Source organism: Inquilinus limosus (assembly GCF_051487185.1).
GTDB lineage: Bacteria > Pseudomonadota > Alphaproteobacteria > DSM-16000 > Inquilinaceae > Inquilinus > Inquilinus limosus_F.
Map to the genome: position 1 here is coordinate 220,501 of NZ_JAHVDK010000004.1, position 55,198 is coordinate 275,698.

At 69.6% G+C, this 55,198-nt stretch carries 54 protein-coding genes and 2 pseudogenes (2 of these 56 running past the window's edge); 26 read left to right on the forward strand and 30 right to left on the reverse strand.

Annotated elements, in window-relative coordinates:
* Positions 1–1,050: the 3' portion of an FAD/NAD(P)-binding protein gene (locus KXR53_RS06410; protein ID WP_437374269.1), read on the forward strand. The gene continues 330 nt to the left of window position 1, outside the view; the window shows 1,050 of its 1,380 coding nt (coding positions 331–1,380); the start codon falls outside the window, past its left edge; it ends in the stop codon at positions 1,048–1,050.
* 166 nt (positions 1,051–1,216) lie between these two features.
* On the opposite strand, the gene KXR53_RS06415 is transcribed toward KXR53_RS06410, so the two are convergent.
* The 7 genes from KXR53_RS06415 to glpD all read right to left on the reverse strand — a co-directional run bounded on the left by KXR53_RS06415 (position 1,217) and on the right by glpD (position 8,725).
* Complete coding sequence (locus tag KXR53_RS06415; protein WP_437374377.1) at positions 1,217–2,995, reverse strand: extracellular solute-binding protein; 1,779 nt, start codon at positions 2,993–2,995, stop codon at positions 1,217–1,219.
* A gap of 83 nt (positions 2,996–3,078) precedes the next feature.
* On the reverse strand, positions 3,079–3,357 hold the full coding sequence (locus tag KXR53_RS06420; protein WP_437374270.1) for a DUF2160 domain-containing protein: 279 nt from the start codon (positions 3,355–3,357) through the stop codon (positions 3,079–3,081).
* 12 nt (positions 3,358–3,369) lie between these two features.
* Positions 3,370–4,173 carry a carbohydrate ABC transporter permease gene (locus tag KXR53_RS06425; protein WP_437374271.1) on the reverse strand — a complete coding sequence of 268 codons (804 nt, stop codon included), beginning with the start codon at positions 4,171–4,173 and terminating at the stop codon, positions 3,370–3,372.
* Positions 4,170–5,042, reverse strand: coding sequence for a carbohydrate ABC transporter permease (locus tag KXR53_RS06430; protein ID WP_437374272.1), 873 nt, complete (start codon positions 5,040–5,042; stop codon positions 4,170–4,172). The genes KXR53_RS06425 and KXR53_RS06430 overlap by 4 nt, the downstream gene beginning before the upstream one ends.
* Before the next feature lie 2 nt (positions 5,043–5,044).
* A complete protein-coding gene (locus tag KXR53_RS06435; protein WP_437374273.1) occupies positions 5,045–6,118 on the reverse strand; it encodes an ABC transporter ATP-binding protein in 1,074 nt (357 codons plus the stop codon).
* Between the two features lie 4 nt (positions 6,119–6,122).
* Entirely contained in the window at positions 6,123–7,205 is a 1,083-nt protein-coding gene (locus tag KXR53_RS06440; protein WP_437374274.1) for an ABC transporter ATP-binding protein, read from the reverse strand.
* Complete coding sequence (gene glpD, locus KXR53_RS06445) at positions 7,202–8,725, reverse strand: glycerol-3-phosphate dehydrogenase (protein WP_437374275.1); 1,524 nt, start codon at positions 8,723–8,725, stop codon at positions 7,202–7,204. Before glpD ends, KXR53_RS06440 begins: the two co-directional genes overlap by 4 nt.
* Positions 8,726–9,022: 297 nt before the next feature.
* Here glpD and KXR53_RS06450 point away from each other — a divergent pair, with 297 nt between their 5' ends.
* From KXR53_RS06450 to KXR53_RS06465, 4 genes are read left to right on the forward strand one after another with little or no spacing between them, the layout of a single operon-like run.
* The gene (locus KXR53_RS06450) at positions 9,023–10,027 is read left to right on the forward strand and encodes a sulfate ABC transporter substrate-binding protein (protein WP_437374276.1); all 1,005 of its coding nucleotides are present in this window, start codon (positions 9,023–9,025) and stop codon (positions 10,025–10,027) included.
* A complete protein-coding gene (gene cysT / locus KXR53_RS06455; RefSeq protein WP_437374277.1) occupies positions 9,990–10,877 on the forward strand; it encodes a sulfate ABC transporter permease subunit CysT in 888 nt (295 codons plus the stop codon). The genes KXR53_RS06450 and cysT overlap by 38 nt, the downstream gene beginning before the upstream one ends.
* Positions 10,865–11,755 (forward strand): sulfate ABC transporter permease subunit CysW, encoded by an 891-nt coding sequence (cysW, locus tag KXR53_RS06460; protein ID WP_034853514.1) that lies wholly within the window; start codon positions 10,865–10,867, stop codon positions 11,753–11,755. Before cysT ends, cysW begins: the two co-directional genes overlap by 13 nt.
* The gene (locus tag KXR53_RS06465; RefSeq protein ID WP_437374278.1) at positions 11,755–12,825 is read left to right on the forward strand and encodes a sulfate/molybdate ABC transporter ATP-binding protein; all 1,071 of its coding nucleotides are present in this window, start codon (positions 11,755–11,757) and stop codon (positions 12,823–12,825) included. The genes cysW and KXR53_RS06465 overlap by 1 nt, the downstream gene beginning before the upstream one ends.
* A 17-nt stretch (positions 12,826–12,842) precedes the next feature.
* Here KXR53_RS06465 and KXR53_RS06470 read toward each other — a convergent pair whose 3' ends face one another.
* From KXR53_RS06470 to KXR53_RS06505, 8 genes are all read right to left on the reverse strand, one after another.
* Entirely contained in the window at positions 12,843–13,811 is a 969-nt protein-coding gene (locus KXR53_RS06470; protein ID WP_437374279.1) for an MBL fold metallo-hydrolase, read from the reverse strand.
* Positions 13,812–13,902: 91 nt separating this feature from the next.
* On the reverse strand, positions 13,903–14,214 hold the full coding sequence (locus KXR53_RS06475) for a hypothetical protein (protein ID WP_437374280.1): 312 nt from the start codon (positions 14,212–14,214) through the stop codon (positions 13,903–13,905).
* Positions 14,215–14,305: 91 nt separating this feature from the next.
* A complete protein-coding gene (gene lepA, locus KXR53_RS06480; RefSeq protein ID WP_437374281.1) occupies positions 14,306–16,114 on the reverse strand; it encodes a translation elongation factor 4 in 1,809 nt (602 codons plus the stop codon).
* Positions 16,115–16,518: 404 nt separating this feature from the next.
* Entirely contained in the window at positions 16,519–17,118 is a 600-nt protein-coding gene (locus KXR53_RS06485; RefSeq protein WP_437374282.1) for a F0F1 ATP synthase subunit B family protein, read from the reverse strand.
* Entirely contained in the window at positions 17,115–17,606 is a 492-nt protein-coding gene (locus tag KXR53_RS06490; protein ID WP_437374283.1) for a F0F1 ATP synthase subunit B family protein, read from the reverse strand. The genes KXR53_RS06485 and KXR53_RS06490 overlap by 4 nt, the downstream gene beginning before the upstream one ends.
* Before the next feature lie 74 nt (positions 17,607–17,680).
* The gene (locus KXR53_RS06495; protein WP_437374284.1) at positions 17,681–17,905 is read right to left on the reverse strand and encodes a F0F1 ATP synthase subunit C; all 225 of its coding nucleotides are present in this window, start codon (positions 17,903–17,905) and stop codon (positions 17,681–17,683) included.
* Positions 17,906–17,965: 60 nt separating this feature from the next.
* Positions 17,966–18,685 carry a F0F1 ATP synthase subunit A gene (locus KXR53_RS06500; protein WP_437374285.1) on the reverse strand — a complete coding sequence of 240 codons (720 nt, stop codon included), beginning with the start codon at positions 18,683–18,685 and terminating at the stop codon, positions 17,966–17,968.
* Between the two features lie 3 nt (positions 18,686–18,688).
* On the reverse strand, positions 18,689–19,060 hold the full coding sequence (locus tag KXR53_RS06505; RefSeq protein WP_437374286.1) for an AtpZ/AtpI family protein: 372 nt from the start codon (positions 19,058–19,060) through the stop codon (positions 18,689–18,691).
* A gap of 155 nt (positions 19,061–19,215) precedes the next feature.
* Here KXR53_RS06505 and KXR53_RS06510 point away from each other — a divergent pair, with 155 nt between their 5' ends.
* Together KXR53_RS06510 and xth are read left to right on the forward strand one after the other, a co-directional pair.
* Positions 19,216–20,505, forward strand: a complete 1,290-nt coding sequence (locus KXR53_RS06510) for an MFS transporter (protein WP_437374287.1) — start codon at positions 19,216–19,218, stop codon at positions 20,503–20,505.
* A 63-nt stretch (positions 20,506–20,568) separates the two neighbouring features.
* The gene (gene xth, locus KXR53_RS06515; RefSeq protein ID WP_437374288.1) at positions 20,569–21,363 is read left to right on the forward strand and encodes an exodeoxyribonuclease III; all 795 of its coding nucleotides are present in this window, start codon (positions 20,569–20,571) and stop codon (positions 21,361–21,363) included.
* A 75-nt stretch (positions 21,364–21,438) separates the two neighbouring features.
* Here the strand turns inward: xth and KXR53_RS06520 are convergent, their stop codons facing one another.
* The 5 genes from KXR53_RS06520 to KXR53_RS06540 all read right to left on the reverse strand — a co-directional run bounded on the left by KXR53_RS06520 (position 21,439) and on the right by KXR53_RS06540 (position 25,951).
* A complete protein-coding gene (locus KXR53_RS06520; RefSeq protein WP_437374289.1) occupies positions 21,439–21,903 on the reverse strand; it encodes an SRPBCC family protein in 465 nt (154 codons plus the stop codon).
* Positions 21,900–22,223 (reverse strand): ArsR/SmtB family transcription factor, encoded by a 324-nt coding sequence (locus KXR53_RS06525; protein WP_437374290.1) that lies wholly within the window; start codon positions 22,221–22,223, stop codon positions 21,900–21,902. The genes KXR53_RS06520 and KXR53_RS06525 overlap by 4 nt, the downstream gene beginning before the upstream one ends.
* Positions 22,224–22,310: 87 nt before the next feature.
* Complete coding sequence (locus KXR53_RS06530) at positions 22,311–22,808, reverse strand: class I SAM-dependent methyltransferase (protein ID WP_437374291.1); 498 nt, start codon at positions 22,806–22,808, stop codon at positions 22,311–22,313.
* A gap of 8 nt (positions 22,809–22,816) precedes the next feature.
* Complete coding sequence (locus tag KXR53_RS06535; protein ID WP_026873225.1) at positions 22,817–23,266, reverse strand: cyclic nucleotide-binding domain-containing protein; 450 nt, start codon at positions 23,264–23,266, stop codon at positions 22,817–22,819.
* Positions 23,267–23,296: 30 nt separating this feature from the next.
* On the reverse strand, positions 23,297–25,951 hold the full coding sequence (locus tag KXR53_RS06540; RefSeq protein WP_437374292.1) for an ABC transporter transmembrane domain-containing protein: 2,655 nt from the start codon (positions 25,949–25,951) through the stop codon (positions 23,297–23,299).
* A 197-nt stretch (positions 25,952–26,148) separates the two neighbouring features.
* Between KXR53_RS06540 and KXR53_RS06545 the strand changes: the two genes are divergently transcribed.
* From KXR53_RS06545 to KXR53_RS06605, 13 genes are all read left to right on the forward strand, one after another.
* Entirely contained in the window at positions 26,149–27,351 is a 1,203-nt protein-coding gene (locus KXR53_RS06545; protein ID WP_437374293.1) for a glycosyltransferase family protein, read from the forward strand.
* 7 nt (positions 27,352–27,358) lie between these two features.
* A complete protein-coding gene (locus tag KXR53_RS06550; RefSeq protein ID WP_437374294.1) occupies positions 27,359–28,618 on the forward strand; it encodes a glycosyltransferase family 4 protein in 1,260 nt (419 codons plus the stop codon).
* A complete protein-coding gene (locus KXR53_RS06555) occupies positions 28,615–29,706 on the forward strand; it encodes a glycosyltransferase family 4 protein (RefSeq protein WP_437374295.1) in 1,092 nt (363 codons plus the stop codon). Before KXR53_RS06550 ends, KXR53_RS06555 begins: the two co-directional genes overlap by 4 nt.
* Before the next feature lie 90 nt (positions 29,707–29,796).
* Entirely contained in the window at positions 29,797–30,072 is a 276-nt protein-coding gene (locus KXR53_RS06560; RefSeq protein WP_437374296.1) for an AbrB/MazE/SpoVT family DNA-binding domain-containing protein, read from the forward strand.
* A complete protein-coding gene (locus tag KXR53_RS06565) occupies positions 30,059–30,445 on the forward strand; it encodes a type II toxin-antitoxin system VapC family toxin (RefSeq protein ID WP_437374297.1) in 387 nt (128 codons plus the stop codon). Before KXR53_RS06560 ends, KXR53_RS06565 begins: the two co-directional genes overlap by 14 nt.
* 4 nt (positions 30,446–30,449) lie before the next feature.
* Entirely contained in the window at positions 30,450–31,034 is a 585-nt protein-coding gene (locus KXR53_RS06570) for a histidine phosphatase family protein (protein WP_437374298.1), read from the forward strand.
* Positions 31,031–32,182, forward strand: coding sequence for a glycosyltransferase family protein (locus KXR53_RS06575; RefSeq protein ID WP_437374299.1), 1,152 nt, complete (start codon positions 31,031–31,033; stop codon positions 32,180–32,182). Before KXR53_RS06570 ends, KXR53_RS06575 begins: the two co-directional genes overlap by 4 nt.
* A 95-nt stretch (positions 32,183–32,277) precedes the next feature.
* The gene (locus tag KXR53_RS06580) at positions 32,278–33,072 is read left to right on the forward strand and encodes a polysaccharide deacetylase family protein (RefSeq protein WP_437374300.1); all 795 of its coding nucleotides are present in this window, start codon (positions 32,278–32,280) and stop codon (positions 33,070–33,072) included.
* Positions 33,069–33,605, forward strand: coding sequence for a hypothetical protein (locus KXR53_RS06585; RefSeq protein WP_437374301.1), 537 nt, complete (start codon positions 33,069–33,071; stop codon positions 33,603–33,605). The genes KXR53_RS06580 and KXR53_RS06585 overlap by 4 nt, the downstream gene beginning before the upstream one ends.
* A 49-nt stretch (positions 33,606–33,654) precedes the next feature.
* Positions 33,655–35,541, forward strand: coding sequence for an ABC transporter ATP-binding protein (locus KXR53_RS06590; RefSeq protein ID WP_437374302.1), 1,887 nt, complete (start codon positions 33,655–33,657; stop codon positions 35,539–35,541).
* Entirely contained in the window at positions 35,538–37,433 is a 1,896-nt protein-coding gene (locus KXR53_RS06595) for an ABC transporter substrate-binding protein (protein WP_437374303.1), read from the forward strand. The genes KXR53_RS06590 and KXR53_RS06595 overlap by 4 nt, the downstream gene beginning before the upstream one ends.
* Before the next feature lie 37 nt (positions 37,434–37,470).
* A complete protein-coding gene (locus KXR53_RS06600) occupies positions 37,471–38,469 on the forward strand; it encodes an ABC transporter permease (RefSeq protein ID WP_437374304.1) in 999 nt (332 codons plus the stop codon).
* The gene (locus tag KXR53_RS06605; RefSeq protein ID WP_437374305.1) at positions 38,466–39,629 is read left to right on the forward strand and encodes an ABC transporter permease; all 1,164 of its coding nucleotides are present in this window, start codon (positions 38,466–38,468) and stop codon (positions 39,627–39,629) included. Before KXR53_RS06600 ends, KXR53_RS06605 begins: the two co-directional genes overlap by 4 nt.
* 112 nt (positions 39,630–39,741) lie before the next feature.
* On the opposite strand, the gene KXR53_RS06610 is transcribed toward KXR53_RS06605, so the two are convergent.
* The 3 genes from KXR53_RS06610 to KXR53_RS06620 all read right to left on the reverse strand — a co-directional run bounded on the left by KXR53_RS06610 (position 39,742) and on the right by KXR53_RS06620 (position 42,401).
* On the reverse strand, positions 39,742–40,638 hold the full coding sequence (locus KXR53_RS06610; RefSeq protein WP_437374306.1) for a class I SAM-dependent methyltransferase: 897 nt from the start codon (positions 40,636–40,638) through the stop codon (positions 39,742–39,744).
* Positions 40,635–41,468 (reverse strand): MBL fold metallo-hydrolase, encoded by an 834-nt coding sequence (locus KXR53_RS06615; protein WP_437374307.1) that lies wholly within the window; start codon positions 41,466–41,468, stop codon positions 40,635–40,637. Before KXR53_RS06615 ends, KXR53_RS06610 begins: the two co-directional genes overlap by 4 nt.
* A gap of 183 nt (positions 41,469–41,651) precedes the next feature.
* On the reverse strand, positions 41,652–42,401 hold the full coding sequence (locus tag KXR53_RS06620; RefSeq protein ID WP_437374308.1) for a winged helix-turn-helix domain-containing protein: 750 nt from the start codon (positions 42,399–42,401) through the stop codon (positions 41,652–41,654).
* A gap of 54 nt (positions 42,402–42,455) precedes the next feature.
* Between KXR53_RS06620 and KXR53_RS06625 the strand changes: the two genes are divergently transcribed.
* Positions 42,456–42,956 (forward strand): L,D-transpeptidase family protein, encoded by a 501-nt coding sequence (locus KXR53_RS06625; protein ID WP_437374309.1) that lies wholly within the window; start codon positions 42,456–42,458, stop codon positions 42,954–42,956.
* A 4-nt stretch (positions 42,957–42,960) separates the two neighbouring features.
* On the opposite strand, the gene KXR53_RS06630 is transcribed toward KXR53_RS06625, so the two are convergent.
* Positions 42,961–43,653: a YggS family pyridoxal phosphate-dependent enzyme gene (locus KXR53_RS06630; protein WP_437374310.1), complete on the reverse strand. Its 693-nt coding sequence runs from the start codon at positions 43,651–43,653 to the stop codon at positions 42,961–42,963.
* Between the two features lie 364 nt (positions 43,654–44,017).
* Here KXR53_RS06630 and KXR53_RS06635 point away from each other — a divergent pair, with 364 nt between their 5' ends.
* The 5 genes from KXR53_RS06635 (at position 44,018) to holA (ending at position 50,033) form a co-directional block, all read left to right on the forward strand.
* Positions 44,018–45,193 (forward strand): porin, encoded by a 1,176-nt coding sequence (locus tag KXR53_RS06635; RefSeq protein WP_437374311.1) that lies wholly within the window; start codon positions 44,018–44,020, stop codon positions 45,191–45,193.
* A 76-nt stretch (positions 45,194–45,269) separates the two neighbouring features.
* Positions 45,270–45,809: a DUF3576 domain-containing protein gene (locus KXR53_RS06640; RefSeq protein ID WP_437374312.1), complete on the forward strand. Its 540-nt coding sequence runs from the start codon at positions 45,270–45,272 to the stop codon at positions 45,807–45,809.
* Positions 45,810–45,887: 78 nt separating this feature from the next.
* On the forward strand, positions 45,888–48,521 hold the full coding sequence (gene leuS / locus KXR53_RS06645; protein WP_437374313.1) for a leucine--tRNA ligase: 2,634 nt from the start codon (positions 45,888–45,890) through the stop codon (positions 48,519–48,521).
* Entirely contained in the window at positions 48,508–49,011 is a 504-nt protein-coding gene (lptE, locus tag KXR53_RS06650; protein ID WP_437374314.1) for an LPS assembly lipoprotein LptE, read from the forward strand. The genes leuS and lptE overlap by 14 nt, the downstream gene beginning before the upstream one ends.
* Positions 49,008–50,033: a DNA polymerase III subunit delta gene (holA, locus tag KXR53_RS06655; protein ID WP_437374315.1), complete on the forward strand. Its 1,026-nt coding sequence runs from the start codon at positions 49,008–49,010 to the stop codon at positions 50,031–50,033. Before lptE ends, holA begins: the two co-directional genes overlap by 4 nt.
* A 49-nt stretch (positions 50,034–50,082) precedes the next feature.
* Here holA and rhuM read toward each other — a convergent pair.
* The 6 genes and pseudogenes from rhuM to mnmG form a co-directional block, all read right to left on the reverse strand.
* Positions 50,083–50,663 (reverse strand): annotated as a pseudogene (gene rhuM / locus KXR53_RS06660) (RhuM family protein).
* A gap of 41 nt (positions 50,664–50,704) precedes the next feature.
* A pseudogene (locus tag KXR53_RS06665) lies at positions 50,705–51,133 on the reverse strand (virulence RhuM family protein); the annotation flags it as partial.
* Between the two features lie 103 nt (positions 51,134–51,236).
* Positions 51,237–52,148: a ParB/RepB/Spo0J family partition protein gene (locus KXR53_RS06670; RefSeq protein ID WP_437374316.1), complete on the reverse strand. Its 912-nt coding sequence runs from the start codon at positions 52,146–52,148 to the stop codon at positions 51,237–51,239.
* A complete protein-coding gene (locus KXR53_RS06675; protein WP_437374317.1) occupies positions 52,145–52,960 on the reverse strand; it encodes a ParA family protein in 816 nt (271 codons plus the stop codon). Before KXR53_RS06675 ends, KXR53_RS06670 begins: the two co-directional genes overlap by 4 nt.
* Before the next feature lie 10 nt (positions 52,961–52,970).
* Entirely contained in the window at positions 52,971–53,570 is a 600-nt protein-coding gene (rsmG, locus tag KXR53_RS06680; RefSeq protein WP_437374318.1) for a 16S rRNA (guanine(527)-N(7))-methyltransferase RsmG, read from the reverse strand.
* A 150-nt stretch (positions 53,571–53,720) separates the two neighbouring features.
* Positions 53,721–55,198: the 3' portion of a tRNA uridine-5-carboxymethylaminomethyl(34) synthesis enzyme MnmG gene (gene mnmG, locus KXR53_RS06685; RefSeq protein WP_437374319.1), read on the reverse strand. The gene runs 394 nt beyond the window's last position; 1,478 of the gene's 1,872 nt are visible here — the last part of the coding sequence; its start codon lies off the right edge, out of view; its stop codon occupies positions 53,721–53,723.

A 55,198-nucleotide genomic window follows, 5' to 3' on the forward strand; every position in this document is an offset into this window, starting at 1 on the left:
GTGCTGGCGGACGGCGCGGTGGGGCTGGACCGCGATTCGGCCGGGGTGACGGTGCGCCTCGCCTCCGGCCGGACCGAGCCAGCGGACATCGCGGCGCTGTGCATCGGCAACGCCCCGCCGACGGCCCCGATCCCGCTGCCGGCGGCGCCGGGGCGCGTCCTGGTCGGGCCGGAGGATGCCGGCCTGGGCTCGATCCCGCCGGACGAGACCGTGCTGATCATCGGCACCGGGCTGACCATGATCGACATCGCCGCCGGGCTCGCGGCGCAGGATCATCGCGGCCGTGTCCTGGCGCTGTCGCGGCGCGGCCTGCTGCCCCGGCCGCATCGCGATGTCGCCAGCAAGCCGGCGACGCTGGACGCGGCGGAGTTCGTCGGCCGGCCGGCGCTGGCCGTGCTGCGCCGGCTTCGCGCCCTGTGCCGCGAGGCCGAGGCCGCGGGGGGCGACTGGCGCGCCGTGATCGACGGGCTGCGGCCCTTCACCCAGGCGCTGTGGCGGGGCTGGGACGAGAGGCAGGCGGGACGCTTCCTGCGCCATCTGCGGCCCTGGTGGGACGTGCACCGGCACCGCGTGGCGCCGGCCATTGCCGACCGGGTCGGGGCGATGATCGCCTCGGGCCAGCTTCAGGTCGTGGCGGGGCGGATGCGCTCGGTGACGGCGGCGGAGGACGGGCTGACGGTGACGCTGCGCCGCCGCGGCGCCGCGGCGGAGGAGAGCCGGACGGTCGGCCGCCTGGTCCTGGCCAGCGGACCGGAGACCGACCCGGCGCGCACCGACGACCCGCTGCTGCGGTCGCTTCTGGCGGGCGGCGCAGTGCGGCCGGACCGGCTGCGCCTCGGCCTCGACATCGACGCCCAGGGGCGGCTGATCGGGCATGATGGCCAGCCCTCGCCCCGGCTCTACGCGCTCGGCCCGCCGACCCGCGGCGCCTTCTGGGAGATCACGGCGGTGCCCGACATCCGCAAGCAATGCGCCGAGGCGGCGGCGGCGATGCTGAACGGCGACGCCGTCCCGCCGCCGCCCAGGCGCGGCTTCGACCCGGGGATCTGAGAACCAGGCAGGTTACGAATGGATCGTCATTGCGAGCGCAGCGAAGCAATCCAGGGCGGTTTGGCGTGGCCCCTGGATTGCTTCGTCGGCTTCGCCTCCTCGCAATGACGGCTTTTTGAGAATGTTGGGTTCGCCTTGTGGCGAACCCAGCCTACGCCTCGGAGCCTTACCGCACCTTCCCTTCCTTCCAGGCCTGCAGCAGGCTGTCATAGGCCACGGTCTGGCCCTTCTCCTTCTCGTTCTCCAGCTTCGGCTTCGGCGCGCCGGGCTGGTCGAACCAGTACTGGGCGTCCTTCTCCTCGTTCAGCTTCGGCCCGCAATCGCCAAGATTGCCGGCCCGCTCCAGCCGCGTCAGCACCTGGTCCTGCTGCTTGGCCAGGTTGTCCATCGCCTGCTGCGGCGTGACCTCGCCGGTCACCGCCTCGGCCACGTTCTGCCACCACAGCTGCGCCAGCCGCGGATAGTCGGGAACGTTGGTGCCGGTCGGGGTCCAGGCCACGCGCGCCGGGCTGCGGTAGAACTCGACCAGCCCGCCCAGCTTCGGCGCCATGTCGTCCATCCATTTGGAGCGGATGTCGCTGTCGCGGATCGGGGTCAGGCCGACCTGCAGCTTCTTCAGCGAGGTGGTCTTGCAGATGCAGAACTGGGCATAGAGCCAGGCCGCCTGCTGCCGCTCCTTCGGCGTGCTCTTCAACAAGGTCCAGGAGCCGCAATCCTGGTAACCCAGCTTCATCCCCTCCTCCCAGTACGGGCCGTGCGGCGAGGGCGCCATGCGCCATTTCGGCGTGCCGTCCTCGTTCACCACCGGCAGGCCGGGCTCGGTCAAGTTGGCGGTGAAGGCGGTGTACCAGAAGATCTGCTGGGCGATGTTGCCCTGCCCCGGCACCGGCCCGGCCTCGGAGAAGGTCATGCCGGCGGCCTCGGGCGGGGCATACTTCTTCAGCCAGTCGATGTACTTGGTCAGCGCGTACACCGCGGCCGGGCCGTTGACGTCGCCGCCGCGGGTGACGCTGGAGCCGGCCGGGCGGCAGCCCTCGACCCGGATGCCCCATTCATCGACCGGCAGGCCGTTCGGGATGCTCTTATCGCCGGCGCCGGCCATGGAGAGCCAGGCGTCGGTGAAGCGCCAGCCGAGCGACGGGTCCTTCTTGCCGTAATCCATATGGCCCCAGACGCGGACGCCGTTGATCTCCTTCACCTTGTTGGTGAAGAAGTCGGCGATGTCCTCATAGGCCGACCAGTTCAGCGGCACGCCCAGGTCGTAGCCATAGGCCGCCTTGAACTGCTCCTGCAGCTTCGGGTCGGTGAACCAGTCGTAGCGGAACCAATACAGGTTGGCGAATTGCTGGTCCGGGACCTGATAGAGCTTGCCGTCCGGGCCGGTGGTGAAGCTCTTGCCCATGAAGTCGTCGATGTCGAGCGTCGGCAGGGTGAAGTCCTTGCCGTCGCCGGCCATGAAGTCGGACAGCGGCACCGCCTGGCCGTAGCGGAAATGCGTGCCGATCAGGTCGCTGTCGTTGACATAGGCATCGTAGATGTTCTGGCCGGACTGCATCTGGGTCTGCAGCTTCTCGATCACGTCGCCTTCCTGAATCAGGTCGTGCTTCAGGTTGATGCCGGTGATCTCGGAGAAGGCGCGGGCCAGCGTCGCGGCCTCGTAGCTGTGGGTGGTGATCGTCTCCGACACCACGTTGATGTCCATGCCGCGGAACGGCTCGGCCGCCTTGATGAAGAATTCCATCTCCTTCATCTGCTGATCCTTGGTCAGCGTCGAAGGCTGGAATTCGGTGTCGATCCACTTCCTGGCGTTGGCCATCAGCTGATCCGCGCCTTGGGCGAAGGCGTGGCGGGCGAAGCCCGGCAGGGCGACGGCGGCGCCGAGCGCGGAAGCGCCGCGCAGCAGGGTCCGGCGATGGACCGGGAACCCGCCCGGCCCGTGCAGCATCTTGGTCATGTTCCTCTCCCCGTCACTATAGATGTTGAAACCAGCACTCCCTGCCCCGCATGCCGGGGCCGGTCCGGACAAAATCATCCGAACCGCATCACCGCGATCATCCACACCACGGCGATCGCGGAGCCGTACCAGAGGCTGCCCGAGGCCAGACCGATCCAGGCGAGATGGATGTAGGCGGCGCCGAGCAGGCCGATGAACAGCCGGTCGCCTGGGGTGGTGACCAGCGGCAGCAAGCCGCGCCGCGGCACCGAGGGCGAGGCCAGCTGCCACACCGTCATCAGGACCAGGAGCGCCGCGATGCCGCCGAAGAACCAGGCGGTGGGCGGCGTCCAGGCCATCCAGTCCAAATTCATGCCGCGGCCTCCTCACACCCGGCCCAGGGCGAAGCCCTTGGCGATGTAGTTGCGGACGAACCAGATCACGATCGCGCCGGGCACGATGGTCAGCACGCCGGCGGCGGCCAGCAGCGACCAGTCCATACCGGCGGCGCTGACCGTGCGGGTCATGGTGGCTGCGATCGGCTTGGCCTCGACCGAGGTCAGGGTGCGGGCCAGCAGCAGCTCGACCCAAGAGAACATGAAGCAGAAGAAGGCGGTGACGCCGATGCCGCCGCGGATCAGCGGCACGAAGATGGTCAGGAAGAAGCGCGGAAAGGAGTAGCCGTCGATATAGGCGGTCTCGTCGATCTCCTTCGGCACGCCGGACATGAAGCCTTCGAGAATCCAGACCGCCAGCGGCACGTTGAACAGGCAGTGCGCCAGCGCCACGGCATAGGGCGTGTCGATGAGCCCGAAGGCGGAATAGAGCTGGAAGAAGGGCAGCAGGAACACCGCCGGCGGCGACATCCGGTTCGACAGCAGCCAGAAGAACATGTGCCGGTCGCCGATGAAGCGATAGCGGCTGAAGGCGTAAGCCGCCGGCAGCGCCACCAGCACGGAGACCACCATATTCATCAGCACATAGGTGATCGAATGGATGTAGCCGGAATACCAGGACGCGTCGGTGAAGATGGTGGCGTAGTTGGCGAAGGTCGGGGTCTGCGGGAACAGCGTGAACCCGGACAGGATTTCGCGGTTCTCCTTCAGCGACATGGTCACCAGCCAATAGATCGGCAGGGCCAGGAAGGCCATGTACACGATCAGGATGACGGCGCGGGTGCGGCGGTTCATGGCGCGTCGGCTTTCCCGATATTGGTGATGACCGTGTAGAACAGCCACGAGAACAGCAGGATGATCAGGAAGTAGATGATCGAGAACGCCGCCGCGGGCCCCAGGTCGAACTGGCCGACCGCCATCCGGGTCAGCTCCTGGCTCAGGAAGGTGGTGGCGTTGCCGGGCCCGCCGCCGGTCAGGACGAAGGGCTCGGTGTAGATCATGAAGCTGTCCATGAAGCGCAGCAGCACCGCGATCAGCAGCACGCCCGACATCTTCGGCAGCTGGATATAGCGGAACACCGCCCAGCGCGAGGCGCCGTCGATCCGCGCCGCCTGGTAGAAGGCGTCCGGGATCGACCGCAGCCCGGCATAGCCGAGCAGCGCAACCAGCGAGGTCCAGTGCCAGATGTCCATTACCAGCACGGTGATCCAGGCGTCGAAGGTGTCGGCGGTGTAGTTGTAGTCGAAGCCCAGGCGGTTGATCAGCACGCCGGCCAGGCCGATATCCGGCCGGGCGAAGATCTGCCAGATCGTGCCGACCACGTTCCAGGGGATCAGCAGCGGCAGCGCTAGCACCACGAGGGTGACCGAGACCGCCCAGCCGCGCGCCGGCATGCACAGCGCGACCAGCACGCCGAGCGGGATCTCGATCGCCAGCACGCAGAAGCTGAAGATCAGCTGCCGCCCCAGCGCCGCCTGCAGCCGGTCGTCCTGCAGCACCTGCTCGAACCATTCGGTGCCGACGAAGACGCCTTGGCCAGGGCCGAAGATGTCCTGCACCGAATAGTTCACGACCGTCATCAGCGGGATGATGGCGCTGAACGCGACCAGCAGCACGACCGGGACGACCAGGAACCAGGCGGCGTTGTTCGGGGTCTTTTCCATGATCAGCCCACCAGCCTGCCGTCGGCGTAGAGAAGGGTGCGCTCCGGCGGGAAGCGCAGATGCGCGTCGTCGGCGGGGACGCCGCGGCCCTCGGCCAGCTTGGCCTTCACCGTGGCGGCGCCGAGCCGGAGCGTGACGATCAGATGCGTGCCGAGGTCCTCGACTCCGGTGACGGTCGCCGGCACGCCGCTGTCGGCGATCTCCAGAAACTCCGGCCGGATGCCGAGCTCGAGCTTGCCCGCGGCTTTGTCGAGTCCGGCGAGCGCCGAATCCGACAGCGGGATGCGCGCGCCCTCGACCACCGCCGCGCCCTGGTCGACGGCGCAGGGCAGCAGGTTGATGCCCGGACTGCCGATGAAATAGCCGACGAAGGTGTGGGCCGGCCGCTCGAACAGCTCCTGCGGAGTGCCGAGCTGCACCACCTGGCCCTCATACATGACGATCACCTCGTCGGCGAAGGTCAGTGCCTCGAGCTGGTCGTGGGTGACGTAGATCAGGCTGGTCCGCACCTGCTCGTGCACCTGCTTCAGCTTGCGCCGCAGCTGCCATTTCAGATGCGGGTCGATGACGGTCAGCGGCTCGTCGAACAGGATCGCGGCCACGTCCTTGCGCACCAGGCCACGGCCCAGCGAGATCTTCTGCTTCTGGTCGGCATCCAGGCCGCGGGCGCGGCGCCGCAGCACCGGCGTCAGCTCCAGCATCGCCGCCACCTCGGCGACGCGGGCCTCGATCTCCGGCTTCGGCAGCTTGCGGTTGCGCAGCGGGAAGGCCAGGTTCTCGGCCACCGTCATGGTGTCGTACACCACCGGGAACTGGAACACCTGGGCGATGTTGCGCTGCTCCGGCGACGCCTGGGTCACGTCGCGGCCGTCGAACAGCACCTGGCCCTGGCTCGGCGTCACCAGGCCGGAGATGATGTTCAGCAACGTGGTCTTGCCGCAGCCGGAGGGGCCGAGGAGGGCATAGGCGCGGCCGCTCTGCCACACCATGTCCATCGGCCGCAGCGCGTAATCCGCCGGATCCGTCGGGTGCGGACGGTAGCTGTGCGCCAGGGCCTTCAGTTCAATGCGGGCCATGCGGTCACCTGGTCCGGGCCGGGGCGGCGGCGAGCCGCCCGGCCGGGTCGAAGACGTAGATCCTGGCGGGGTCGATCGCGACCGTCACCGGCTCGCCGAGCGGGTGCTTGTGCACGCCGGGCTGCTGCGCCACCCAGGGCCGGTCGCCGAAATGGAAATGGACATAGGTCTCGGAGCCGCTGATCTCGGCCAGCTCGACCTTGGTCGTCACCGTGGCCTCGCCCGGGCCGCCGGCGCCGAGGCGGATATGGCCCGGCCGGACGCCGACGGTGCAGGGACCGGCCGCCAGCCCGGCCAGGTGCCCCGCCAGCGGCAGGGCGACGCCGTCGATGAGACGGAGCGTGCCGTCCGCCACCTCGGCGGGGCCGAGATTCATCGGCGGGTCGCTGAACGCCTCGGCCACCCGGGTCGAGGCCGGGTGCTGGAACACCTCGACCGTCGGCCCTTCCTGCAGCAGCCTTCCCTCGTCCAGCACCGCGGTGCGGCCGCCCAGGATCAGCGCCTCGGCCGGCTCGGTGGTGGCGTAGACCACGACCGACTTGCCGCGGCGGAAGATCTCGGACAGCTCAGCCCGCAGCTCCTCCCGCAGCTTGTAGTCGAGATTGACCAGCGGCTCGTCCAGCAGCAGCAGGCCGGCATCCTTGACCAGCGCCCGGGCGATCGCGGTGCGCTGCTGCTGCCCGCCCGACAGCTCGCCCGGCAGCCGCTCCAGGAACCGGTCGATCCGCAGCATCGCCGCGGTCTCGCGCACCCGGCGGTCGATCTCGGCCCGGCCGAGCCCCTTGAGCCGCAGCGGCGAGGCGATGTTGTCGTAGACCGTCTTCGACGGGTAGTTGATGAACTGCTGGTAGACCATGGCGACGTCGCGGTTGCGCACCGAGACGCCGGTGACGTCGCGGCCGTCGGCCAGGACCCGGCCGCGGCTCGGCCGCTCCAGCCCAGCCATCAGCCGCATCAGCGAGGTCTTGCCGGCCTGGGTGCGGCCCAAGAGCACGGTCAGCGTGCCGGGCTCGAGCGCGAGGTCGAGCGGATGGATGTGGGTCTCCGCCCCGACCTCCCGGGTCACGCCTTCGAGCACCAGCGTCACGACACGACCCTTTCCGCGGGCTGGAAGTTGCGGGCCCTGAGCCAGTCGGCGATCGCGCCATGCGATTCGGCCGGGATGTGCAGCCCCAGCTTGGACCGGCGCCACAGCACGTCCTCGACGGTCCGCGCCCATTCCTGGTCGACCAAATAGTCGAGCTCGGCCTCGGTCAGCCCGGCGCCGAAGTCGCGGCCCAGATCCTCCAGGCTCCTGGCCGAGCCGAGCAGCCGATCGACCCGGGTACCGTAGGCGCGGGCCAGGCGGCGGGCCAGCGGCCCCGGCAGCCAGGGCCGGGCGGCGCGCAGCTTCGCCAGGAAGCCCTCGAAATCGGCATCCGGGATGTCGCCGCCGGGCAGCCATGCCGCGGCGGTCCAGGGTTTGGCCTTGATGCCCATCACCGGCGCCAGCTTCTCCAGCGCATGCTCGGACAGGCGGCGGAAGGTGGTGATCTTGCCGCCGAACACCGACAGGGCCGGGGCCTGCCCCTCCGGCGCGTCCAGCTCCAGCACGTAGTCGCGCGTCGCCTGCGTCGCGCTGGACGAGCCGTCGTCATAGAGCGGCCGGACGCCGGCATAGCTCCAGACCACGTCGTCCGGTGTCGGGCCGTCGGTGAAGCAGCGGCCGACCGCCTCGCACAGATAGGCCGTCTCCTCCGGCGTGACGGCGACGCCGGCCGGGTCGCCCTGGTAGTCGAGGTCGGTGGTGCCGATCAGCGAGAACTTCCCTTCATAGGGGATGACGAAGACGATGCGCCGGTCGGCATTCTGCAGGATGAAGGCCTCGGGCCCATCATACAGCCGCGGCACGACGATATGGCTGCCTTTGACCAGGCGGACCCGGCTGGCGCCGGGCAGGCCGACCGTGTCGTTCAGCACATGCTTGACCCAGGGGCCGCCGGCATTGACCAGGCCGCGCGCCGAGACCTGCCGTTCGCTGCCGTCGGCGCCGCGCAGGGTCGCGGTCCAGCGGCCGTCCCGGCGCCTCGCGGCGACGCATTCGGTGCGGGTCAGGACCTCGGCGCCGCGCTCCTTCGCGTCCAGCGCCGCCAGCGTCACCATGCGGGCGTCGTCGACCCAGCAGTCGGAATATTCGAAACCGCGCGTCAGATGCGGCCGCAGCACCCGGCCGATGGCGCCGCCGCGCAGCTTCAGCCCGTGGCTGGCCGGCAGCATCTTGCGGCCGCCGAGATGGTCGTAGAGGAACAGGCCGATCCGCACCATCCAGGCCGGCCGCATCGACCGGTCGTGCGGCAGCACGAATCGCAGCGGCCAGATGATGTGCGGCGCCGCGCGCAGCAGCACCTCGCGCTCCATCAGCGCCTCGCGGACCAGGCGGAACTCGTAATATTCGAGGTAGCGCAAGCCCCCGTGAATCAGCTTGGTCGAGGCCGAGGAGGTGGCCCCGGCCAGGTCGGCCTTCTCGCAGAGCAGGACCGACAGGCCGCGCCCGGCCGCGTCGCGCGCGATGCCGACGCCGTTGACGCCGCCGCCGATGACCAGGAGGTCGTACAGCACCTCAGCCACGTTTCCCGCCTCTGTTTGCGGCCGCGCCGCTTACAATATTCGCAAACGAAAATCTGCATCGCCGGGCGTTCCGATGCAATCGGAATTCGCGGCAAATGCGCAGGATCTGCCAAGGTGAGCGGTTCGCATGTGCGAAAGCGAAGGCACTGATCGCGATAATATCGCAATCATATGTGAAATTATGAATCGACCGATAAGATTTTATGTGAAATAGAGATTGCCTTCGCCGCCTTTCCTCGCCTAACTGTCCCCGACGCCGCGATACGCATCAACCAAGGGACCATCGGAGGTCGAGTCATGCGGACCATGACCACTCGGCTGCTGGCCGCGGCGGCCGTCGCGCTGGCTGCGGCCACGGCGCAGGCGGCCGAGATCAGGCTGCTCAACGTCTCCTACGATCCGACGCGCGAGCTGTACAAGCAGGTCAACGCCGCCTTCGCCGAGCAGTGGACGGCCAAGACCGGCGACACCGTCACCGTCGAGGCCTCGCATGGCGGGTCGGGGGCCCAGGCGCGCTCGGTCATCGACGGGCTGCAGGCCGATATCGTCACCCTGGCGCTGGCCTACGACATCGACGCGATCGCGGCGAGGGGGCTGATCGACAAGGACTGGGTGAAGCGGCTGCCGGACAACAGCGCGCCCTACACCTCGACCATCGTGTTCCTGGTGCGCAAGGGCAACCCGCTGGGGATCAAGGACTGGCCCGACCTGGCCAAGGAAGGCGTCCAGGTGATCACCCCGAACCCGAAGACCTCGGGCGGGGCGCGCTGGAACTACCTCGCCGCCTGGGGCTATGCCCTGAAGCAGCCGGGGGGCAACGACCAGACCGCCCAGGACTTCGTGCAGAAGATCTACGCCAACGTCCCGGTGCTGGACACCGGGGCCCGCGGCTCCACCACCACCTTCGTCCAGCGCGGCATCGGCGACGTGCTGATCGCCTGGGAGAACGAGGCCTTCCTGGCGGTGAAGGAGCTGGGCCCCGACGAGTTCGACATCGTCGTGCCGTCGGTCTCGATCCTGGCCGAGCCCTCGGTCGCGGTGGTCGACAAGGTGGCCGACGCGCACGGCACCCGCGCCGTGGCCCAGGCCTATCTCGAATTCCTGTACTCGCCCGAGGGGCAGGAGATCGCCGCCAAGAACTTCTACCGGCCGCGCTCGCCCGAGGTGGCAGCGCGCTACAAGGACACCTTCCCGGCCGTGAATCTGTTTACCATCGACGATGTCTTCGGCGGCTGGCAGAAGGCCCAACAGACGCATTTCTCGGATGGCGGCACCTTCGATCAGATCTACCGAAAGGGCTAGGGAAAGAGCCAGGGAGAGTCCGGCCCCGGCGGCGCGCCATGTCGGCGTGCTGCCGGGATTCGGGCTGACCCTCGGCTTTTCCCTGACCTATCTGGCGCTGCTGGTCCTGCTGCCGCTGGCGGCGCTGGTGATCCGGCCCTGGGAGCTCGGGGTCGAGGGCGTCTGGCGGGTGGTGTCCTCGCCACGCACCTTGGCGGCGCTCAAGGTCAGCTTCGGCCTGGCGCTGCTGGCCGCGGCGGTGAATGTCGTCTTCGGCACGCTGGTCGCCTGGGTGGTGACGCGCTACCGCTTCTGGGGCCGGCCGCTGATGAACGCGCTGATCGACCTGCCCTTCGCCCTGCCGACGGCGGTGGCGGGCATCGCGCTGGCGTCGCTGTACTCGCCCAAAGGCTGGCTCGGCGGGCCCTTGATGCAGCTGGGGATCAAGGCCGCCTTCGGCCCGCCCGGCATCTTCATCGCCCTGGTCTTCATCGGCCTGCCCTTCGTGGTGCGCACGGTCGAGCCGGTGCTGGAGGACCTGGACCGCGAGATCGAGGAGGCCGCCGCCACCCTCGGCGCGCGGCGCTGGCAGGTGGTCTGGCGCGTGGTGCTGCCGTTGCTGTCGCCGGCGATCCTGACCGGCTTCATCCTGGCCTTCGCCCGCGCGGTCGGCGAATATGGCTCGGTCATCTTCATCGCCGGCAACATCCCGGGCGTGTCGGAGATCGCGCCGCTGCTGATCGTGATCCGGCTGGAGGAGTACGACTACGCCGGCGCGGCCACGATCGGCGCGGTGATGCTGCTGGCCGCCTTCGTCATCATCCTGGTGATCAACCTGCTGCAGCGCTGGAGCCGCAAATGGGCGGACTGACCCGCACGCTGGCGGCCGCGCGCACCCGGCTGAAGCCCGCCGAGCGACCGTGGGAGGAGCCCTTCGGCATCCGCCTGGCCCTGATCGCGATCGCCGTGGTCTTCCTCGGCCTGTTCCTGGTGCTGCCGCTGGCCGTGGTTCTCACCGAAGCGCTGCGCCGCGGCATCGACGCCTATCTGGAGGGCATCGGCAGCGACGATTCGCTGGCGGCGATCCGCCTGACGCTGACGGTCGCCGCCATCGCCGTGCCGCTGAACACGATCTTCGGCCTGGCCACCGCCTGGGCCATCGCCAAGTTCGAGTTCTGGGGCAAGAGCCTGCTGACCACGATCGTCGACCTGCCCTTCTCGGTCTCGCCGGTGATCTCCGGCCTGATCTATGTGCTGCTGTTCGGGGCCAATGGCTGGTTCGGCCCGTTCCTGGAGGCGCACGGCATCCGGGTGATCTTCACCGTCACCGGCCTTGTCATCGCCACCATCTTCGTCACCCTGCCCTTCGTGGCCCGCGAGCTGATCCCGCTGATGCAGGACCAGGGCACGGACGAGGAGGAGGCGGCGGTGCTGCTGGGCGCCAGCGGCTGGCAGACCTTCTTCCGGGTGACGCTGCCCAACGTCAAATGGGCGCTGCTGTACGGCGTGCTCTTGTGCAATGCCCGGGCGATGGGCGAGTTCGGCGCCGTCTCGGTCGTCTCCGGCCACATCCGCGGCCAGACCAACACCATGCCGCTGCAAGTCGAGATCCTCTACAACGAGTACAATTTCGTCGGCGCCTTCGCCGTCGCCTCGCTGCTCGCCGGCCTCGCTTTGGTGACGCTGGTGCTGAAGACCCTGCTCGAATGGCGGTTCCGCTCGGACCGCCACGACTCCGCGGAGAGCTGATGCCGATCGCCATCCAAGGCCTGACCAAGCGCTTCGGCCCGGTCTACGCGCTCAACGAGATCGAGCTGGAGGTGCCGGACCGCGCCTTTGTCGCCCTGCTCGGCCCCTCGGGCTCGGGCAAGACCACGTTGCTGCGCATCGTGGCGGGGCTGGAGCGGGCCGATGCCGGGCACATCCTGGTCGACGGCGCCGACATCGCCGCGGTCAAGCCGCGGCAGCGCCGGATCGGCTTCGTGTTCCAGCACTACGCCCTGTTCCGGCACATGACGGTGTTCGGCAACATCGCCTTCGGCCTGCAGGTGCGGCCCGGCGCCACCCGCCCGCCCAAGGCCGAGATCGCGGGCCGGGTCGAGGAGCTGCTGGAGCTGGTCCAATTGCCGGGCCTCGCGCGGCGTTACCCCCGCCAGCTCTCGGGCGGCCAGCGCCAGCGCGTCGCCCTGGCCCGGGCGCTGGCGATCGAGCCCAAGCTGCTGCTGCTGGACGAGCCCTTCGGCGCGCTCGACGCCAAGGTGCGGAAGGAGCTGCGGGTGTGGCTGCGCGAGCTGCACGACCGCACCGGCCTGACCAGCCTGTTCGTCACCCACGACCAGGAGGAGGCGCTGGAGCTGGCCGACCGGGTGGTGGTGCTGCGCGACGGCCGGATCGAGCAGCAGGGCGACCCGGCGGCGCTGGTCGACAACCCGGCCACGGCCTTCGTCTCCAGCTTTCTCGGCGACGTCAACCGCCTGCCCTGCACGGTGGCGGGGCCGGATGCGGTCGAGGTCGCGGGCCTGCGGCTGCCGGCCGATGTGCGCGGCCTCGCCGCGGGCAGCAGGGCCATCGCCGACATCCGGCCGCGCGCCATCCGGCTGCTGCCGGCCGGGACGGCGGGCAACAATCTCGTCGCCGGCACCGCCCGCCGGGTGCTGCACAGCGCCACCACGGTGACGGTGGAGGCCGAGACGCCGCTGTCGTCCGACCCGATCCGGATCGAGGCCGACCGCTACGCCCCCGACCTGCCGGCGCTGTCCATCGGCGACCCGGTGGCGTTGCGCCTGCCGCCCCCCTTCGTCTTCGCCGAGGAGCGGTAAGGCCGCGCCCCTGTCGCTCAGGGCTGCCAGAAGGCCGGCACGAACTCGTAGCCCTCGCCCGCCCGGCCGACATGGCCGATGCCGGGGAAGGGAAGATGCATGCCGGCGACCAGCACGCGGTCGGCGGCGACCTGGTCCAGCACCCGCTTGCGGCTGGTGATCGCGGCCTGCTGGTCGACGTCGAAGTTGATCGCCCAGTCTGGCTTGGCGAACTGCAGCGCCGCGGCGTGCACGATGTCGCCCCAGATCAGCAGCCGGTCGGCGCCGGAAGCGACCTCGACCATGCTGTGGCCCGGGGTGTGGCCCGGCGCCGCCAGGATGCGGATGCCGGGCGCGAGCTCCGCCTCCTTGCCGAATCGGCTCAGGCGATCGCCCGCATAGGGTTTCACCGCCGCCCGGGCCATGGCGAAGTAGGGATGCATCTCGGCCGGGGCGCGGGACAGGATGCCGTCATCGGTCCAGAAGGCATATTCCGCCTCGGCCACCGCCAGCTCGGCCTTGCCGAAGACGGCGGCGCCGGCCGGGTCGATCAGGCCGTTGGCGTGGTCGGCGTGCATATGGGTCAGCACCACCAGATCGACATCGGACGGGTCGACGCCCGCGGCCTTCAGATTGGCGCCGACCTTGCCGAGGGTCGGGCCCAGGGTCGTGGCGGTGCCGGTGTCGACCAGAACCAGCCGGTCGCCGGTGTTGATGAGATAGGCGTTCACCGCGGTCGGGATCGCGGCGGCCGGCTGGAAGGCGCGCTGCAGCAGCGCCTCCGCCCCGGTGCGGTCGGCGGCGGGAAACTGGTCGAGCTTCAGGTTGATCATCCCGTCGTTGATCGCCGTCACCTCGAAGGCGCCGACCTTGAAGCGGTAGAGGCCGGGGACCTGCCCGGCGGCCGGCACCGCCCGGGCCAGGGCGGGCTGCGGCAGGGAGGCGAGCAACGGCAGGGCCGGGGCGGCGAGGGCCGAGGCCAGGACACGACGGCGGGCGATGGGCATGGCAGGTCTCCGGGGTGAGTCGCGATGGACCGGACCCGGAGAGGCTAGCCGAAACGCAGCACGAACACAGCAGAAACGAAACAGGGTCGAGTCAGGGCAGCTTGCCGGTCGGTGGATGCACGGTGCGGAAGGCGGCGACCAGGCTGACGGCTTCGCTGCGCGTCGCCAGGCTGATCCGCGGCTTGCCGGCGGCGATGTCGGCCTTGAGATCGGCCAGCAGAGCGTTGATCCGGCCGAGCAGCTCCTCATGCTTCAGCCCGGCCCGCTCGTGCTCGAGGCTGCGGTCGTCGGAAACGGTCTGGAACAGGGAGCCGAGCCAGTCCACCAGCTCGTCGGCGCGGCTGAACAGCTTCTGCCGGCCGTCCTCCTCATAGACGATCACCGGCTCGATCTCGGTCGCCATGGCGCAGCCCTCCCGGGAGTTGCGATCCGCATCGCGGGCGATGCCTGAATTGCAACAGCGGGACGGGGCAAGGGTTCCGTGTCCCCGCCGGCTACTGGTCTCCCATCTTCAGCGCGGCGATGAAGGCGCTCTGCGGGATCTCGACCTCACCGAACTGGCGCATCCGCTTCTTGCCTTCCTTCTGCTTGTCCAGGAGCTTGCGCTTGCGGCTGACGTCGCCGCCATAGCACTTGGCCAGCACGTCCTTGCGCAAGGCCGAGATCGATTCGCGGGCGATCACCTTGCCGCCGATCGCCGCCTGGATCGCGATCTTGAACAGCTGCTTCGGAATCAGGTCCTTCAGCCGCTCGCAGAGCTGGCGGCCGCGCCGGTCGGCCTGGCTGCGATGAACGATCATCGCCAGAGCGTCGACCGGCTCCTGATTCACCAGGATCGACAGCTTCACCAAGTCGCCCTCGCGGTACTGGTCGAGCTGGTAGTCGAAGCTGGCATAGCCGCGGCTGATCGACTTGAGGCGGTCGTAGAAGTCGAACACCACCTCGTTCAGCGGCAGCCGGTAGACCAGCATCGCCCGGCCGCCGACATAGGTCATCTCCACCTGCTCGCCGCGCCGCTCGGTGCACAGCTGCAGGATGCCGCCGATATACTCGTCCGGCAGCATGATCGTGGCCTTGATCCAGGGCTCCTCGATCCGGTCGATCCGCATCACCTCCGGCATGTCGGCCGGGTTGTGCAGGTCCATGACCGTGCCGTCGGTCATGTAGAGCTTGTAGACGACGGACGGCGCCGTGGTGATCAGGTCGAGGTCGAACTCGCGCTCCAGCCGCTCCTGGATGATCTCGAGATGCAGGAGGCCGAGGAAGCCGCAGCGGAAGCCGAAGCCGAGCGCGGCCGAGGTCTCGGCCTCGAAATGGAAGCTGGCGTCGTTGAGGGCGAGCTTGCCCAGGCTGTCGCGCAGCCGCTCGAAATCGCCGGAATCGGTCGGGAACAGGCCGCACCAGACCACGGGGACCGAGGGCTTGAAGCCCGGCAGCGGCTTCTCGGCCGGGCGGCGGTCCTCGGTGATGGTGTCGCCGACCTTGGTCTCGGCGATCTCCTTGATCCCGGCGGTGACGAAGCCGACCTCGCCGGGCCCCAGCTCGCGGACCTGCACCGCCTTCGGCGTGAAATAGCCGACGCGGTCCAGCTCGCGCGCGGCGCCGGTCGCCATGAAGCGGATCTTCTGGCCGACCTTCAGCGTGCCCTCGACCACCCGCACCAGGATGACGACGCCGAGATAGGGGTCGTACCAGCTGTCGATCAGCAGCGCCTTCAGCGGCGCCTCGGGATCGGCCTGCTTCGGCGGCGGCAGGCGATGGACGATCGCCTCCAGCACCTCGTCGATGCCGAGCCCGGTCTTGGCCGAGATCGGCACGGCGTCGGAGGCGTCGAGGCCGATCACGTCCTCGATCTGCTGCTTCACCCGGTCCGGCTCCGCCGCCGGCAGGTCGATCTTGTTGAGGACCGGCACCACCTCGTGATTGGCGTCGATCGCCTGGTAGACATTGGCCAGGGTCTGCGCCTCGACGCCCTGCGAGGCGTCGACGACGAGCAGCGAGCCCTCGCAGGCCGCGAGCGACCGGCTGACCTCATAGGCGAAGTCGACATGGCCGGGCGTGTCCATCAGGTTCAGCTGATAGGTTTCACCGTCGCGGGCGGTGTAGGCCAGGCGCACGGTCTGCGCCTTGATGGTGATGCCGCGCTCCCGCTCGATGTCCATCGAATCCAGGAGCTGCGCCTTCATCTCGCGCTGCTCGATGCCGCCGCAGCGCTCGATCAGGCGGTCCGCCAGGGTGGATTTGCCGTGGTCGATATGGGCGATGATCGAGAAGTTGCGGATATGGTCCTGGGGAAAGCTCATCGCATGCGCCTGGAGACGTGATCGGGCCGGACGATAAGGGCACCGGCGGTCCGGCGCAACGCCGCGGGCTAAGCCCGCATTTCTCAGACCCCTTGTGCCCTGCGCCGTCGTCCCATGCCGGCAGGGCAGGAGAGCGGCGCAGCGCGATGCGGGGACATCGGGCAAGCCGCTCGACGCACCCTGCCGGCATGGGGCGACGGCCCGGAGGGTCGTCTTGCGGCGGCCGCCTGCGGGGGCGGGCCGCTCGACCGTAGTGCCGCTACGCTCTTCGCGTCCCGCCCCCGCATCCGACTCGCCGCAAGGCGACGCAGGGCGCAAGGGGTCTGAGAAATGCGGGCTAAAGAGCCTGGAAGCGAAAAGGCCCGGCCGAAGCCGGGCCTGTCCGCATCGTGGGTGTCGCAGGGTCAGTGCAGCTTGCCGCCGAGATCCGCGATCGCGTCGTCGATCAGCGCCGAACCCTTGGCCGGATCAGCGGCGAGCTGCCGGCCGACCAGGTCGCGGGCCGCCGAGACGGCGACGCCGACCGCGGTCGACCGCACCTCGGCCAGCGCCTGGGCCTCGGCATGGGCGATGCGCTCCAGCGCCATGACCTCGCGCCGCTTCATCGCCTCCTCGATATCCACCGCCGCCTTCTCGCGCAGGCGCTGGGCATCGTGCTTGGCGCGCTCGATGATCGCCGCGGCCTCGGCCGCCGCCTCGCGCTGGCGCGCCTGCGCCTGGGCGAGATGGGCCTCGGCCTCGCTGCGCAGCCGCTCCGCCTCCGCCAGATCCTCGCGGATCCGCTCGGTGCGCTTGTCGACCACGCCGAGGATGGTCGCGCGGGCCTTCACCGCCAGCAGCACCAGCAGGAGGACCAGCGCCGCGGCCAGCACCAATTCGACCGCGCCGTGGGTATCTTCCTCGGCATGCTCGATATGCTCGAGCTCGGTCTGGGCGTGGCTCGCGTCCTGGGCGTGCGCGGCGCCGATGAAGATCTCGTTCGCGATGGTGTCGAGAACGCTCATCGGGCCCCTCCCAGCGCGCCGTCGACCGCGGCGGTGACCGCGGCCTGGTCCGGCGCCGTGCCGGTCAGCTTGGCGGCCAGCACGCCGGCCACCTCGGCCGCGATGTCGCGGGCGTCGGCCTTGAGGTCGGCGCGGATCTTGCCGATCCGGGTCTCGGCCTCGGCGGTCCGGGCGGCGAGCTCCGCGGCGAAGGCGGCCTGGCGACGCGCCGTCAGCGCCGCGATCTCCTGATTCGCAGCGGCGATGGCGGTCTGGGCCTCGCCCCGAGCCTTGGCGAGCGCGGCCTCATAGGCCTGGGCGACCGCCTCGGTCTCGTTGCGCGCGCCTTCGGCCCGCTCCAGATCGCCGGCGATCTTGGCGGCGCGCTGGTCGATCGTCTTCGCCAGCTGCGGCAGCAGCCGGCGCGACAAGAGCCAGTACAGAGCGATGAAGACGACCGCCAGCCAGAAGAGCTGCGACGCAAACCACTCGGGATTGAACTGTGGCATCGGACTCCCCCTGCCGGGCCGGCCCTGGGCCGCTCAAGGCTGCGGCCGGCCCATGACGATTGGCAGCGAGACCGTCAGGCGAACAACGAGATCAGCGCGACGATCAGCGCGAACAGCGCGATGGCTTCCGTCACGGCGAAGCCGATCCAGATGCTGGCGCCGATCTCTTCCTTGGCCGCCGGGTTGCGGGCGAGCGCGCCGATGTAGCTGGCCCAGACGTTGCCCACGCCGATGCCGGCGCCGATCATGCCGATCGCAGCGAGGCCCGCGCCGATGAACTTGGCAGCTTCGAGGTCCATTTTGACTTCCTTCGTAGATGGGTAGGTTGGTGAAGGCAACGGTTCGCGGGCTGCGATCCGTCAGTGGAGGTGCAGCGCGTCGTGCAGGTACACGCAGCTGAGGATGGTGAAGATGTAGGCCTGCAGGACGGCGATGAAGAGCTCGAGCAGCGTCAGCGGCACCAGGAAGGCGAAGGGCACGATGCCGCCGATGCCGAGGGCGATGACGAAGCCGCCGATGACCTTCAGCAGCACATGGCCGACCGTCATGTTGGCGAAAAGTCGGACGGAGAGGCTGATCGGCCGCGACAGGTACGAGATCAGCTCGACCGGCACCAGGATCACCGCGGTCCACAAGGGCGCGCCATGCGGGAAGAACATCCGCAGATAGCCGGCGCCGTGCCGCGCGAAGCCGATCACCGTGACGCCCAGGAACACCACAAGGGCCAGGGCGAAGGTGACGATGATGTGGCTGGTGAAGGTGAAGGTGCCGGGAATGATCCCGATCACGTTGCCGAACAGGATGAAGATGAACAGCGTGAAGATGAAGGGGAAGTATTTCATCCCCTCCTTGCCGGCGTTGTCGCGGATCATGTTGGCGACAAGCTCGTACAGCATCTCGGCGAAGGATTGCACCCGGCCCGGGATCAGCGCGCCGCGGCCGCCGAAGAACAGCACCGCCGAAGCGACGCCGGCGGCGATCACCATGAACAGCGACGAATTGGTGAAGGAGAGATCCAGGCCGCCGATATCGACATGCAGGATCTTCTGGATCTGGAACTGTTCGGTTGGCGACGCCACGCCTTATCTCCCGCCCCGGTTTCGCTCCGCCTGCTCGGCGGCCCGCTTCGCCTTCGCCGCCCGGTCCAGCTCGACGCCGGTCCGGTAGACATTCATCAAGCCGGCCACCGCGCCCAGGATGAAGAACAGAATCAACAACCAGGGCCGCGTGCCGAGCCATCGGTCGAGACCCCAGCCGATTCCGGCGCCGACTGCGATCGCAGCCAGCAGCTCGACCGCGATTCGAAAGCCGGCGGCCATGCCAGCACGACCGACATCGCGCCCGTCAGCCCCGCCCTTCGCCTCGCGCCCCGCTCCCGGCAGCTTCGCCTTCGCCTCCTTCAGGCGACGGTCGAAGTCCGAAACCGGCGGCGGGTTTTGGTCGTTCTGGGTCACGTTGTCGAACACCCTTTCGGGCGGCGGCCACCCCCACCTCAAGCGGCGCGCACCTTAGTGACGGTGCGGTGCGGCGTCAAGGCGACAAAAGGGCCGCGAAGCCGGCCGGTTCCGCGGCACTGGCCCCGGCTCGCTCCGCCGGGCTAGAGTCGGCCATGCTCAGCCCGCTCCTCGCCGTCGCGGCGATCCTCGCCGGCATCACCATCGTCTCGCTGGGCCAGGGCGTGTTCTCGACCCTGGTGCCGGTGCGGCTGACCGAGGCCGGGCTGCCGGCCGACCGGGTCGGCCTGGTGGTCGCGGCCAGCGCCGTCGGCTTCCTGATCGGCTGCCTGTTCGTCGCCCGGGTCATCCGCCTGGTCGGCCATATCCGCGCCTTCGCCGCCTTCGCCGCCGCCTCCTGCCTGGCCGGCCTCGCGCTGCCCTGGACCGTCGGGCTGCCCGGCTGGTTCCTGCTGCGCCTGGCCATGGGCTTCTGCTCCGCCGGGCTGTTCATGGTCACCGAGAGCTGGCTGAACGAGCTGACGCCGCGGCATCTGCGCGGCCGCATCCTGACCGCCTATGTCGTCGTGGTGATGCTGGCCCTCGGCGCCGGCCAGGCCCTGCTGACCGTGCTCAACACGCGCGACGTTCTGCCCTTCGTCCTGGCCTCGGCCGCCTTCACCCTGGCGCTGATCCCGGTGACGCTGACCCGGTCGCGCCACCCCAGCGTGCCGCACCGGATCCGGCCGATCCTGGGCAAGGCCTATCGGAACTCCCCGGTCGGGGCGGTCGGCTGCGTCGTGGTCGGGCTGGTGGCGGCGACGCTGCAGGGCGTGGCCCCGGTCTGGGGCGTGCATCGCGGCTTCACCACCGCCGAGATCGCGACGCTGATGGCGGCGACCCAGATCGGTGGCCTGTTGTGCCAATGGCCGCTCGGCTGGCTGTCCGACCGGATCGACCGGCGCTGGGTGATCCTGGCCGCCGCGGCCTGCACCATCGTCGCCGCGCTCGGCAGCATCGCCGCGGGGCGGGCGGAGGCCTTCGCCCTGCTGATCGTGCTGTTCGCGCTGTGGGGCGGCATGGCCGAGGCGATCTACCCGCTGTCGGTCGCCCATGCCAACGACCACGCCAGGCCGCAGGACTACGTGCCGCTGGCCGGGACGCTGCTGATCCTGTGGTCGGTCGGCTCCTCCGCCGGACCGCTGGTCGCGACCGTGGCGATGGAGCGGCTGGGGCCGGATGCCCTCTTCGTCTATGTCGCGCTGCTGGTCGGCGCCTTCGCCGGCTTCGTGCTGTGGCGCATGGCCCGGCGCGGCCGGGTCGCCGCCGGCGAGGCGGAGCAGTTCGTCGGCCTCGCCGCCGGATCAAGCCCGGCCCCGGCCGAGCTGGACCCCCGCATCCGGCCGGAGGACGAGGCCGAGGCCGAGTCGGGCTATGACGATTGCGAGGACGTGCCGGCGCGGTGAGGCAGTGATTCCATCCCGTTTCGTTCTGCTTTAGGGTCGCGGGCCGCATCGCAGAGAGGGCCCATGCGCATCGCCACCTGGAACATCAACTCCGTCCGCCTGCGCCAGGAGCTGGTGCTGCGCCTGATCGACGAGACCGCGCCCGACATCATCTGCCTGCAGGAGACCAAGACCCCGGACCACAGCTTCCCGCACCAGCCCTTCGTCGACTTCGGCTACCGCCACATCGCGATCTCCGGCATGAAGGGCTACAACGGCGTCGCCGTGATCTCGCGCCTGCCCTTCGAGAGCCACGAGATCCGGCACTGGTGCGGCAAGGAGGACTGCCGCCACATCGCCGTCCGCCTGCCGGACGGAACCGAGGTGCACAACCTGTACATCCCGGCCGGCGGCGACATCCCGGACCCGGCGGTGAACGAGAAGTTCGCCCACAAGCTGCAGTTCCTGGACGAGATGACGGCCTGGTGGCCGGAGAACCGGAGGCGGGACCAGAAGCTGATCCTGGTCGGCGACCTGAACATCGCGCCGCTGGAGCACGACGTCTGGTCGCATAAGCAGCTGCTGGACGTGGTCAGCCACACCCCGATCGAGGTCGAGAAGCTGACCGCGATGCAGTCGACCCTCGGCTGGGTCGATAGCGCCCGCACCTTCGTGCCGCCGGACCAGAAGCTGTACACCTGGTGGAGCTACCGCGCCGCGGACTGGCAGGCCTCCGACCGCGGCCGGCGCCTCGACCACATCTGGGTTACCCCGCCGCTGGCCGGTAGCCTGAAGGCCCACCGCACCCTGCGCGAGGCGCGCGGCTGGGAGCCGAAGCCGAGCGACCACGTGCCGGTGGTGGTGGACGTCGAGATCTGAGGACGGCCGCCCTCGGCCGCTCTTTTGCTGTCAAGCCCGGGCATGACAATTTGGAGCCAAGTGCCGGAAAGCTGGCTAGCCAACCGCCCCTGCGAAGCCGGCCAAGGTGGCTTCCCAGGCCTCCGGGCCGTCGAAGACCTGCCGCATCCGGTCGGCGTCCTCGCCATAGCCGTCGAGCCGGTGCTCGAGCTCCACCAACGTGCCATCGCCGTCGGCGGAGAACCGCACCTCGAGCTCCGTCACCAGATCGGGGTCGTAGCGCCACTGGGTGTTGATCTGCCAAGCCAGGACCAGGCGGGCGGGCGGCTCCCAGGCCAGAACCTTGCCCCACTGGCATTCCGTGCCGTCCTCGCCGCGCTCGAACCAGCGGCCGCCGGCCTCCGGCTCCACCACCACCTCCTTGATCGGCGAGCCGCCGATCGAGTGCCGGCGCGGCCACCAGCGGGTCATGCCCGCGGTGAAGACGTCGAAGGCGCGCCGGGGTTCCGTACGGACCCGGATGCTCTTGCGGACGGGGGCGACGGCGATGGTCGGTGTCATCGGCTCTCCTCCTCTGTCGTCGTGGTGTCGTCGACCTCGGCCGCGAAGGCGGCCAGGGCCTGATCCCAGAACTGGTCCAGCCAGGCCCGCAGGGCGCCCAGCCCCTTGGGGTCGATATAGTAGACCCGGCGCGCGCCGTCGGCCTGGTCCGCCACCAGCCCGGCGTCCCGCAGGACCTTCAGATGCTGCGACACGGCCGGCCGGCTGACCGGCAGGCCGTCGGCGATGCGGCCGACCGGCTTGGGTCCGGTCCGCAGCCGCTCGAATACCGCCCGGCGGGTCGGATCGGCCAATGCCGCAAGCGCTTTATCGTAAGCCATGACTTACCGTAAGTCATGGCTTACGATATTGTCAAGCGGCGAAGGACCGTCGGTTGGGTTCGCGGACGCGAACCCAACCCACACCGGTCATCCGGCCAGCGGCCGGCGATAGAGGTAGTACCGCCCGGGCGAGACGCCGGGGGGCTCCGGCAGCTCCTGCCACCCCAGCCCGGCGAAGGCGATGTTGGCGACGATCACGCCGCCCGGCGCCAGCACCGGCACCAGAAGCGGCCCCAGCGCCGCCGCCAGCGCCCGGTTGGCCGCGTCGTCGCCGGAGCCGAGATCGGCATGGATCAGCGCCATGCCGTCGCGATGCGCCGCGGCGAAGCCCGGCATGGTCTCCAGCACCTCGCCCAGCACCATGTGATCGTCGGGCGGGATGCAGGCGGGATGCGCCGCGATCCGACGGTCGAACACCCAGATCGCGCGGTCCGGCAGCTTCTCGCGCAGATGATCGTAGGTGCGGCCGTTGCCGAGGCCGAGTTCCATGACATCGCCCGGCAGGCTGGCGATGGCGCGCGCGGCCCAGTCGAGGCAGGCGCGCTGCGCCTGCATCCGGCGGATGAAGCTGTCGAGGCGGCTCACGATCCGGGTCAGGCCGTCTGGCGGGCGCGGGCTGCTTCCTTGGTGGTGCGTTCGAGGCGCAGCGCCAGAACGCGCATGATCTCGATCGCCATCTGCGGGAACTCCGTGATCATGCGGAAGAACTGGTCCTTGGCGATGACCAGGGCGGTGACGTCGGTGCGCGCCTGCACCGTGGCGGTGCGCGGCACGTCGCAGAGGATCGCGATCTCGCCGACGAAGTCGTTGCGGCCGACCGAGGCCACGGTCAGGGGCCCGGTCTCGGCATCGACGATGACGTCGGCCTCGCCGTCGATGATGATGAAGGCGGCGCGGCCGATCTCCCCCTGCCGGCACAGCACCTGCCCCGCGGGGAAGCGGACACGCTCGCTGGTGAAGGCCAGAAGCTTCAGCTTCGAGGTGTCGATGTTGGCGAAGAGCGGGATCCGCTTCAGCAGCTCGACTTCTTCCGCAAGGCTCACCGATCCGTCCTCCAGCTCCCTGTTTGCATTCTACTCCGCTTCCAGCAATTCGTGCAGCGCGCTGCCTTGGCGGTTGAGCGATTGGAAATCGCCGCGTTCGACGATCCGGCCGTGCCGCACCACGACGATGTCGGCGAACTCCCGGGCCATGCTGGGCCGATGCACGCCCCAGATCAAGCCGCGGCCGTTGCGCAGCTCGCGGATGGCGCGGTGCACCCGGCCCTGCGCCACCCCGTCGAGGGTCGAGGTCGCCTCGTTCAGCAGCAGCAGGTCGGTGTTCTTCAGGAGCGCCCGGCCCAGCCCCACCTTCTGCCGCTGCACCGCGGACAGACGGCTGCCGGCGACGCCGACCGAGAAGTCGAGCCCGACCGCGATCACGCTGTCGCGCAGATCGACCTCGTCGACCACGGTCTGGATCAGGGTCTGCACCCGCTCCGCCGCATCCGGCCGGCCGTAGCGGATCTTGCCGAACAGGATGTTGTCCTGCAGCGACGCCGCCTCGTTGAACCGCTCGGCGTCGAAGAACTCGATGTACGGGCGAAGATGCGTTGGCAGCTCGGCGGCGAACACCTTGCGGGCCTCGAGCAGCCGCTGCTGCATGTCGGCCTCGAACACGCCCAGGCGGTGGCGGGACGGCACCAGCTTGAATGGAAGCGACAGCAGGCGGGTGCGGTCGGCCGGCCGCAGCGCCGCCGTCCCCTCCTTCTTCGCCCGCAGCACGATCGGCTGGAATTCGGGCAGGTCCTCGGAGCCGATGAAGCTGAACTGCTCGAAGAACTCGTGGCCGGGCGGCAGGTCGGCGAACAGCTCGACCATGGTCTCGGCCATCTGGGCGCCGACCTGGATGAAGTCCTCCATCAGGCGGGTGCGCTGCAGCACCGACAGCACATACTCGTTCTCGGCCAGCGCGTCATAGGCGAAGACCGGGCCGACCGGGGTGCCGAACAGCAGGTTCTCGGCCACCGAGGCGGAGGTGTTGAAGCGGTCCGCATCGTACAGCTCGACCAGGTCCCCGAGATCGGTCTCGGCCAGGGTCTTGCGCACCGACACGCGCGCCGCCAGCACCCGGTCGGCGATCTCCGGCGCCTTGTCCGGGTCGATCGTGCCGTTCAGGCCGATGCGGTAGACGTCCTGCTCCATGTCGATCGCCTGCAGGATCTCCAGCGCCCGGTCCTGCAGCGCCTCCGGCCCGTCCACCCCCGCCGCCTGGTAGTCGATCCAGTCGGCATTGATGTCGAAATCGGTGTTGCCGGCCGCCTTCGCCTCCACCTCCCGCCGGGCCCGGCGGCGCTTCGCCGCGTCGTCGGCATACTGCGCCTCGCGCAGCGGCCGGTGCGACAGGCCGTAATACAGGTTCTGGCGCAGCGTGCCGGTGAACATGTAGCTGTGCGCGCCGACATAGCCGATGCGGCGGCCGATCACCGCCTCGCTCAGGCTGTCGTAATCGTGGTCGCCGAGCCGGATCTTGCCGCTGGTCGGCGAGATCAGCCGCGCCATCATCAGCATCAGCTCGTCCTTGCCGACCCCGGCGCCGACCACGGCGACATGGCCGTCGGTCGGGAAGGTGGCGGTCAGCCCCTCGATCACCGTCATGCCGCTGTCGTCGACCAGCGAGACGGCGGAGAAGCTGAGCTCCTTCGGCAGCGGGCCGTCGATCACCTCATCGCCGGTGATACGCTCGATCGGCAGCAGCTCGGGCGGCTGGAACTGCTCCACCACCTGCTCGTACTTGATCCGGGTATCGGCCTGGGTCTGGTAGTAGTCGAGCAGGTCCTTCCATGGCGCCGCCAGGTCCTTGTAGGCGGCCAGCACCGCGACCAGGGCGCCGAGCTGGATGTCGCCGCGGATCACCAGCCAGCCGCCGATCGAATAGAAGAAGAACGGCGTCAGCTGGTTGATGAAGTTGTTCAGGAACTTGATGAAGAACTTGCGATTGTAGATCTCGAACCGGATGTCGTAGATCGTCCCCAGCCGGTCGGAGAAATCCGCCAGATGTACGGCGGTGGCGTCGTTGGCATGCATGTCGGTGATGCCGGAGACGGATTCGCCGATGCGGTCGGCCAGCTTGCGCACGGTGCGCACCCGCTCCTTGCCCAGCTGGTTCACCCGCTTCTGCAGCTTCGGGATCAGCCAGCCCTGCAACGGGTACAGCGACACCGCCGCCGCCCCCAGGATCGGGTCCTGGACGAAGATGAAGTAGATGTAGACCAGCAGCGTCCCCGCCGACCAGATCGGCTGGACGAAGGCGTCGCCGATGAAGCCGCCCAGCGGCTCGACCTCGGAGGTGATCATCGGGATCATCTCGCCCTGCGAGGTCTTGCGGAAATGCGGCAGCGGGAAACGCAGGATGCGGCAGTACAGCTCGTAGCGCAGCCGGCGCAGCATGCGCTCGCCCAGCTTGCCCTTGTAGATGTTGATGTAGAGCTTGAACCCGCCGTTGATGAACACCAGCGCCAGGAACAGGAACGACAGCAGCAGCAGGTATTCGATCCGGTCGAACTGGAAGCCGAGGATCGTCTTGGGGAAATCCCCCGCTGCCTTATCGTCAATCGCGCCGTTGACGATCTGCTTCGGCAGATCCAGCGAATAATAGACAAAAGGAAAGGAGATCAACGTGACGATAAGGATGTAGACCTGCTCGCGGCTGCTGTGCCGCAAGATGAACTTGAAGATGTTGGAATCCATCGCGATCCAGGTCCAGCCTCGCCGGGCACGGGCAGGACCATAGCGTGAACTTTGCACGGCGCAAAGCATGTGACGGCGGTCACGACGGTGGGATAAAGGGTGCGGGTGACGGGTCCGAAGCCTTCGTGCTAAAAGCGCGCCGGGCGGCAGGCGTCGCCCATGTCCGCCCGTCCCGGGTCCCCAGGCGACAAGGCTGCATGGCGAAGCGCACCGCTCAGGCCCGCATCCTGATCTACAGCCACGACAGCTTCGGCCTCGGCCATCTGCGCCGCTGCCGCACCATCGCCCATGCGCTGGTGGCGCGGCACAGCGACCTGTCGGTGATGATCCTGTCCGGCTCGCCGATCATCGGCAGCTTCGATTTCCGCAGCCGGGTCGACTTCGTTCGCATCCCCGGCGTGATCAAGCTGCGCAACGGCGACTACACCTCGCTGTCGCTGCACATCGACATCGAGGAGACGCTGGCCATGCGCGCCTCGATTATCGAGCACACGGCGGCGATCTTCGATCCCGACCTGTTCATCGTCGACAAGGAGCCGCTGGGCCTGCGCGGCGAGGTCAAGCAGACGCTGGAGATGCTGCGCGACCGCGGCACCCGCACCGTGCTGGGCCTGCGCGACGTGATGGACGAGCCGGCGCTGCTGGCCCCGGAATGGGAGCGCAAGAACGTCGTCCCGGCGCTGGAGCATCTCTACGACCAGCTCTGGATCTACGGCCTGCCGGAGATCTGCGACCCGCTGGCCGATATCGAGCTGCCGGATTCGGTGCGCGCCCGCATGACCTATACCGGCTATCTGCGCCGGCGGGCGCCGACCAACGTGCCGGCCGACGCGGTGCCGCTGCGCGATCCCTACATCCTGGTCACGCCGGGCGGCGGCGGCGACGGCGAGGACCTGGTCGACTGGGTGCTGCGGGCCTATGAGGCGGACCGGGCCATGCCCTGCGCCGCGCTGATCGTGCTGGGCCCCTTCATGCAGCGCGAGCGCCAGGCCGAGTTCATGGCCCGCGCCGCGCGCCTTGACGACGTCGAGGTCATCACCTTCGATGCGCGGATCGAGAACCTGATGGTCCGCGCCGCCGGCGTCGTCGCCATGGGCGGCTACAACACCTTCTGCGAGATCCTGTCCTTCGACAAGCGGGCTCTGCTGGTGCCCCGGGTGCGGCCGCGGCTGGAGCAGCACATCCGCGCCTCCCGCGCCGCCGAGCTGGGCCTCGTCAGCATGCTCGACCAGGATGGGCCGGGCGAGACGGAGGTGATGGTGCGCGCACTGCGGGCCCTGCCCGGCCAGCCGCTGCCCTCGACCCGCTTCCTGCCCGGCATGCTGGACGGGCTCGACGCCGTCGACCGGCTCGCGATGGACGCCATCGACCCGCCCGCCTCGATCCGCGCCACGGCTTGAGCAGGACATGACCGAGCGAGTGCAGAGCGTGCCGGGTGCCGGCCTGACCGCCATCGTGGTCAAGGGCTATCCGCGGCTGTCGGAGACCTTCATCGCGCAGGAGATCCTGGGCCTGCAGCAGCTCGGCCAGCGCCAGCTCATCGTCTCGCTGCGCCACCCGACCGACACCCAGGTGCACGAGCTGAACCGCCGGATCACGGCGCCGGTGCTGTACCTGCCGGAGTATCTGTACCAGGAGCAGGCGCGGGTCGAGGCGGCGCGCGACTGGGCCCGGCGCCAGCCCGGCTACGCCGCCGCCTATGCCGCCTTCCGCCGCGACTTCCGGCGCGACCCGACGCCGAACCGCTGGCGCCGCTTCGGCCAGGCCTGCGTGCTGGCGCGCGAGTTGCCGCCGGAAACAACCTGGATCTACGTCCATTATCTGCACACCCCGGCCTCGGTCGGCCGCTACGCCGCGCTGATCCGCGGCCTGCCCTGGAGCGTCTCGGCCCACGCCAAGGACATCTGGACGACGCCGGAGTGGGAGCTGCGCGAGAAGCTGGCCGAGGCGCGCTGGGCCGCCACCTGCACCGCGGTCAACCACGCCCATCTGGCCGGGCTGGCGCCGGAGCCGGCGCGGGTGTCGCTGGTGCATCACGGCCTCGACTTCGGCCGCTTTCCCGACCCGATCGCCCGGCCGCGCCGCGACGGCCGCGACCCGGCCGACCCGGTGCGGCTGATCTCGGTCGGCCGCGCCGTGGAGAAGAAGGGCTTCGACCGGCTGCTCGACGCCTTCGCGGCGCTGCCGCCGAACCTGGCCTGGCACTGGACCCATATCGGCGGCGGCGCGCTGCTGCCCGACCTGCGGGCCCAGGCGCTGCGGCTCGGCCTCGCCGACCGGATCGAGTGGCGTGGCGCCCTGACCCAGGACGCCGTGCTGGCGGCGCTGCTCGAGTCCGACCTGTTCGTGCTGACCGCGCGGATCGCCGCGGATGGCGACCGTGACGGGCTGCCCAACGTGCTGATGGAGGCGCAGGCCACCGGCCTGTGCTGTCTCGCCACCTCCGTCTCGGCGGTCCCGGAGCTGATCCTGGACGGCGAGACCGGGGTGCTGGTGCCGCCGGACAATGTGCCGGCGGCCGCCGACGCCCTGGCCGGGCTGATCATGGATCCGGCCCGGCGCGCCAAGCTGGGCGCGGCCGGCGCGGCGCGGGTGCGGCGCGACTTCGGCTTCGCCGTCGGCCTGGCCAAGCTGGCCCGCCGCTTCGGCCTGCCAGCCCCGGGATGAAGGTCGCCTTCTACGCGCCGATGAAGCCGCCGGGCCATCCGGTGCCCTCCGGCGACCGCCGCATGGCGCGGCTGCTGATCGAGGCGCTGCGACGCAGCAGCCACGAGGTGCATGTCGCCAGCCGGCTGCGCAGCTGGGATCCGGGGCTGGACCCGGCGCGGCCGGCGCGGATCCAGGCGCTGGGCGCCCGTATCGCCGAGCGGCTGATCCGGCGCTGGCGGGCGGCCCGTGCCGACCGGCCCGACCTCTGGTTCACCTACCATCTCTACCACAAGGCGCCGGACTGGCTGGGGCCGCCGGTGGCCGCGGCGCTGGGCATCCCCTATGTCGCCGCCGAGGCCTCGCACACGCCGCGCCAGGCCGAGGGGCGCTGGGCCGTCGGGCACCGCGCCGCCGCCGCGGCGATCCGCCGGGCCGCGGCGCTGGTCACCTTCAGCGACAAGGACGCGGCCGGCCTCGCCGCCCTCGTGCCGGCGAACCGCATCATTCGCCTGCCGCCCTTCCTCGACGCAGCCCCCTTCACCGCCCTCGCCCGCCGGCCGGCCGACCCACCGCGGCTCCTTGCCGTCGGCATGATGCGGGAGGGCGACAAGGAGCGGTCCTACGCCCTGCTGGCGGCGGCCCTGCGGCGCCTCGCGGACCGGCCCTGGAGCCTGACCGTGGTCGGCGACGGCCCGGCCCGGCCCCGGATCGAGCCGCTCTACGACCCGGCCCGGACCTCGTTCCGCGGCGCGCTGCCGTCCGAATCGATGCCCGAGGTACTGGCGCAGGCCGATCTCTTCGTCTGGCCGGCGGTAAACGAGGCCTTCGGCATGGCGCTGCTGGAGGCCCAGGCGGCCGGCCTGCCGGCGGTGGTCGGGGCGGCCGGCGGCGTTGCCGGGATCCTGCGCCATGGCGAGACCGGCCTGCTGGCCCCGGTCGGCGACGAGGCCGGCTTCGCCGCCGCGGTCGCGGCCCTGCTGGACGACCCGGCCCGGCGCCGGGCGATGGGCGAGGCCGCCCGCGCCAATGTCCTGGCCCGGCACGACATCGCCGCCGCCGCCGCGATCCTCGACCGCACCCTGGCGGAGGTGGCCGGGGGGCGATGATCGCCGGCACCACAAATAGGAGGGGAACTGTCCTTGCAGACCGAGGGGCAGAGCCATATCTTACCGTCGTCTTACCTAGGGGTGTGCGCCATGGCTTCCGGATCGGAACGGCAGACAACGGTCGTCTCGACCAAGGGACAGGTCATCCTGCCCAAGGCGATCCGCGATCGGCGACACTGGTCCGCCGGCACGCGACTGACGGTCGAAGACACGCCCGAAGGCGTCGTCCTGAAGCCCGCACCACTCTTTGCCGAAACCGGCATCGGCGAGGTGTTCGGATGCCTCGCCTATGCCGGGCCGACACGGTCGCTGGAGGACATGGCCGCCGCGATTGCCGCCGAGGCCAAGCGCCGTGCGCGCGATTGACACCAACGTCCTCGTCCGTTTCCTGGTGGCCGACGACAAGCGCCAGGCCGAACGAGCACGAGCGGCCTTCGAGGCCGGCGACATCACCATCGCCACGACAGTCATGCTGGAGAGCGAATGGGTGCTGCGCAGCGCCTATGGCTTCGCGCCGGACCAAGTCGCCGACGCGCTGCGGAGACTTGCCGGACTACCCGGCGTCACGCTTGAGGAACCGGCTCTCGTGGCACAGGCGCTGGACCGGATGGCTGAGGGCATGGATTTCGCCGACGCGCTGCATCTCGGCAAAGCGAGTCACTGCGACGCTTTTCTGACGTTCGATCGCAAGCTGATCAAGACTGCGGCCAAGCAGCCCGTCAGCGTCCGAGAGCCTTGACCGCATGACCCGCCTCCTCGTCCTGCGCCACGCGCCGACGGGCTGGAACGTCGAGCGCCGGATCCAGGGCCGGGCCGACATCCCGCTGTCCGAGGCTGGGCGCGCGGCGGCGGCGCAGTGGCGCCTGCCGGAGGGGACGGCCGGCTGGCAGGCGCTGGCCAGCCCCCTCTCCCGCGCCCTGGAGACGGCGCGGCTGCTCGGCCTCGACCCGGTACCGGAGCCGGCGCTGACCGAGCTGCACTGGGGCGAATGGGAGGGGCTGCGCCTGTCCGACAAGACCAGGATCGACCCGGCGGAGCTGGCCCGGCGCGAGGCGCTGGGCCGGGACTTCCGGGCCCCGGGCGGTGAGTCCTACCGCGAGCTGCAAGCCCGGCTGGCGCCGCTGCTGCTGCGGCTTGCCGTCGCGAAGCGCGACACCGTGGCCGTCTGTCATCGCGGCGTCATCCTGGCGCTCTATGCCTTGGCCGCCGATTGGACCATGATCGGCGACGCGCCGGACGGGCTGCAGTGGGGCTGCGCACACCTGTTCCGGCTGGACGATACGGGGGCGCCGGTGATCGAGCGGCTGAACATTTCTGTGGCGGCATGAAGGTCCTGTTTCACGTTCAGCACCTGCTGGGCATCGGCCATGTCCGGCGGGCGGCGGCGATCACCCGCGCCCTGGCCGAGGCGGGCTTCGCCGTGACCGTGGCCCAGGGCGGCTTTTCCGTGCCCGGCACCGACTGGGGCGGCGCCGAGGTGGTGCCGCTGCCGCCGGTGCGGTCGGCCGACACCGGCTTCCGCACCCTGCTGGACGCCGAAGACCGGCCGATCGACAGCGGCTGGAAGAAGCGCCGCGCCGCCGAGCTGCTGGCGCTGCTGGCCCGGACGAAACCCGACATCGTGCTGGTCGAGACCTTCCCCTTCGGCCGCCGCGCCTTCGCCTTCGAGCTGGTGCCGATGCTGGAGATCGCGCGCCGCGCCGCGCCCCGGCCGCTGATCGCCTGCTCGGTCCGCGACATCCTGGTGGACAAGAAGGACCCCGCCAAGGTCGAGGCCATGGCCGACACGGCGCTCGCCCTGTTCGACCTGGTGCTGGTGCATGGCGACCCGGCGGTGATCCCGTTCGAGGCCAGCTTCCGGCCGGCGCCGCGGGTCGCCCGGCTGATCCGCTACACCGGCTATGTCGGCGCGCCCTCGGCGCGCGAGGCGCCGCCGGGCGACGGCGTCGACGAGGTGATTGTCTCGGTCGGCGGCGGCGCGGTCGGCGCCGAGCTGCTGCGCACCGCCCTCGCCGCCCGCCCACTATCGGGCCAGAGTGGGGTGCGCTGGCGCCTGCTGGCCGGGCCCGACCTGCCCGCCGGCACCGTCGCCGCGCTGACCGCCGCGGCGCCGGAGGGCGTGGTGGTGGAGCCGGCGCGGCCGGACTTCCCGAGCCTCTTGTCGCGCTGCCGCCTGTCGATCAGCCAGGCCGGCTACAACACGGTGATGGATGTGGTGCGGGCCGGCTGCCGCGCCGTCTTCGTGCCCTTCGCCGCCGCCGGCGAGACGGAGCAGACCCGGCGGGCGGAGCTTTTGGCCGCCCGCGGCCATTGTCTCGTGGTGCCGGAGGCGGGGCTGACGCCGCAGCGTCTGGCCCGGGCGGTGGACGATGCCATGGCCGCCGTCCCGCCGCCGCGCGCGGCGCTGGCCCTGGACGGCGCCCGGACCGCGGCGGCCATCCTGCGCGACGCCGCTTCGAGCCGGAGCGCCGCGTGAGGAGGATGGACGAGCCGGGTTTCGAGGATGCGGGGCTTGCCGCCCGGCCGCGGCCTGCGGCTATAGTGCCGCTTTCGTCCGGACCATCCCGATCCATGCCCGCGCCCTTCGAGCCCCCTGCCCCGCCGCCCCCGGGCGAATCCTGGACCGAGCTGCGGGCCGAGTTGGACCGGTGGGCGGCGCTGGGCCGCCGCGCCGGCTTCTGGTGGCGCGACGACGACGCGGTGGCGCCCGGCCCGGCGCTGGACCGCCTGCTGGCCCTGGCCGCGCGGCACGGACGCTGGGTCGCGCTGGCGGTCATTCCCGCCGCGGCCGAGCCGGCGCTGGCCGAACGCCTGACCGGCACGGCGGCGGTGGTGATCCAGCACGGCTGGGCGCACCGGTCGCACGCGCCGGCCGGCGAGAAGACGGCCGAGCTGGGCGACCACCGGCCGGCCGAGGCCGTGCTGGCCGAGCTGACTGCCGGCCGCGACAAGCTGCAGGCCCTGTTCGGCGACCGCTTCCGCCCGGTGCTGGCGCCGCCCTGGAACCGCATCGGCCCGCGGCTGCGCGCCCGGCTGGGCGAGGCCGGCCTCTCCGTCCTGTCCGGCTTCGGCGCGCGCGACGCGGCGCCGGGCCCGGCTCAGATCAACACCCATGCCGACCCCATCGACTGGCGCGGCGGCCGCGGCTTCGCCGGTGTCGACCGGGCGCTGGCGCCGATCCTGCGGCACCTGGCCGACCGCCGCAGCGGCGCCGTCGATCCGGAGGAGCCGACCGGGATCCTGACGCATCACCTGGTCCATGACGACGAGGGATGGATCTTCCTCGACGGCCTGTTCTCCCTGTTGAGCCGGCACCCGGCGGCGGCCTGGCCGGATGCCGACAGCCTGTTCGGAGCCCGGCGATGACCGCCCACCGCTATGACATGGCCGAGCTGGGGGGCGACTACGCGCGCGGCGCGGCGGGGCTGGCCCTGACCGCGCTGCCGCTGATCCTGCTGCCGATGCACTGGATCGTCGCCGTGGCCTTCGCCGTCGCGGCGCTGGTGTTCCTGGCCTTCCTGGCCCGCACCTGGCTGCGCCATCGCAGCGTGATCGAGACCGACGACCAGGGCATCGTCGCGCACGGGCCCTTCGGCGGCCGCATCGCCTGGCGCGACCTGTCCCGCTTCCGGCTGCGCTACTTCTCGGTCCGGCGGGACCGCCAGCGCGGCTGGATGCAGCTCGAGCTTGGCGGCGGCGGCCGGCGGCTGAAGGTCGAGTCCACCATCAGCGGCTTCGATGAGATCGCGTCGCGGGCCCATGACGCAGCGGTCGCCAGGGGCCTGCCGATCGATGATTCGAGCCAGGCCAACCTGATGTCGCTCGGGCTGATCGCGCCCAAGGGCGGGCTGGCCGAGCGCTGGGGCGTCCGCCCCGCCAGCGACGGGTCCGAGGAATGACCGGCGCGGGGGCGAGAGACCGGACGACAGCAGGCGGGGGCCGGCCGCGGTGACCGACATCCTGCGCCTGCACGATCTGCGCATCGGCTTTACGGTCCCCGGCGGCACGCTCGAGGCGGTGCGCGGCGTGTCGCTGCGGGTGCCCGCCGGCAAGACCGTCGCCGTGGTCGGCGAGAGCGGCTCCGGCAAGTCGGTGCTGGCGCAGGCGGTGATGGGCATCCTGCCCAGCAACGGCCGCGTCACCGGGGGCAAGATCCTGTTCGGCGACCCGGACCGTCCGGGCACCGTCGTCGATCTGGCGAAGCTGCCGGTGGAAGGTCCGGAATACCGCGACATCCGCGGCGGCCGGATCTCGATGATCTTCCAGGAGCCGATGACCTCGCTGTCGCCGCTGCACACGGTCGGCAACCAGATCATCGAGGCGGTGCGGCTGCACCAGCCGGTCGGCCCGGCCGAGGCGCGCGACCTGGCCCGCGAGATGCTGCGCCTGGTCGGCTTCCCCAACCCCGCCCGGGCGCTTCGCACCTATCCGTTCGAGCTGTCGGGCGGGCTGCGCCAGCGCGCCATGATCGCCATGGCGCTGGTCTGCCACCCCGCCCTGCTGATCGCCGACGAGCCGACCACCGCGCTCGACGTCACCATCCAGGCCCAGATCCTGAAGCTGATGCTGGACCTGCAGGCCGAGCTGGGGATGGCGATCATGATCATCACCCACGACCTCGGCATCGTCGCCAATATCGCCGACGAGGTGGTGGTGATGTATCGCGGCGAGGTGATGGAATCCGGCCCGATCGGCCCGATCTTCACCACCCCCGGCCACCCCTATCTGAAGGCGCTGCTGCGGGCGGTGCCGCGCTTCGACATGGGGACGGAGCGGCTGGTGCCGATCCGCGAGATCCGCCAGGGCGACGGCCATATGCTGGCCGCCCGCAAGCGCGCCTGGACCGAGGCGGCCGAGGCGGCAGGCCCGCTGCTGACGGTCGAGGGCGTCGCCAAGACCTTCACCATCCGCAACAGCGGCCTGTTCGGCGGCGGACACGAGGAGCAGATCAAGGCCGTCGACGACGTCTCCTTCACCATCCGACGGGGCGAGTGCCTGGGCCTGGTCGGCGAATCCGGCTGCGGCAAGACCACGCTGTCGAAGATCCTGATGCGGGCGCTGACCCCGGATGCCGGCCGCATCCGCTTCAACGACCACGGCAAGCCGGTCGACGTGCTGGGGCTGGAGGGCGAAGAGCTGAAGGCCTTCCGCCCGCGCATGCAGTTCATCTTCCAGGACCCGTTCAGCTCGCTGAACCCGCGGATGACGGTGTTCGACATCCTGACCGAGCCCCTGACCATCCACGGCATCGGCACGCCGGCCGAGCGCAAGGCGATCGCCAAGGAGCTGATGGGGCTGGTCGGGCTCGACATCCGCCACCTGCAGCGCTACCCGCACAGCTTCTCCGGTGGCCAGCGCCAGCGCATCGGCATCGCCCGCGCGCTGGCGCTGCGCCCCGACCTGGTGATCTGCGACGAGCCGGTCTCGGCGCTCGACGTCTCGATCCAGGCGCAGATCCTGAATCTGCTGAAGGACCTCAAGGACCGGCTGGGCCTGACCTATCTGTTCATCAGCCACAACCTGGCGGTGGTCGACTACATCGCCGACCGGATCATGGTGATGTGCCGCGGCCGGGTGGTGGAGCTGGCGCCGCGCGCCCTGCTCTTCGCCCGGCCGGTGCATCCCTACACCAAGGCGCTGCTGGCGGCGGTGCCGGCCCCGGACCCGGCGCGGCGGCTCGACTTCGCGGCACTGATGGGCGGCCGCGCCTCCGACCCCGGAGCCTGGCCGGCGCCCTTCACCCTGCGGCCCGACACGCCGGGCCGGCTGGTCGAGATCGACAAGGGCCATTTCGTCCGCGCCACGGACGAGCCGGCGCTGGAGCTGGCGTCATGATCCGGCGGCTCGGGCTGATTGCGATCCTGCTGGGCCTCGCCCTGCCCGCGGCCGCCGGCCCGGCGCTGGTCGAGACGCCGATGTATGAGCAGGACGTGGCGGCCGGCAAGCTGCCGCCGGTGGCAGAGCGGGTGCCCGAGGCCCCGGCGGTCGTCGACATGGCGGCGGAAGGCAAGCAGCCGGGCCCGCAGGGCGGCGAGATCAGCTGGATGATCGGCCGCGCCCGCGACATCCGGATCATGAACACCTACGGCTATGCCCGGCTGGTCGGCTACGGCCCCGACTTCCAGCTGCATCCGGACCTCCTGCAGTCGGTCGATGTCGACGGCGAGAAGGTCTTCACCCTGCATCTGCGGCCGGGCCACCGATGGTCCGACGGCCAGCCCTTCACCAGCGAGGATTTCCGCTTCGCCTGGGAGGACATGGAACTCGACAAGGAACTGTCGCCCTACGGCCCGGACACGCGCCTCCTGGTTGAAGGCGAGCTGCCGAAGGTCGAGTTCCCCGACCCGCTGACGGTCCGCTACTCCTGGTCGAAGCCGAACCCGGAGTTCCTGCCGGCGCTGGCAGGGCCCTCGCCGCTCTACATCTTCGCGCCGGCGCATTACCTGAAGCAGTTCCACAAGAAATACGCCGACCCCAAGGCGCTCGACGCCATGGTGCGGCAGGCCGGGATGCGGAACTGGGTGGCGCTGTTCAACCTGCGCGGCAAGCTGATCGACGCGGCCAATCCGGAGCTGCCGCAGCTCGAGCCCTGGGTCAACAGCACCCCGGCCCCGGCGGAGCGCTTCGTCTTCGTCCGCAACCCCTACTACCACCGGGTCGACAGCCAGGGCCGGCAGCTGCCCTATCTCGACCGCGTCGTCGTCAACGTGGTCGAGGGATCGCTGATCCCGGCCAAGGCCGGCGCCGGCGAGGCCGACCTGCAGCAGCGCGGCCTGCGCTTCGACAACATCAGCTTCCTCAAGGCCGGCCAGAAGGCAGGCCACTACGAGGTGCGGCTGTGGCCGACCGCCCTCGGCTCCGAGGTCGCGCTCTATCCGAATTTCAATTGCAACGACAAGGACTGGCGGGCGCTGAACCGCGACGTCCGCTTCCGCCGCGCCCTGTCCCTCGCGATCAACCGGGACGAGATCAACCAGGTGGTGTTCTTCGGCCTGGCCCGGCCGAGCCAGAACACGGTGCTACCGGAATCGTCCTATTACGACCCGGCCCTGGCGGCGGAATGGACCCAGTTCGATCTTGCCAAGGCCAACGCCCTGCTCGACGAGGCCGGGCTGGGCAAGCGCGACGGCGACGGCATCCGGCTGATGCCGAACGGCCGGCGCCTCGAGATCGTGGTCGAGAGCACCGGCGAGCGCAGCATCGAGGGCGACATCCTGCAGCTGATCCGGGACAGCTGGGCCAAGATCGGCGTGGCGCTCTACACCACCCAGTCGCAGCGCGACGTGTTCCTGCAGCGGATCTTCTCCGGCGACACGGTGATGTCGGTCTGGACCGGCATGGAGAACGCCCTGGTCACGCCGAGCACCGTGCCGTCAGGGCTGGCGCCGGTCGACCAGAACTGGCTGCAATATCCGAAATGGGGCCAGTATGTGCAGACCAGGGGCGCCGCCGGGGAGAAGCCGGACGAGCCCTTCGCCGAGGCGCTGATGGCGCTGTTCGAGGAATGGCACACCACCGCCGACAAGGCCCGCCGCGACGCCGTCGTCCGGGAGATGGTGAAGATCCAGGCCGACCAGGTGACCTCGATCGGCACCGTCCAGGGCGTGCTGGCCCCGATCGTGGTCAAGGACCGGCTGCACAACGTGCCCGAGAAGGGGATCCTGTCCTGGGACCCGGGGGCGCATTTCGGCATCTACCGCCCCGACACCTTCTGGGTGGACCCATGACGGCGAGGACGGCCATGACCCGGGGGGCGGCGACGCCATGCTGAGCTACATCGCCCGGCGCATCCTGGTGATGATCCCGACCCTGCTCGCGATCAGCTTCATCAGCTTCGCCATCATCCAGCTGCCGCCCGGCGACTACCTGACCACCATGGTCAACGAGCTGCGCAGCCGCGGCGAATCGCTCGACCCCAACCAGCTGCAATTCCTGCGCCAGAACTACGGGCTCGACCAGCCCTTCCTGCTGCAGTACCTGGCCTGGCTGGGCAACTGCCTGCGCGGCGATTTCGGCTGGTCGTTCGAATATTCGATGCCGGTGACGGCCGTGGTCGGCGACCGCATGATCCTGACCATCATCCTGACCCTGGCCACGACGCTGTTCATCTGGGTGGTGTCGTTCCCGATCGGGATCTATTCGGCCACCCACCAGTACAGCCTCGGCGATTACGGGCTGACCTTCCTGGGATTCCTCGGCCTGGCCACGCCGAACTTCCTCCTGGCGCTGGTGCTGCTGTACCTCGCCAACCAGTGGTTCGGCATCTCGATCGGCGGGCTGATGGACCCGAAATATCTCGACCAGCCGATGAGCTGGGCCAAGTTCGCCTCGGTGCTGGGCCATCTCTGGGTGCCGGTGATCGTGATCGGCACCGCCGGCACCGCGGCGATGATCCGGCGGCTGCGGGCCAACCTGCTGGACGAGCTGCAGAAGCAGTACTACGTCACCGCCCTGGCCAAGGGCATGAAGCGGCAGCGGGCACTGCTGAAATACCCGCTGCGGATGGCGCTGAACCCGTTCATCGCCGACATCGGCAACATCCTGCCGCATCTGATCTCCGGCGCCACCATCGTCTCGGTGGTGCTGAACCTGCCGACTGCGGGCCCGCTCTTGCTGTCGGCCTTGCAGAGCCAGGACATGTACCTCGCCGGCTCCTTCGTGCTGTGGCTGGCGGTGCTGACGGTGATCGGCACGCTGATCTCGGACCTGGCGCTGGCGGCGCTCGATCCGCGGATCCGGCTGACCGGAGGGGCCGTGAAATGAGCGACACCGCCGGCGATCCGAAGCACTACGTCAACACCGCGCCCTGGGACCCCTATCAGGAAACGCCGCTGACGCCGCAGCAGGAGCGCTGGTTCCTGGCCTCGCAGTGGCGGATCATGTGGTGGAAGCTGAAGCGCCACCGCCTGGCCGCGATCTCCGGGCTGGTGCTGCTGCTGGCCTATCTCTCGATCCTGGTCAGCGAATTCCTGGCTCCCTACGGGCTGGACAGCCGCCACACCGGCCACATCTACGCGCCGCCGCAGCAGGTCCGGTTCTTCCACGAGGGAAGTTTCGTCGGGCCCTTCGTCTACGGCTACCAGTATTCCCTCGACATGGAATCGATGCGGCGGGTCTACACCGAGGACCGGTCGCAGCCACAGAGGCTGCGCTTCTTCTGCCATGGCGACGGCTATCGGTTCTGGGGCCTGTTCGAGGCCGACCTGCACCTGGTCTGCCCACCCCAGCACGGCACCTTCTTCCTGCTCGGCACCGACCGGCTGGGCCGCGACATGCTCAGCCGCATCCTCTACGGCGCCCGGATCTCGCTGACCGTCGGCCTGCTCGGCATCACCGTCAGCTTCGTCCTCGGCATCGTCATCGGCGGCCTCGCCGGCTATTACGGCGGCTGGGTCGACAACATCGTCAACCGGCTGATCGAGGTGATCCAGAGCTTCCCGCAGCTGCCGCTGTGGATGGCGCTGTCGGCGGCGCTGCCCGTGACCTGGAGCCCAATCCTGGTGTTCCTGGGCATCACCATCATCCTCGGCCTGGTCGAATGGACCGGCCTGGCGCGGTCGGTGCGGTCGAAGCTCCTGGCCCTGCGCGAGGAGGATTTCTGCGTCGCGGCCCAGCTGATGGGCGCGCGGCCGCCGCGGATCATCTTCCGCCATCTGCTGCCCAGCTTCATGAGCCACCTGATCGCCTCGGCCACCCTGACCGTTCCGGGCATGATCCTGGGCGAGACGGCGCTGAGCTTCCTCAATCTCGGCCTCAGGCCGCCGGTCACCAGCTGGGGCGTGCTGCTGAACGAGGCGCAGAACATCAATGTCGTCGCGCTCTACCCCTGGCTGCTGCTGCCGGTGGTGCCGGTGATCATCGTGGTGCTGGCCTTCCAGTTCTTCGGCGACGGCCTGCGCGACGCCGCGGATCCGTACCGGTAGGCATGTCCTCCTCCGTCATTGCGAGGAGGCGAAGCCGACGAAGCAATCCATCGTCCCGCTCGTGCGGCCCTGGATTGCTTCGCTGCGCTCGCATTGACGGAGAAAGGACGTCCTAGAGATATGCCAGGGGCTGCCCGGTCTTCTCCAGCCACAGGCTGGTCTCGGGCGTGCCGTCGCGCAGCGGCAGCTGGCCGACCACCGTGGCCGCCACCTTCTCCGACATCCGCGTCGCCGCGTAGTGGCTCGCGAAGACCGGCTTGAAGCCGCCGCCCGTGAGCAGCGCCGCCACCACCTGCTGCTCGTTGTAGCCGCGCCAGCCCCATTCCTCCGGATAGGGGTCCGGCAGGCAGATGTCATGGATGTGCACCAGCACGCCCGACGGCAGGCAGGGCAGCACCTGGTTGACCAGGAAGTCCACGTCGGTGCCGGGCATGGCGATGTGGCTCGAATCGATGAACAGGATGTCGCCCTCGGCGAGGTCCCGATACGGCTCGGTCCCCGCCTCCTGCACGGTCTGCTCGAGATGGGTGATGCCGAGTTCGCCGATCGCCGCCCGCGGTGCCGGGTCGATGGCCGTGAACTCCAGCGCCAGGTCGCCGTCGATCGCCGCCCGGATCATGAAGCGGGTGGAGTGGCCGGAGCCGACCTCGACGATCCGGGCCGGCTGCCGCGCCCGCACCATGGCATAGGCCGCGGCGGCGTCGAGCCGGGCGAACCAGCCCTGGTCCCAGCGCGGCTGCGGCGGCGGCGACTCGCGCTCGGTCGCGCCGATCGCGAGCAGCGCGTCGCGATAGGACTCGATGACGTCGAGCACCGCCTGGAACACCGGCTCGGAGGTGCGGAACAGCGCCTCGTGCCCGGCATAGGGCAGGATCTCGTCCGGCACCTCGTCGGCATAGCTGCAGGGGATGAAGAAGCCCCTCGGCTGACGGCCGAACAGGGTCGCGAGGCCGAGGCGCCAACGCCGGAGGCGCCGGCCGAAATCGGGGGGAGCAGTGTTCGAACTCAAGGGTGCAACGTCATGCCTTCGTGGGCGACCAGCGTCCCGGGACGCCGACGGTCGGCAGCATCCGCGATCCGGTCGAGGAACGCGTCATCGTGATTGGGATCGTGGTGGAACAGCACGACCCGGCCGACATCCGCCGCATCGGCGAGCTTGAGTGCCTCCTGCCAGGTCGAATGGCCCCAGCCGACAAATCTCGGATACTCCTCATCCGTGAACATGGCGTCATACACCATGATGTCGGCGCCGCGAACGAAATCGGCGATGACCTGGTCGACCCCCTCCGGCCGGTGCTCGGTGTCGGTGATGATGCAGATGCTCTTGTCCCCGACATCGATGCGGTAGCCGCAGGCGAGGTTCGGGTGGTTGAGCCAGCAGGTGTTGAGCTTGATGCCCGGAAAGGGCTCCATCGGGGTGCCGCAGTCGAAATCGTGATACTCGCAGTCCTGGAAGACGCCGATCGGCACCGGGAACAGCGGCGCCATCATCGTCTCGCACAACACCGAATAGATCGATTTGTTCTGCGGTTTCAGATGGCCGGCCCAGAAACGCACCTTGCGGCCCTTGGCGTAGGCCGGCTTGAAGAACGGCACGCCGCAGACATGGTCCCAATGGGTGTGGGTGAAGAAGACGTCGACATCCGGCCGCCCCTCCTCCATCAGCCGGTGCCCGAGGTCGCGCAGGCCGGTGCCGCCGTCGATGATCAGGAGGTCGTCGCCGCGCCGGATCTCGATACAGCTCGTGTTCCCGCCGTAGCGCATGTTGCAGGAGGCAGGGCAGGCAATGCTGCCGCGTACGCCCCAGAACCGGAGCATAAGGTCGCTCGTCTTCGCCATCGGCGCGTCAGTCTGACTCTCGGCGCGCGGGAAACCGTCCGTCACGTCCGAGGACGCCGGCGAAGGGAACTGTCGCGCACCGAGTCGCACGAGTCGAGAAAAAAGGTCTTTTCGACATATTGATGGTGAAACACGGCCGCAGGCCCATGTCTGTGTCGCCCGTCACAGGGGTTGCCGCCGTCTTCATTCGCACCCCCCTGCGCTGCCCAGCGCGTAACCGCCGGGGACGGTCAGCAGCAGCGACGGCCGCGCCGGGTCGGATTCGATCTTGCGCCGCAGCCGATAGATATGCGTCTCCACCGTGTGGGTGGCGACCCCGGAGGCATAGCCCCAGACGGCGTCGAGCAGGGAGTCGCGCGACACCGTGGCGCCGTCCTGCCGGCGCAGATGGCGCAGGATCGCCGCCTCCTTGGCGGTCAGCCGGATCTCCCGCCCGTCGCCGCTGTGGATCAGGCGCAGGCCCGTCGAATCGAAGCGGTACGGGCCGAGATCCGGGTCCGGCTGGACCTGGCCGCGCCGCGCCAGGGCGGCGCGCAGGCTGGTGAGCAGGACGCCGATCCGGATCGGCGGGCGTAGCATCGCGTCGGCGTCGGCGAAGCCTTCAGCCCTGTCGCCGATCGCCAGGATCGGCCCGGCGAGGCCCGAGGAGCGCAGCCGGCCGCACAGCGTCTCGCTCGCCGGGTCGTCCGCACCGTCGAGGACCGCATCATCGATGATCGCGGCGGCGAAACTGTCCCCCGTAGCCGCGGCCCAGGCGACCGCGGCCTCGGCTGCCGCCGCTTCCGCCACCGTCGTGGCGGCGAAATCCGCCGATGCCGCGAACTGCTCGCCCAACAGGGCGCGCAGCGCGCTGTTGCCGCAGGCGACAAGAAGCCGTTTCCTGGCCTCAGCGGTGGTGTCGGATGCGGTGCTATCGGATGCAATGGCGACCATGGCGGCGCAATCTAGCACGATCGCTCAATTTCGCGACGAATCGGAGGCGAAGCGGTGGAGGTGGTGGTCTCGCCGGCAGGATGGATCGACTGGGGCGCCGGCCGCAGGGTCTGCGCGCTCGGCCGCGGCGGGGTGCGGCCGGACAAGCGCGAGGGCGACGGGGCGACGCCGGCCGGCCGCTTCCCGCTGCGCCGGTCGCTATACCGGCCGGACCGCGGTCCCGCCCCGGCGACCGCCCTGCCCTGCGCGCCGATCGCGCCGGCCGACGGCTGGTGCGACGATCCCGCCGACCCGGCCTACAACCGGCCGGTCCGCCTGCCCTACCCAGCCCGGCACGAGCGGATGTGGCGGGACGATGGGCTCTACGACCTTATCATCGTGATCGGCCATAACGACGACCCGCCGGTGGCCGGCCTCGGCAGCGCCGTATTCATCCATCTGGCCCAGCCGGACTGGGGCCCGACCGAGGGCTGCGTCGCCCTCTCCCGGGCCGATCTGCTCGACCTCCTGGCCGCCGCGGCGCCCGGCGACACGCTGGTGATCCTGCCGCCCTGACCGGTTACTCCCCCGGCTTCGGCAGGACGGCGCGGGCGCCGAACAGGGCCGTGCCGACGCGCACATGGGTGGCGCCGTAGCGCACCGCGACCTCGAAATCATCGCTCATCCCCATGCTCAGCACCGGCAGGCTGAGCTTCGCGGCCAGGTCGGCGAGCAGCGCGAAGTGCAGCGCCGGCGGCTCGTCCACCGGCGGGATGCACATCAGGCCGCGGATCGAGAGGCCGCATTCCTCGGTGCACAGGCGGTAGAGGTCCTCGGTCTCGCGCGGCACGACCCCGGCCTTCTGCGGCTCCTCGCCGGTGTTGACCTGGATCAGGCAGTCGAGCCGCCGGCCGGTCGCCGCCATCGCCTCGGCCAGGCTGCGCGCCAGCTTCGGGCGGTCGACCGTCTCGATCACATCGAACAGCCGCACGGCGTCCTTCGCCTTGTTGGTCTGCAACGGCCCGATCAGCCGCACCTCGAGGTCCGGCCACGCCGCGCGACGTGCCGCCCACCGGGCCTGAGCCTCCTGCACCCGGTTCTCGCCGAACACCCGCTGGCCGGCCGCGAGCGCGGCCTCGATGCGGTCGTCCGGCTGGACCTTGGAGACGGCGACGAGGGTGACCGCGGCGGGGTCGCGGCCGGCGTCCCGGGCGGCGGCCTCGATCCGCGATCGAAGCGAAGCGAGCGTGTCTGCAACTGTGATGGTCGTCATACTGCGACAATCCGGCACAACGATGCGGGTTTGCAACGCCCGCGGCCCGGGCGCGGCCCGGCGCCGCAGGTCGCGGGCGGTTCAGGACGGCGGTCGGCGGCCGCCGGGCGGCCCCCGGCTTCGGCGGCTTTCGCGATCATGCCGAATGCCTGCATGCGATGTCTCCGGGGCCGCCGCGACCGGATGTTGCACCGGAAGCACACGTCCCAGCTTTTGTGACTTCTGTGCAACTTGCTCATTGTCGGCCGGCATGGCTGCCCCGTATAACCTGCAGATCGACGCCATTCGCGCCCTGGCTGTGGTGTCGTCTTCGAGGGGACTTTCTAGGGGACATCCGGCCGTGCGGCCGCGTTAGGAGGTAGGAATGAAGAAGATTCTGCTGGGTGGGACGGCGCTGGTCGCCGCCGCGCTGGCGGCTGCAGCGCCAGCGTCGGCGCAAGACAAGCCGATCACGTCCGGGCTCGAGATGAAGATCAGCGGTTTCGTCGCCTGGGAAGCCGGCCTGATCATCGGCTCGACGGACGACGGCCGCGACCGCGAGTATGACTTCAACTCGAACGGCCGTCTGCAGTTCGACATCAAGAACGTCACGGATTCCGGCCTCGAATACGGCGCCCGCATCCGTATGAACAACGTCAACCGCCGCCAGAACGTCACGGTCGACCGCCAGTATGTGTACGTGAAGGGCGAGTTCGGTACCGTGACCTTCGGTGATTCGCCGCAGGTGGCCGGCGACTTCGGCTATTTCTTCGCGCCCGACGACATCCTGAACGCGGCCGGCGGCTACGGCGACAACCTGGACGGCAACTACCGCTACGGCGGCGGCGACTTCTTCTCGCTCGACCCGACCTACATTTCGGGTCTGGCCCGTAGCACCAGCATCAAGTACTCCTCGCCGAGCATCGGCGGCTTCATCTTCGCCGTCGGCTTCACGCCGGTCATCTCGGACACCACGGACCTCAGCACCGGTACCGTCGGGCGGGATGACCTGTTCAACGACGGCCAGGTCTTCGAGAACGCGATCAGCGGCGGCGTCGGCTACGAGAGCGAGTTCGACGGCACCTCTGTCAAGGTCCGCGGCACCGCCAGCTACGCCAACGGCATCAACGGCCATTGGGACCTCGAGACCTACAGCGTCGGCGGCCAGGTCGGCTTCGGCGGCATCGTCGGCAGCATCGTCTGGGTCGGCACGCCGAGCGGCGCCTTTGCCGGTTCGACCGACAGGGACTTCAACACGGTCGGTGTTGGCCTCGGCTACAGCCTCGGCGCCTTGAACTTCGGCCTCGGCTATGCCTACACCTGGGCCGACAAGAACAACGATCTGTCCGGCTCGGGTGGCGACAGCAAGTTCGACCTGAAGGACAACCACATCGCTGCGGCAACCGTGAACTACACCCTGGCGCCGGGCCTGAACACCTACGCCGAGGTGATCTACGAGATCCAGAACTTCCGCAAGCAGGAGATCGGCGGTGTGGTCACGAACGACGAGACCGAGTGGGAGCAGGCGACGTTCCTGACCGGCATCTCGGTCGCGTTCTGATCGATCCTATAAAAAGCTAGCCTTTGGAAGGGGAGCGGCTATGATGCCGCTCCCTTTTTCTATGTGGCCGCGCCGAATGTCGTTGAGATCGCTGTTCGCCCTGCTGACGGTCGTTGTCTCCCTTGCCGCCTGCTCCGACGATGGCATCAAGGTCGGCCCCAGCCCCGAGCTGGGCCCCTCGCGCGAACGCACCCCGCCGGACAACCAGAGCATCTTCGGCCCGGGCGGCCTGAGCTTCGGCGCCGGTGCCGAGCGGCCCCAGGATCTCGGCGAGGGCGCCCTCCTCGGCGTCAACGCCTATCTCTGGCGCGCCAGCCTCGACACCGTGTCCTTCATGCCGATCACCAGCGCCGACCCGTTCGGCGGCACCATCGTCACCGACTGGTACACGGCGCCGAACAGCCCCAACGAGCGCTACAAGCTGAACGTCTACATCCTGGGCCGCGAGCTCCGCTCCGACGGCGTCCGGGTCAGCGTGTTCCGCCAGGTCCAGGGCAGGGGCGGCTGGGCCGACGCGCCGGCGCCCGCCACCATGGCCAGCGCGCTGGAAGACACCATCCTGACCAAGGCGCGGCAGCTGCGCATCACCGGGCTCGAGCAGTCGACCGCCCAGTGATCCCGGCTTCTGTCTCAGGCTAGCGCTGCAGTCCTTCCGGGCGCCGCGGGATTGATCCGCGGCGCCCTTTCCCTGTAAATGCCTGGGTTCCCAGGCAAGAGCATCGAGATGTCCCGCTACAATCACCGAGAGACCGAAGCGCATTGGCAGGCCGTGTGGCGGGAGCGCGGCACCTTCCGGCTGGAGACACTCGGCGACCGGCCGAAATACTACGTGCTGGAGATGTTCCCCTATCCCTCGGGGCGCATCCATATGGGCCATGTCCGCAACTACACGCTGGGCGACGTGGTGGCGCGGCACCGCCGGGCCCTGGGCTTCGACGTGCTGCACCCGATGGGCTGGGACGCGTTCGGCCTGCCGGCGGAGAACGCGGCGATCGAGCGCGGCGCCCATCCGGCCGCCTGGACCTACGAGAACATCGCGGCGATGCGCACCCAGCTGCAGTCCATGGGGTTGTCGCTGGACTGGGATCGCGAGATCGCGACCTGCCACCCGGATTACTACCGCCACGAACAGAAGATGTTCCTGGATTTCCTGGCGGCGGGCCTGGCCTACCGCAAGGAATCCTGGGTCAACTGGGACCCGGTCGAGAACACGGTCCTGGCCAATGAGCAGGTGATCGACGGCCGCGGCTGGCGCTCCGGCGCGCCGGTCGAGCGGCGCAAGCTGAGCCAGTGGTTCCTGCGCATCACCGAATACGCCGACGACCTGCTGGCGGCGCTGCCGACCATGGAGCGCTGGCCGGAGCGGGTGCGGTTGATGCAGGAGAACTGGATCGGCCGGTCAGTCGGGGCCCGCGTCACTTTCCGGCTGCAGGGCCGCCCAGAAGGCGAGGGGAGCGGCCTGGAGATCTTCACCACCCGGCCGGACACGCTGTTCGGCGCCAGCTTCTGCGCCGTCTCGCCGGACCACCCGCTGGCCGACGAGATCGGCCGCGGCAACCCGGCCGTGGCCGAATTCATCGCCGAATGCCGCCGCACCGGCACCAGCGAGGCGGTCATCGAGACGCAGGAGAAGCGCGGCATCGACACCGGCCTGCGCGCCGTCCATCCGCTGGATCCGAGCTTCACGGTGCCAGTCTATGTCGCCAATTTCGTGCTGATGGAATACGGCACCGGCGCCATCTTCGGCTGCCCGGCGCATGACCAGCGCGATTTCGACTTCGCCCGCGCCTACGGCCTGCCGATCAAGCCGGTGCTGTGGCCGGCCGGGGCGGACCGCCCCGACGGCGCGGCCCAGGCCGAGGCGATGGTCTACACCGACGGCGCCTTCGCCTATGATCTGGGCCCGCTGACGCCGGACCGCCCGATCACGGTCGACGAGGCCAAGGACATCACCATCGCCGCCCTGCAGCAGCGCGGGGTGGGGGAGGGGACGGTGCGCTACCGGCTGCGCGACTGGGGCGTGTCGCGTCAGCGCTACTGGGGCTGCCCGATCCCCATCATCCATTGCGACAGCTGCGGCATCGTGCCGGTGCCGGAGAGCCAGCTGCCGGTGACGCTGCCGGAGGACGTGACCTTCGACCAGCCGGGCAACCCGCTGGACCGGCACCCGACCTGGAAACACGTCGCCTGCCCGAAATGCGGCGGCAAGGCGCAGCGCGAGACCGACACCTTCGACACCTTCTTCGAAAGCTCCTGGTACTTCGCGCGCTTCTGCTCACCGCGCAGCGCCCAGGCTTTCGACCGCGCCGCGGTCGACCGCTGGCTGCCCGTCGACCAGTATATCGGCGGCATCGAGCATGCGGTGCTGCACCTGCTGTATTCGCGCTTCTTCATCCGGGCGCTGAAGCGCTGCGGCTATCTCGGCATCGACGAGCCCTTCGCCGGGCTGTTCACCCAGGGCATGGTCACGCACCAGACCTATCGCGACGCCCAGGGCGCCTGGCTGTACCCGACCGAGGTCGCGCGGGACGAGCAGGGGACCTGGACCAGGCTGTCCGACGGTGCGCCGGTCACCGCCGGCCGCATCGAGAAGATGTCGAAGTCCAAGCGCAACACGGTCGACCCGCAGGTGATCATCGACACCTACGGCGCCGACGCGGCTCGGCTGTTCATCCTGTCCGACAGCCCGCCGGACCGCGACATGGAATGGACCGAGGCCGGCATCGAGGGTGCCTGGCGCTATCTGCAGCAGCTGTGGCGGCTGGTCACCGAGTGCCCCGCGCCGCTGCCCGCGGCCGGAGAGCCGCCGCCGGCCGCGTTCAGCCCGGCGGCCGAAGGGCTGCGCCGGGCGCTGCACAAGACCATCGCCGGGGTCGGCGAGGATCTGGAGCGGTTCCACTTCAACAAGGCCGTGGCCCGGATTCGCGAGCTGACCAACCTGATCGGCAAGATCGTGGCGGAGCAGGGGGGCAAGGGGCCGGGCGAGACCTGGGCGCTGCGCGAAGCCTTCGACGGCGTGGTCCGACTGATCGGCCCGATGGTGCCGCATATCGGCGAGGCGCTGTGGCAGCATCTGGGCCACCAGGGCCTGCTGGCCGACGCGCCCTGGCCGAAGGCCGATCCGGGGCTGCTGATCGACGAGACCGTGACCGTCGCGGTCCAGGTCAACGGCAAGCTGCGCGCCACCGTGGTGCTGCCGCGCGACGCCGATGAGGCGACCGCGCGGGAAGCCGCGCTGGCCGACGACAATGTCGCCCGCGCGCTCGACGGCCGGGCCGTGCGCAAGGTCATCGTGGTGCCGAACAGGATCGTCAATGTCGTGGGTTAGACTCGCAGCCCCGCTGCTCCTGATCCTCGCGCTCGGGGCCTGCGGCCTCAGGCCGCTCTACGGCACCAACTCGGTCGGCGTGGCGATGTCCGACAAGCTGGCGCAGATCAATGTCGGTGTCATCAGCGAGCGGCCGGGGCAGCAGCTGCGTTCCGAGCTGATCCGGACGCTCAACCCGCAGGGCCGCCCGGCCCAGCCGGTCTACGACCTCGCCGTCTCGCTCGCCGAGTCGCAGCAGGACGTCAACCTGATCAGCGACCTGACGACGACCCGAAAGAACCTGACCCTGACCGCGGCCTTCGTGTTGACCGACCGCAAGACCGGCCAGCCGGTCTTCTCCGATTCGGTCACCGAGATCACCAGCTTCAACATCCTGGCCGACCAGTACACGACGCTGGTCGGCGAACGCGATGCGCGCGAGCGGGCGCTGCATTCCCTCGGCGAGGACATCCGCACCCGCCTCGCACTCTATTTCGACCGGCATCCGTGAAGCTGCCGCCGAACCGGATCGACAGCTTCGTCCGGCGGCCCGATCCCGGCATCCGCGCGGTGCTGCTGTACGGCCCGGATGCCGGCGCCGTGCGCGACTATGCCGACACGCTGGCCCGTGGCGTGGTCGACCCGCCCACCGATCCGTTCCGCGTCGCCGAGCTGCCGGCCGCCGAGATCGGCCGCGACCCCGCCCGGCTGGTCGATGAGGTCTTCGCCCTGTCGCTGACCGGCGGCCGCCGCCTGGTGCGGGTGCGCGACGCGACCGACGCGGTTGCGCCGGCGCTCGAGACCGTCCTCGCCGGCGGCGAGACCGACACGCTGGTGGTGCTGGAGGCCGACGAGCTGACGCCCCGCTCGGCCCTGCGCAAGCTGGCGGAGGGGGCGGAGGCCGCGGCCGCCATCGCGTGCTACATGCCGGACGAGGAGGCGATCGGTCGCTTCATCCATCGCCTCCTGTCCGAGGCCAAGCTCTCGGCCGATGGCGAGGCCGAGCAGATGCTGGCCTCGCAGCTGGTCGGCGATCGCCAGATCGCCCGGCGCGAGATCGAGAAGCTGATCGCCTATGTCGGGGAGGGCGGTCGCGTCGATGTCGAGGCGGTGCGCGCCACGATCGGCGACGCCACCGAGCGCTCGCTGGACGATCTCGCCATGGCGGTGGCCGATGGCGACCTGGCCGGCGTCGACCGCTCCCTCGGCCGCCTGCTGTCGGAGGGCGGCGAGGCGATCGGCATCCTGCGCGCGGTGCAGCGGCACTTCCTGCGGCTGCACCAGCTGGCGGTGATGATCGACGGCGGCGACGCGCCGGACGCCGCCATGGCGGCGCTGCGGCCACCGGTGTTCTTCAAGGCCAAGGCGGCGATCCGCGGCCAGGTCCGGCGCTGGAACCAGGACCAGATCGGCGAGGCGCTGCGCCGCCTGATCGAGGCCGAGGCCGAATGCAAGCGCACCGGCCGCCCGCCAGAAACCGTCTGCGCCGCGACGCTGCTGCGCATCGCGCGGGCAGTGGCAAGGAAGGGGTAAAGTGTCACCTCCCCGCAGTCAGGTTCGAGCCGCGAGCGCAGCCTACCTGCTAGCGGCGTCGCGGTTTTGGCAGATTCTTCGCTTCTCTTGCCAGGGCTGCGATATGTTCGTCGGCTTCTCGCTGGCGTTCAAGTTTTCGTTTACGGTCAAGCTTCTCGTATTGTTCTTCCGCTTTCCGCTTTGCATCGGAAGCACTCACGGTTCCGCCACTGCTTAGCACAACTCGTCCGAGTTGACGCAGCTGCCGATCGAGAAGATCTTGCGCGTCTTTCATTACAACAAGCCCACCCATATCAAGCTGATCTTCAAATATGTCTAGCAGTATGGTGGTAAGGCGGTTCAGCTCTTTGATTTCGGTTCAGTTAGGTAATTTTTGGACACCGTGACGTCCGATTTGCGTATCTGGTCGTTTGGCCAAGTTTGTAGACCCATAGTCTTTGAGTCATGGTTTGCTCTTTCGACAATGATCTCTGCTGGCGTATGCGATGTAACCGAGTAGACCAGCTTTGCTTGTGTTCTTTGATAGAATTCGCGCGCCGCTTCCGTCGTGCCGTCGTAGTCCTGACACATGGCGCAAATTCGGCGAAGCTCGCGGTAGATATTGGCCTCGTCCGATCGAATATCGCGAATATCTCGCGTAGCTCAGCCACCCGATCGACGTTTTCGGGCTGCTTGAGGCGATAGGCATCAACCACAAAGCCCTTTTTGGCGAACTGGACCAAAACACCAGTCGCCCACCGGCGAAAGACGGTCGCCTGGGCAGAAGACACCCGGTAGCCCACCGAGATCACCACATCGAGATTATAGTGCTCGATCTGCCGTTCGACCTTGCGAGACCCCTCCTGCCGAACTTGTGCAATCTTTGCACTCGTTGCCTCGGCGTCCAATTCGCCCTCGGCATACACATTCGCGATGTGCTTCGTGATAACCGATCGATCAACACCGAAGAGCTGGCCGATCTGAGCCTGCGACATCCAAAGCGTGTCCCCTTCGTAGCGGATGTCCAGCCGCAACCCCTTGTCGGTCGCGTATACGAGAAACCTGTCTCCCGTCTCAGCATCCTCTACGAGATGCACTGGCTCGTTCCCGTCACCACTCATAGGGCTGCCCGACTCGACCGCAAAAGAACATTATAGCAACTTGCAGCCTGTACGCTGCGTCCGGCGCTGCAGTCCGTGGGCCGAGTTCGCACTGCAACTCTGCCTACCACTTCTCCTTCGTCCCCTGCAGCCGTTTCAGCAGGGCGGCGAACTGGTCGAGATTGCTGTAGCTGATGTGGATCGTGCCGCTGGTGTTGTCGCGGGTGTCGATCTTCACCTTGAAGCCCAGCCGGGTCTCGATGTCCCGTTCCAGCGCCACGATGTTCGGGTCGCGCACCGCCGGCCGGGTCGGGGCGGGGGCGGGCTGCTCGCGGGCGTCGCGGGCCAGCTGTTCGGTCTGGCGGACGTTGAGTCCCTTGGCGATCACCTTCTGCGCCGCCGCCTCCGGGTCCGGACAGCCCAGCAGCGCGCGGGCGTGGCCGGCGGTCAGCAGCCCTTCCTGCAGCTTGGCCAGCACGGTCTCCGGCAGGTCGAGCAGGCGCAGCGTGTTGGCGATGTGGCTGCGGCTCTTGCCCACCGCCTGCGCCACATCCTCCTGGGTCAGGCCGAACTCGTCGAGCAGCCGCTGATAGCCCTCGGCCTCCTCCAGCGCCGTCAGGTCCTGGCGCTGAACGTTCTCGATGATGGCGATCTGCAGCGCCTCGCGGTCCGACATCGGCCGGACCACCACCGGGACCTCGTGCAGCTTGGCCTTCTGCGCCGCGCGCCAGCGGCGTTCGCCGGCGATGATGTGGTAGCGGTCGGGCTTGCCCTCGACCGGCCGGACCAGAAGCGGCTGCAGCACACCCTGGCTACGGATCGACTCGACCAGCCGGTCCAGTTCCGCCTCGTCGAATCTCCGCCGCGGCTGGAACGGCCCCGGGCTCAGGAACTCGATCGGCAGGCTGCGCGGCGCACGCGGCTCTCCCGGCGCGCTGGCGGCGGCGATGTCGGCCTCCTCGGCCTCGCCGAACAGGGCGTCGAGGCCGCGGCCCAGGCTGGGGCGGCGGCGGGGGCTGCTCTCGGCCGCGCTCATGCAGCGCTCCTCTGCTCTTCGCGCTTCAGCATCTCGGAGGCGAGGTGGACATAGGCCTGGGCGCCGGAGGAGGCGAGGTCGTAGACCAGGACCGGCTTGCCGTGCGACGGCGCCTCGGAGACGCGGACGTTCCGCGGGATCACCGTCTCGTACACCTTGGCCCCGAGATGCTGGCGCACGTCGCGCGCCACCATGTCGGAGAGGTTGTTGCGCCGGTCATACATGGTCAGCACGATCCCCTGCATCTCGAGCGCCGGGTTGAAGGCCTTGCGGACGCGCTCGATCGTCCGCATCAGATGGCTCAGCCCCTCCAGCGCATAGAACTCGCATTGCAGCGGCACCAGCACGGCATCGGCCGCGGTCAGCGCGTTGAGGGTGAGGAGGCCGAGCGAGGGCGGGCAGTCGATCAGGATGTAGTCGTAGCCGTCGGCATGGGGCCGAAGCGCGCTGCGCAGCCGGTATTCCCGCCGCACCGCCTCGACCAGCTGGACCTCGGCGCCGGCGAGGTCGACCGAGGCCGGGATCAGGTCCAGGCCCGGCACCTCGGTCGCGACCGCCGAATCGGCCACCGTGGTGTTGCCGAAGAGAAGGTCGTAGGAGCCGAGGCCGCGCTTCGCCCGCGGCAGGCCGAAGCCGGTGGAGGCATTGCCCTGCGGGTCGAGATCGATCACCAGCACCCGCTTGCGCACCGCGGCCAGGGCGGTGGCCAGGTTGATCGCCGTGGTGGTCTTGCCGACGCCGCCCTTCTGGTTGGCGATGGCGATGGTGCGGGTGAGGCGGGGGGCTTCGGCCTCCGCGCTCATGGTCGTCATTTGGGCGTCGTCAGCCACGGGCGAACCCCTCGATGCGGATGAGCACGGCGTCGGGATCGGTCCGGCTCGGATGGAGGTCGATGGTCATCTTCGGTGAAGGCGGCAGGGCGGTCAATTCGGCCTCGGCGGCCCGGCCCTTGGGGAAGATCGCAACGGTGTCCGGGCCGGCGAATCGGGCGGCATGATCGAGCAGCACGGGCAGGGCCGCGAGGGCGCGGGCGGTCACCACATCGGCGGGGAAGGGGGCGACCTCTTCGATCCGCCTCGCATGCACTGTCACCGGCGCCCGTGTTTCACGTGAAACACTGCGCAGGAACTCGGCCTTGCGCTGGTCGCTCTCGATCAGATGCGTCTCCAGCCCCGTCGCCAGCGCCAGCACCAGCCCGGGGAAGCCGGCGCCGCTGCCGAGATCGACCAACACCTTCGCCCCGGTCGGGATCAGCGGCACCAGCTGCAGCGAATCCTCGAAATGCCGCCGCCGCAGATCGGGCAGGGTCGAGGGCGCGACCAGATTGATCGCCCCCTGCCATTTCCGCAGCAACGCCTCGTAGCGGTCGAGTTTTTCCGAGAGATCCGGGGGGAGGGGAATGGATTCGGCGCCGACCGTCATGACACCCTACGACGCTGGACCGGCCGCTTTTCCCCGTCATTGCGAGGAGGCGAAGCCGACGAAGCAATCCACGTCACAGTCCGCCAGGGTCGCGATGGATTGCTTCGCTGCGCTCGCAATGACGATGAGGGCCGGGAGGGCCGGCTCCCTTCAGGCGATGGCACGCCGGTCCTCCCCCTCGCGCCGGACATGCTTGAGAAGCGCGACCAGCGCCGCCGGCGTCACGCCCGGCAGCCGCGCCGCGGCGCCGAGGGTCGGCGGCCGCGACCGCTTCAGGATCTGGCGGATCTCGGTCGACAGGCTGCCGATCGCATCGAAGTCCAGCTCCGCCGGCAGGGCCAAGCCCTCGTCGCGGCGGAAGGCCCGGATATCGGCCTCCTGCCGGTCGAGATAGCCGGCATATTTCGCCTCGATCTCGATCTGCTCCGCCACCGCGTCCGGCCACTCCGCCAGCTCCGGCCAGATCCGGGCCAGGGCGGCCAGGTCGATCTCCGGATAACGCAGCAGGTCCAGGCCGTCACGGCGGATGCCGTCCTGGTTGACCGAGAGGCCGTGCCGCCGCGCCTCGGTCGGGGTCAGCGACAGGGACCGGATCCGCTGCCGTGCCGACTCCAGCGCCGCCGATTTGCGGGCGAAGAGATCCTGCCGGTCGGCCCCGACGCAGCCGGCGGCGATGCCGCGGGCGGTCAGGCGCTGGTCGGCATTGTCGGCGCGCAGCATCAGCCGGTACTCGGCGCGCGAGGTGAACATGCGGTAGGGCTCGGGCGCGCCGCGGGTCACCAGGTCGTCGATCATGACGCCGATATAGGCCTCGGCCCGGTCGAGCAGCAGCGGCTCGTTCCCGGCCACGGCGCGGGCCGCGTTCAAGCCGGCCAGCAGGCCCTGGGCCGCCGCCTCCTCATAGCCGGTGGTGCCGTTGATCTGGCCGGCCAGGAACAGCCGCGGCACGGACCGCAGCATCAGCGACCGGTCGAGCTGCCTGGGGTCGACGAAATCATACTCGATGGCGTAGCCGGGGCGCAGGATCGTCGCCTTCTCCAGCCCCGGGATGCCGTGCACCAGGGCCTCCTGCACCTCGCGGGGCAGGGAGGTGGAGATGCCATTCGGGTAGACCGTCGGGTCGTCCAGCCCCTCCGGCTCCAGGAAGATCTGGTGCCGCTCCTTATCGGCGAAGCGCACCACCTTGTCCTCGATCGAGGGGCAGTAGCGTGGGCCGACGCTCTCGATCTGCCCGGAATACATCGGCGCCCGGTGCAGATTGGCGCGAATCAGCTCGTGGGTCGCCGGGGTGGTGTAGGTGATGAAGCAGGAGACCTGCGGCACCGTGATCCGCGCGGTGAGGTCGGAGAAGGGGACCGGCGGGTCGTCGCCCTTCTGCTCCTCCAACGCCGCCCAGTCGATGGTCCGGCCGTCGAGCCGCGGCGGCGTGCCGGTCTTCAGCCGGCCGAGGGTCAGGCCCAGCCGGTGCAGCGTCTCGGCCAGGCCGATCGACGGCGCATCGCCGACCCGGCCGGCCGGCCGCTTCTCCTCGCCGATATGGATCAGGCCGCGCAGGAAGGTGCCGGTGGTCAGCACCACCGCCCCAGCCGCGAACATGCGGCCATCGGCCAGCGTCACACCGGAGACGG

Bases quoted from the DNA above. Each gene is read 5' to 3' on its own strand.
- KXR53_RS06415 (WP_437374377.1), bottom strand. From the start codon at position 2,995: ATGCTGCACGGGCCGGGCGGGTTCCCGGTCCATCGCCGGACCCTGCTG.
- KXR53_RS06420 (WP_437374270.1), bottom strand. From the start codon at position 3,357: ATGAATTTGGACTGGATGGCCTGGACGCCGCCCACCGCCTGGTTCTTC.
- KXR53_RS06425 (WP_437374271.1), bottom strand. From the start codon at position 4,173: ATGAACCGCCGCACCCGCGCCGTCATCCTGATCGTGTACATGGCCTTC.
- KXR53_RS06430 (WP_437374272.1), bottom strand. From the start codon at position 5,042: ATGGAAAAGACCCCGAACAACGCCGCCTGGTTCCTGGTCGTCCCGGTC.
- KXR53_RS06435 (WP_437374273.1), bottom strand. From the start codon at position 6,118: ATGGCCCGCATTGAACTGAAGGCCCTGGCGCACAGCTACCGTCCGCAC.
- KXR53_RS06450 (WP_437374276.1), top strand. From the start codon at position 9,023: ATGCGGACCATGACCACTCGGCTGCTGGCCGCGGCGGCCGTCGCGCTG.
- cysT (WP_437374277.1), top strand. From the start codon at position 9,990: ATGGCGGCACCTTCGATCAGATCTACCGAAAGGGCTAGGGAAAGAGCC.
- cysW (WP_034853514.1), top strand. From the start codon at position 10,865: ATGGGCGGACTGACCCGCACGCTGGCGGCCGCGCGCACCCGGCTGAAG.
- KXR53_RS06465 (WP_437374278.1), top strand. From the start codon at position 11,755: ATGCCGATCGCCATCCAAGGCCTGACCAAGCGCTTCGGCCCGGTCTAC.
- KXR53_RS06470 (WP_437374279.1), bottom strand. From the start codon at position 13,811: ATGCCCATCGCCCGCCGTCGTGTCCTGGCCTCGGCCCTCGCCGCCCCG.
- KXR53_RS06475 (WP_437374280.1), bottom strand. From the start codon at position 14,214: ATGGCGACCGAGATCGAGCCGGTGATCGTCTATGAGGAGGACGGCCGG.
- lepA (WP_437374281.1), bottom strand. From the start codon at position 16,114: ATGAGCTTTCCCCAGGACCATATCCGCAACTTCTCGATCATCGCCCAT.
- KXR53_RS06485 (WP_437374282.1), bottom strand. From the start codon at position 17,118: ATGAGCGTTCTCGACACCATCGCGAACGAGATCTTCATCGGCGCCGCG.
- KXR53_RS06490 (WP_437374283.1), bottom strand. From the start codon at position 17,606: ATGCCACAGTTCAATCCCGAGTGGTTTGCGTCGCAGCTCTTCTGGCTG.
- KXR53_RS06495 (WP_437374284.1), bottom strand. From the start codon at position 17,905: ATGGACCTCGAAGCTGCCAAGTTCATCGGCGCGGGCCTCGCTGCGATC.
- KXR53_RS06510 (WP_437374287.1), top strand. From the start codon at position 19,216: ATGCTCAGCCCGCTCCTCGCCGTCGCGGCGATCCTCGCCGGCATCACC.
- xth (WP_437374288.1), top strand. From the start codon at position 20,569: ATGCGCATCGCCACCTGGAACATCAACTCCGTCCGCCTGCGCCAGGAG.
- KXR53_RS06520 (WP_437374289.1), bottom strand. From the start codon at position 21,903: ATGACACCGACCATCGCCGTCGCCCCCGTCCGCAAGAGCATCCGGGTC.
- KXR53_RS06525 (WP_437374290.1), bottom strand. From the start codon at position 22,223: ATGGCTTACGATAAAGCGCTTGCGGCATTGGCCGATCCGACCCGCCGG.
- KXR53_RS06540 (WP_437374292.1), bottom strand. From the start codon at position 25,951: ATGGATTCCAACATCTTCAAGTTCATCTTGCGGCACAGCAGCCGCGAG.
- KXR53_RS06545 (WP_437374293.1), top strand. From the start codon at position 26,149: ATGGCGAAGCGCACCGCTCAGGCCCGCATCCTGATCTACAGCCACGAC.
- KXR53_RS06550 (WP_437374294.1), top strand. From the start codon at position 27,359: ATGACCGAGCGAGTGCAGAGCGTGCCGGGTGCCGGCCTGACCGCCATC.
- KXR53_RS06555 (WP_437374295.1), top strand. From the start codon at position 28,615: ATGAAGGTCGCCTTCTACGCGCCGATGAAGCCGCCGGGCCATCCGGTG.
- KXR53_RS06560 (WP_437374296.1), top strand. From the start codon at position 29,797: ATGGCTTCCGGATCGGAACGGCAGACAACGGTCGTCTCGACCAAGGGA.
- KXR53_RS06570 (WP_437374298.1), top strand. From the start codon at position 30,450: ATGACCCGCCTCCTCGTCCTGCGCCACGCGCCGACGGGCTGGAACGTC.
- KXR53_RS06575 (WP_437374299.1), top strand. From the start codon at position 31,031: ATGAAGGTCCTGTTTCACGTTCAGCACCTGCTGGGCATCGGCCATGTC.
- KXR53_RS06580 (WP_437374300.1), top strand. From the start codon at position 32,278: ATGCCCGCGCCCTTCGAGCCCCCTGCCCCGCCGCCCCCGGGCGAATCC.
- KXR53_RS06585 (WP_437374301.1), top strand. From the start codon at position 33,069: ATGACCGCCCACCGCTATGACATGGCCGAGCTGGGGGGCGACTACGCG.
- KXR53_RS06595 (WP_437374303.1), top strand. From the start codon at position 35,538: ATGATCCGGCGGCTCGGGCTGATTGCGATCCTGCTGGGCCTCGCCCTG.
- KXR53_RS06600 (WP_437374304.1), top strand. From the start codon at position 37,471: ATGCTGAGCTACATCGCCCGGCGCATCCTGGTGATGATCCCGACCCTG.
- KXR53_RS06605 (WP_437374305.1), top strand. From the start codon at position 38,466: ATGAGCGACACCGCCGGCGATCCGAAGCACTACGTCAACACCGCGCCC.
- KXR53_RS06615 (WP_437374307.1), bottom strand. From the start codon at position 41,468: ATGGCGAAGACGAGCGACCTTATGCTCCGGTTCTGGGGCGTACGCGGC.
- KXR53_RS06620 (WP_437374308.1), bottom strand. From the start codon at position 42,401: ATGGTCGCCATTGCATCCGATAGCACCGCATCCGACACCACCGCTGAG.
- KXR53_RS06630 (WP_437374310.1), bottom strand. From the start codon at position 43,653: ATGACGACCATCACAGTTGCAGACACGCTCGCTTCGCTTCGATCGCGG.
- KXR53_RS06635 (WP_437374311.1), top strand. From the start codon at position 44,018: ATGAAGAAGATTCTGCTGGGTGGGACGGCGCTGGTCGCCGCCGCGCTG.
- KXR53_RS06640 (WP_437374312.1), top strand. From the start codon at position 45,270: ATGTCGTTGAGATCGCTGTTCGCCCTGCTGACGGTCGTTGTCTCCCTT.
- leuS (WP_437374313.1), top strand. From the start codon at position 45,888: ATGCCTGGGTTCCCAGGCAAGAGCATCGAGATGTCCCGCTACAATCAC.
- lptE (WP_437374314.1), top strand. From the start codon at position 48,508: ATGTCGTGGGTTAGACTCGCAGCCCCGCTGCTCCTGATCCTCGCGCTC.
- KXR53_RS06670 (WP_437374316.1), bottom strand. From the start codon at position 52,148: ATGAGCGCGGCCGAGAGCAGCCCCCGCCGCCGCCCCAGCCTGGGCCGC.
- KXR53_RS06675 (WP_437374317.1), bottom strand. From the start codon at position 52,960: ATGACGACCATGAGCGCGGAGGCCGAAGCCCCCCGCCTCACCCGCACC.
- rsmG (WP_437374318.1), bottom strand. From the start codon at position 53,570: ATGACGGTCGGCGCCGAATCCATTCCCCTCCCCCCGGATCTCTCGGAA.